Here is a 48039-nt window from a genome sequence, read left to right on the forward strand (position 1 = left end):
GAGGGGGATGGAACTTTCAGGCATGATTGAGCCTTTGGCTGACAGTATGCGGGAGTCGGACTGTAAGCCGGGTTCTGTCACAACGGTTGCCCGTGTGTGACCGTCATTCCTCTAGGAGTACGGTTGCCCGCACCCTCAAGCAACCTACCCGGAAGGCTGTGGCCGGGCCAGCCGCCTTCCCTATTTGGTCTTGCTCCGAACGGGGTATGCCGAGCATGCCGCGTCACCGCGGCATCTGGTGGTCTCTTACACCACCGTTTCACCCTTACCCGACCGAGGTCGGGCGGTTTGCTTTCTGTGGCGCTGTCCGAGGGTCGCCCCTCCTGGGTGTTACCCAGCGTCCTGCCCTGTGGAGCCCGGACTTTCCTCCCCGGGTTTTCACCCGCGGCGACGGTCTGTCCGACTCCCGCAATCTGGAGCTGCATGGGCGGCAAAGCACGCCGCAAGACCGGATCGCACAATCATAAATCGGGAGCGGTCCGGTCCTGGCTCATGAGCCAAAAGTTTTAGTCAGTCAGCGTCTGTGGCTTGGGGGCGCATTGCGGCGCGTCAGCCACGCTGAAGTGTTCGCACCAGAAAATGAGGCGCTGGCAGTTGGGGCAGCTCAAAATCTGCTGGCCGCGCTGCAGCTCGATGAAGGACTGCGGCGGAACGGCAATGTGACAGCCGGAGCAGATGCCTTCTTTAACAGCCACAATGACGGGATGTTCCAGGCGTTCGCGGATGAATTCGTAGCGCATGAACACAGGCTGGGGGATGGCTTTGCTGACCTGGGCGCGTTTGGCATTGAGCTCGGTAAGCGCGGCGTTGCCTTTTTGCAGCTTTTCTTCAAGGCCGTCACGCTTCACTTCAAGTTCGGCCTTTATGCCCATGTGGGTCAAGTCAATTTCGGCCAGCGCGTCTTTCTGGAACTGCAGTTCTTCCATGAGAGTCATTTTTTCTTCTTCACGGGAGCGGTTCACTTTCTCCATGCTGTCCATTTCGCGCATCATGGCATGGTATTCGCGCGTGTTTTCCACCTGCATAAGCTTGTTTTTGCTTTTTTTGATGCGGGCGCTGTCATCGTCGATTTCAAGCGACAGGCGCTTTTGCTGATCCTGAAGGTGGGTCAGCTTGTCCACTATATAGTTGCGTTGCGTTTCACTGGCGCTGAAACGCTGTTCAAGCGAATCCAGCTCGCTGGGGGCACGCTCCATGTCCTGCCGTACTGTGTGAATGGCGTCATCAACTTTCTGCAGCTCAACAAGCTGCTTTATCTGTTCAAAGTAAACGGCATTATTCATTTATTAGATCCTCCTGAGGATTCATGACAGGGCAACAGTGCGAAACGGGGATGCAGAAGGCACAAAGTGCACTGCAACTCCATGAGCACGTTGTTGGAGCACGTGGCACATACGGCGCATCATTTCTTCTTCAAGGCTGTGGTGACCCACATCCAGAAGCGGGATTTCAGCGTCCAGCGCAGTGTGGTATTTTACATCACCAGTAATGAACAACTGGGCCCCGGCCTTATGCGCCGCAGCCAGCAGTGATGAACCGGAACCGGTGCAGTATGCCAGCCGGTCTATTTTTCCAGGGGGCGGCCCGCTCAGGGTCGCCGTGGAAAGATCAAGAATGCTTTCCAGCGCGCGAATGATATGCTCGACAGTCTGGGGTTGCGGCAGGTCGCCCGCAAGACCATAACCCAGTATAGTCCCATCCGCGTCGGCAGGGGCTACCGGCTCAAGCACAGTCAGATTTTCGAGCCGCAAATCTGTGGCCAGCCAGCCCGCAGGCCCCTCGGGGTTGACGTCCAAGGAGGTGTGGGCCGCGTACAGGGGAACATCCGCGCGTAAAAGCAGGCGCAACACTTCATGGTATGCGTCAAGTTTTGTCGGCAGTGAGGGCTTGAGCGTCAAGGGGTGATGGCTCAGGATGAACTGCGCTCCAAGATCAAGGGATTGCCTGATGGAGTGCGGCGTCGGGTCAAGGCAGACCGCGATGCTGCTGACCTCATGCCGTAAGCTTGCAACCTGAAATCCGGAAAGGTCCCACGGAGCCGCTGCCTTCAAAGGTGCAACTTCTTCAATGATGCTAATTAATTCAGCTACTTGCATGTATGTGCTCCACCATAAAAAACGGCGCTTTCTTGCTTGGCAGAGAAAGCGCCAAAAATCACCGGCGTTAAAAGAAATTTGAGCGATACCGACAAGATAGTTTTATACCTACCAATTGGTGCGATGCCGTAATCCACAAATATCGATGTGCTCGCACCGTCAGGCTTTGAATCTTCATTTCATAGTTCTAAAATAGGCGGTTGTCAAGATTGGTTGTGCCCCAAAGAGCACAGATCCGGTTGCCCCGTGCTGGCGGAGAATGGCAGGGAAGCGCGTTGGCCTGCCGCTGAGAATCAGGTTTTAGAGCATGTTGCCTTTGGAAAAGAGTCCATGCTCTGCCGCTGCACGCAAGTGCAGCGCACCGTACCGTGGTGTGTATTCAGGCGGGAAATATTTTTTCGGCTGAATGATATTTTGCAGTGCGAGGCGTTTAAAAGGTACTCTGATCGTGTCAGCAAAATCAGTATGCCGTCTTGTCAGCATTGGAGAGCCATGTGGCGAATGTGTTGCACGCTTCGTCGCAATGCAGCTGCTCGATGGGCAGTTTTCTTTCTGTCAGATCTCTTGAGAGTTCCTGGTAAATGGCCGCATCATCAAAGCCCGCAGCCGCAGCGTCTTCGCGTGTATTGCAAAAATATATTTTTTCAATGCGCGCCCACCAGATGGCGCTGAGGCACATGGGGCAGGGTTCGCAGCTGGCAAAGACTACCGCGCCCGAGAGGTCAAAGGTTGCAAGTTTGCGACAGGCCTCGCGTATGGCCACAACTTCGGCATGGGCGGTAGGATCATTGAGGGGGACAACCCTGTTCATGCCCTCACCAATTATTTTTCCGTCCTTCACAATGACTGCGCCAAAAGGCCCTCCGCCAAGTCGCATGCTTTCTTCAGAAAGCTCGATTGCTCTTTTCATAAACCGCGAGTTTTCCATTGGAATCCCTTTTTGCATTCAGAAACTTTTGAACGTACTTAAAGTTGGCTTAAAATGGGCTGCTTGGCAAGCTGGAGTTGGCCGTTGCGGCCATTTGGCTTCTGCGTTAATTATACTGAATGAGTATGCGCAGCTTTTTTCGAATATTTCGTGATCTTTTTTTGCCGCAACCGCGCAATGCCTGCCCACATTGTGGCGGCCTCCGCTGCATCGGGGTTTGCCAGTTTGACAAGAACGCAGGGGAAAACAATTCTTCAACAGCAGGGGACAATGGAGAGAATCACGGCAATTCAGGCGTGAAAATCAACCGTAACAGCAAATAACGTAAAGCAAAATTTGACGCATTGGCCTGTTAAGCAGGCGCGGACACGATTTTTTTGTTTTGCTGCGTTGAATATCGTGAATTGTGTTTTGACAGACAGACATGATAGATAAAAACAGTTTTGCATCAAAAATGGTTACAGTATTTCCTTCCTGATACCCTGCTGAAGGGCAACATCGGTTCCAAGTGGGCGGATGCTCGTCGGCAGGATGCTCCGAATCATCTTTTGCAAAATTCCCTATTCCCTCGCCATCATCATCGGTTAGATTCGGGTGTTTTTGTTCGACAACACTATAATCATGGCAGTCGCCTGCATAACTACAGATGAATTTTGTCAAAAATAACAGCCTGTTCATCAGGCTTGTAATGATGGTCAGTCTGGCCCTCTGCCCCCCCATACTTCTGAGTCATTTTGCAAGCTCGTATTTTATCAGCAAATACGGCTTTGAACAGGCGGAACAGACAGTCTCCAATGTGGCGCAGCTTACCGCAGAATCACCAGTAGTCATTGAAGGAATGCGGTCACCCAAGGGTGACGCCTGGCTTCAGATGACAGGCTTTCTCCACATGCTCACAAGTGTTTCCGGTGTAAAGTTTATTGTGCTCATAGACATGCATGGCAACCGTATATATCACCCTGAGGAGCAAAAAATCGGCGCGCACATTGTCGGCGGCGACGAGGGCGAAGCCTTGCAGGGCAAGACCTATATTTCTTCCGCCCGTGGCACCTTTGGTTTTTCGCAACGGGCATTCAGGCCCGTGCACGACGAAAATGGCCAGCAAATCGGTGCCGTAGTGGTTGGCATCATGTCCCGTGATATTGAAAAAAACGTCTCCCGTCTTACCAGCCCCATGACGTGGCTGTTCAGCCTTGCTCTGATCATTGGCCTTCTGCTGGCCGTTTTGCTGTCACGCAAAATCAAAAAAATTCTCTTCGGCCTGGAGCCGCACCAGATCGCCCGTCTTCTGGAAGAGCGCACCGCCATTCTGAGTACCGTGCGCGAGGGCATCATTGCCATCAACAGGAATAACAGACTTGTTGTCGTCAATGAAATGGCTGAGAAAATTCTGCGCTCCGCAGGGATACAGGGGGAGTTGCTTGGGCGCCCCGTACAGGAAGTGGTGCCGTCAACGCGCCTTGATGCCATCCTCAAGGAAGGAAAGCCTGAATATGACCGCGAACAGAACATTAATGGACAGATCATCATGACCAATCGATCCCCCATTATCATTCAGGGCAAAACCATTGGTGCTGTGGCGACATTCAGGGATATGACGGAAATGCGCGCCCTGGCGGAACGCATGACGGGGCTGAGCAATTATGCAGAGGCTTTGCGATCCCGCTCGCACGAATATCTGAACAAGCTGCACGTTATTTCGGGCCTGCTGCGCAACAAACGCTATGAAGAACTTGAAGAATATCTGTCACAGATCATAGGCAGCAAAATACGCGAAACATCATCCATCAAGGTTAACGTGCAGGACCCAATTCTTGTGGGACTTTTGGAAAGCAAGTTCAGCCGTGCCCACGAACGCCATGTTACGCTGACACTGGGCGGCAGTGGCGTTATTCCGCCGCTTTCGCCAACAGGGTCGCATGCTCTTGTGACAATACTTGGAAATCTTGTGGACAATGCCTTTGACGCTGTCAGCTATACGCAGGAAAGGCACATTGATCTGTCCGTACATTGCGAGAATGATACCCTTGTCATAACCGTTGCGGATACCGGGCGGGGCATTAACGAAGAACACCTGCCGGAGATCTTCAAAAAAGGCTTTTCCACCAAGGGGGCGGGCAGAGGCATCGGCCTGTATATGCTGCTTTTGACTCTTGACGAGCTGGACGGTTCCATTGAGGTTGATTCTCATGCGGGGCAGGGGACGTCCTTTACGGTGCATATTCCCCTGGCCATGCTCATCAGTGGAGGGCGGGCATGATCCGCACGATAATTGTTGAAGACGACCCTATGGTGGCTGACCTTGCCGCGGGATATCTGGAGCGTATAGACGGGTTCAGTCTTGATCATACCGCCAGATCGGCCGAAGATGCTCTGGACCTGTTGCGTGCCTGCCATGTGGATTTGGTGCTGCTTGATGTGTTCATGCCCGGGATGGACGGTATGGAACTGCTGCGTATTATAAAATCCCAATTTTTTCATACAGATGTCATTATGATCACGGCAGCCCAAAGCAGCGAAGATATCCTGAAGGCCCTGAGGCTTGGAGTGGCGGATTATATCGTCAAGCCCTTCACCTTTGAGCGCTTTCGTGAATCCATGTTGCAGTTTCAAGAAAAGCGCCGCCTGCTCATGTCGCCTGAAGTCGCCATAACCCAGGACATTCTGGACAGGCGTATTTTCATAAAAAAGCCCGAAAGGGGCGCTGGCAGGCCAAAAGGGATTGACGCCCAAACCCTTGAAACCGTTGTGTCAGTGTTGAAAGAACAGCCCGGCCTCTTCAGTCTCAAAGACATTGAACGCCTGGCCGGAATTTCGCGCATTTCTTTGAAGAAGTATTTCGATTATCTGGCCGAAACCGGGCGGCTTGGCAGTTCCAAGGGATACGGCGGGCAGGGGCGACCGGTAACCCTGTATAATTGGCTGGGGTGAGCATTGCCCTGAGACGGCCCATTGTGTCACTGAACCTGACTTCTGGAGGTGCAGCATGCCACGCATAGTAACCATGGCCTTTGTTTTGACCCTCGCCCTGCTGGCGGCAACCCCGGGCATGACTGCCCAGGCGGAATGGCCAGCCTACAGGGGAAACGTAAAGTCCCGCATTTACCACAACAGTGGTTGCAAGTATTTCAATTGCAAGGCGTGCACTGTGCCGCTGGCTTCTCCACAGGAAGCGAAAGCAAAGGGCTTTCGGGCCTGCAAAGTCTGCGGCGGATAGCTTGGAACATCTGAGGAAGTCTTGCCTTTATTTCTGAAGGTGTGCCTTCACTGAAACGTATGCCACTAACAAAATAGTGTTCATGACAAATTGACATGAGAATACAGGAATGAAACAAAGCAGAGAATGATGTGATGTTGCCGCCATAAACGGTGATATATATACTCCGGGGTAACTACAGTGTAACCTCAGGTGCCGGTGGATAATAAAAATGCCCTTACGAGTTATCGTAAGGGCATTAAAAAATAGGTGAACAAAAAGAAAATAGCTACTCTAAGGGGTTCTGCCTAAAAGATTTTTTTATGCCTTGGAGCAACTGGCGCAGGCTTCCGGTTCTGTGCCGCTTTTCTTGAAGATGATCAAGGGGCAGTTTTTACAGATATCCGCGCCCGGGAAAGGATCGCCGGGACGAGATATGGATGCGGCCCCTGTCTTTGCTATGCGTTCCATCAGGCGATCAACCGTGGCCCCGATGTGAGCGCCGGGAATGAAGACGTTCAGCTCACCGCGCTCGGTTTTGCCTGCGTTGTAGCTGCCGGAGCAGGCCGGGCACATGTTCATGCTCTGTTCAAGGTGGGTGAACACAGACCCGCCGCAGGCGGAGGAGCTCATAGTCACCATGGGGCGCAAGGGATGGGTATCTGTTCCTGCCATGTAATCTACTGCCAGATGGTAGGACTGCAGGTTGTCGCAGTAAAAATGTACCACGTCAGGCTGCATGACGGCGTCAGCCAGCGGGCCCACAGACACTGCGACAATGGAGTTCATAGGCAGGCGGGGCTTGGTGCGCAGGAAGCGCTCGGCCTGCGCCAAGTCTTTGCAGTATTTAGATTGTGATTTAATTTCAGCTTCGTCGATGTCTTTCCAGCCGAAAGAAACCTGGGAGTTGGTACAACCAAGCTTTTCCTTGGTCGCCAGCACGGTCTGCCCCTGCATGCGTGCTGTTATTTCCCACTGGCAGTAAGTAATTGGCTTAACGGGCTCAACATAACGGGCCTTCTTTTTGAACTCTTCCACATCTGCCTGAGTTTTATGAAAATTTACGGCGATGGGAAAATGGTACAGTCGCAGCTCCCGCATCAACAAGTCCTGCATTTCTTTGTACGTCAGGGGCATTGCGATCTCCTTTTTTATAGTTAGTAATCATTGCCAGTATGGGTGGTAATTGTAAAAGATATTGTTCGATATGGCTATACCCCTAAGCCCCTTTTTTTGACTTTTACTTCAGCAGGGGCGGGTGACAGGCGGGTGACAACCTGGGCAACCAAATCCAAAAATTTCGCATAAACAATAAAAGGGATGCGCGATAGAATCGCGTATCCCTATGAAATGTAATGGTGCGCCCGACAAGAATCGAACTTGTGGCCTACAGCTTAGGAGGCTGTCGCTCTATCCAACTGAGCTACGAGCGCAACCGCGTATATATATTTGTCGGATTGCATGGTGTCAAGTTTTTTGCTTTTATTTGAGTGTCGCCTGTAGGCAAAAACTTTCCGTTAGAGCTTGTAACTTTTTCAAAGGTTACAAGCTCTAACGCTGCACGAGAGTGCAGCGTGCCGAACTCGGTGTGGACTCTGCCGACAATCGAGTTTTTGGGTAGAATGACAAATAAAAATGTGACGGTTTTTTTAACGATGCTCTGATCCTGGTGGGGATTATCCCGGCAGCACAGCACCACAGGATATGCGGTTGTTTTGAGCGTCTTGTGTGTTCCTGGCCCACAAGTAAAATCCGCCGCCTTCAATGAAGAAGGCGGCGGTCAAAACGCGCACGGGAAGGAGGCGCGCGCAGTTGTGGATTGGATTGCCGGGGCACAGGCGAGCCCCGAAGTGGCACTCAGGGTCTAGAAGCTGTAAGCGAAAACAAGCTGGGCTTTCCAGGCGTCTTTTTTGTCAAAGCTGCCGTTGCCGCCGCCGTTGTAGTAACCGTCTTTCTTCCAGGTGTCCTGATCCATCATGTTGACAACGTAACCCAGTTCAAGATTGGCTTCAAGATTTTCGTAGATCTGCCACTGGTTGATCAGGTTGAATTCAAGCAGGCCGTCGTTGGTCGTCAGGTACGGGCCATCACCGCCGTAGCCTTCTCTCCACGAATAGGCGTTCTCCATATACTTGACCATGGAGGGAGAGTTGGTGCCGCCCCAGTAGGCCACGCGCAGGGTATGCTTGAGGTCTTCAAGGAAGCTTATGTCCTTCAACTGGCCGCCGATGCCCCAGGTGCCGGCATAGGACATGTTCCAGTCTGCAACGTTGCCGGGGCCTGCACCCCAGGCAAGATTGCCGTCGCCAACGAAGGAGGTGAAATTGCCAGCTCCCGCGATTGAAGGCATGCGCTCGGAGCCGTTCTTGATGTTGCCGTCATCGCCAGAGCCGTACCAGCCAAAGATGCCGGGGGTGGCCCAATCCAGCTTGTATTCGACCAGAGCCTTGACGACAAAGCCCTGCCGTTGAGTGCTGCCGCGTACGATATCATTAGCGTCACCACGTTTCATTACATCAAAGCGGCCCATCTCTTCCACATAGCCGTAATTGATGTCGAACTCGATGTTCAGGGGATCAAACATGGTGATGCCAACAGGCAGACCAGCCCAGAACATGTTGCCATATTGCTTGCTGGTACTGCGCGAATTAAGCGGGGAGTTGCCACCAACATAGTTGAAGCCAGGCGTCAAGCCGGGAATTGTCAAGCCAAGAACACCATCGTTGGTTGCCCAAGGTTCGTCATTGTTGGGAGCTTCAAGGCCGCGCAGGGCATTGCGTCCAAGCAGGCCGTACATGGCCCAGGGCGTGATTTCAATACCGTCAAACGTCATAGGCAGAGAGACGGCAAAGAGATCCATGTTGTCAAGGTAGTTGTCTTTGGCTTTGCTGTCGTTAATGCCGTATTTTTTTGCATTGAAGTTGTCATTGACCGGGCGCGCCCAGAAGGCGGTGAGGCCGACATTTTCGTTGAATTTATAGTTGCCCACAACCGCAGCAACGTCAGCGTCGAGGATGGAAGAGCCGCCAGCCATATTGGGCAGGGCAAGGGCCTGTATGCCCATGCGCATACGGGCTTCAGTCTGGGGGATAACCCAGTCGATATACGCATTCTTGAGTTTGATGGCGCTGTTGCCATCGGCGCCAAGAGCGCCGCCTTCATCAGCCTTGCCCCAGTTCTGGGTACCGATTTCAAAGTACACGGTACCGGACAGTGCTTCTGAAGCCACTGCATCCAACTGCAAACGCAGACGCTGCGCAGCGCCGAACATATCGTTGTCGTTGACTTTTTCTTTAGGGCCATGACCGGGTTCTCTTGTGTGTTCGGTCAGCGTGGCGTCAGCCAGGCCGAAGCCCATAAGCCATTCGCCCTGAGCCTTGAAATCGATGGCTTTGGCCCCCCCGGCCGCACCCATCAGCAGACCGGCGGCAAGCAACGCCACCATGCAGCTCTTTTTGAAGTGTTGCAAACCTTTCCTTTGCGTAACGTTCATACCTTTTTCTCCAGGTTGTATAGTTTGTGTGGCGGCAATGCGGTCAGGCCAGCATTTTGCCACATTTGGGCTCCGTGATTGTCATGTCAGCGATAGCACTTGGCGATGGCAAGGCCCCTTCGCAACGCTCGCTGAGAGACCATGACCTTTGCTGACAGGTCAGTTATGGGTTTCATGCCCATGCTGGGCATGGTGGCCGTCATGTGAATGGCCATGCTTGTGTTGCTCGCCTTTGTTATGCCCGCACTTGCAATTGGCGCAGTTGCCCTTGCAAACATGCTTCTTTTCTTGCTGGATGATGACCCTGTTTCCTGTAACGGCCATATCGAAGCCGCTTTTACCTTTGAAAATGACTTGTTCTTTATTAAAGCCATTCAGGATCATGGACGTCTTAAAGGTGTCTACAACCGATGGGTTGGGGTGCCGTATCTGACGTACATCAATGAAAATACGCTTGCAGGCGGCGTGATTGAGCTGAAGAAGATCAAGTACTGCATTGGCCTGAGGAGGATCAAATTGATCGTTAAGGCAAATGTGGAGGTTTTCGTTGCTGAAGCGGTGGGTAACGTTTGAGTTCTGAGTGGAACTGCCATTGTGCGCCATGCTTTCCTCCAGGATGCGTTGTTGGCTGGGCGCAAAATGACATTTTTGAAAACCAATGTCAACAAAAATGAAATTCTTTTTCAAATCATATGTGTGCGACATCGGTAAGATGCAGGAAAGCCAGATGAAAGAGTATGATGTTTTTCAGGGGTAAAATTTTACAACAAAACAACAAAATATTGCCATGCTCCAACTGAAGACATGGTACAAGAGTATCTTTATCAGTGTCAGATGGAGACCTGTAGAAACGGTAAACTACGCCAAATACAATCAGCCGTTGTCCTGATGAGGGACAACGGCTGTCTTGGCGTTTGATTGGTTTTGATGCAGGTTGCGCTAATGTGGTCAGGCGGCGCGGATTTGTCCCTGTTCAACACAAAAGAGCGTCGCTCCCGGTTCTGCCTTGCGCAGCAGATCCACCATATGGGGCTGGCAAGTAAAATACAGAAGCTGATGCCCCTTGCTGCTGCCCGAGTCCGTCAGATCCACAAAAGCCCTGGCCGTGCGTTCAGCCCGTTGCGGGTCAAAGTTGACCAGAACTTCATCCATAATAATGGGAAGAGGGACGGCGTGCGCCGCATGGTTCTTAATATAGGCCAGCCGCAGGGCCAGATATGCCTGCTCACGCGCGCCTCTGCTGAGATTTTCAGGGGCAAGGGCTTCGCCTTGGGCGGGCAGGATATTCAGCGTCTTGTCCTCAAGAGAAGCGCTGATGCCGAGCCAGCGGCGACCGGTAATGCGGGCAAATATTTCTGAGGCAAGCCGTATGACTTCAGGTTGCCTTTCGCGCTCAAAATTACGCTTGGCAGCTTCAAGAATGGCGCGCGCCAGTGCCCGACGGCTCCAGTCATAGGCCATACGCTGCATGGCTTCTTCAAGAGCGGCAGCTTCCTGCTGCAATTGTGCCAGTTCCTCATTGTGCGACAGCGCAGCAACACCGGAGCGCAGGGTACTCACCCTGTCGCCCAGTTCCTGCTCCTTGCCCTGAAGCTGAAGCAGTTCTTCGTTGATGTTTGCGCAGCGTTTTTCCTGGACTTCCTGGCTTTCAGTTTCGAACTGGGGCAGGAATTCTTCCAGGGGGCATTTGTCGGCAGCAAGGCGCAGGGCATCTTCAAGGTCAAGACGGCGTTGGGCAAGGCTGCGCTGTTCTTCATGGCGTGCGGCCTGCCGTAAAAAGTCTTCGGCATCAGCTGCTCCTGCCAGGGCAAGCAGGCTACGCTCTGTGTGGATGGCGGAATCCAGGGCGGCCTGAGCGGCGCGTGCCTCGCTTTCAAGCTCCACCAGTTCCTGATCCAGCCCAAGACGGCGGGTCTGGCCCACGGCCATGGCTTCTGCCGCTTCCAGCGAAGCGTCCAGGCTGGCCAGCCAGTCCGGTTCATCGTCAGTGCCAGCCAGGGGCGGGCGATTCAGGTTGGCGAGATGCTGCGCCAGGGGTTCACGCAGGGCAGCCAGTTCCGCATGGCTCTGCGCCAGTTCAATACGTGCCCGTTCCAGAGCGGATTCGGCCAGCAGGCAATTTTCCATATACTTGAAAGCTTCACGCACCGTTTCAGGATCAAGATCCGTACCCAGCCCCAGTCCTTCAAGGCAGTGGGCCCACTGCGCACGTGCAGCATTCAGGCGATCTTCAGCCGCGCGCAACTCTGCAGTGGCTTCATTCTGACGTACCTTGCAGCGCTGCCTGTCGCTTTCGGCATTCTGCAAGGCGGCCTCGGCCTTGATGCGCTGTTCACGCACGGCGTCAGCCTCCCGGCAGGATTCCAGTATCTGGTGCGCAATCTCGGCAAGAGTATCGGAAAGATTTTCGTCTGGCTGCAAAGGCTGTGCGCCATTGGGCGTAAGCGGGAGGCGTTCCGCCACCGCTGCCATCTTGCGCATGCGCTCCTCGGTGCGCGCAAGGTCTTCCTCAAGAGCGTCAAGTTCGGCTTGGGCGGCGGCTACGCTGCTGTAGGCCAGTCTGGCGGCTTCCGCTCTGGCAAAAAAGGCCGCAGCGCCCTCCGGAGCAGGGACATTGCCAACCTTGAGCGAGAGCATGAACTCATGCCAGCGGCGTCTGGTTTGCTGCACGACGCCTTCAACTTCCTGGCACAGCGCCTGCCGCCTGCTGACCTCGGTGCGCGCGAGATCCGTGGTGCGCTTGAGCCCTTCCATATCCTTGCGGGCGCGCTCTTCGTGAAAGCATTGCTCGCGCTCGCGTTCGAGCAGCACTTCCATTGCTTCCAACGTGACCATATCCATGCTCTGCACCTGCGCTGTCCGGCAGAGTTGGCGGGCCTGTTCTTCCAGTTCAACCAGGTGGTTGGCACATGTGTCACGTCGATTTTGCAGGCTGGCCAGTTCCTTTTTGCGGCGTTTGGCCTCAGGGCCATTGTGCGGCAGCCCGCCAGCCAGAAAACCCACTCCACAAAGCAGAATGAGATAGCCAGACCAGAGGTTTATGGGAAAATCCAAACCTTCGTTCAGTGAAATAACCGTCAAGCCAAGTCGCCAGTACGTAAGCAGCATGCCAACACCTGACGCAAAAAAAATCAGGCCCAAAAGCAGCAGTGGAAGATTTTTAATGCTTTTGACAGGCGGTTCACTGTCCAATCGTGCATCCAGTTCACTGAGCCGCAGCCTTTCTGTCTCCAGCGTGGCTGAAAGGGCGCGCAAAGAGCGCAGGGCTGCCGTTTGCCCGTCCAGGTGTTCGCGGGTGGGGCCGTTTTTGCCGCGCTGCTCCTCGCGCAGGGCATCCATGCGGGCCTTGACGGAGAGCAGATGTTCCTCGGCTTGCTGCACGGCCTGGGCCGCTTCACCAGCATGATCCAGCCGCTCCTGCACGCTGGCCGCCAAATCAAGCGCTTCGTCCTGACGGGCCAGCAGCGCGTCCAGTGTCGCCACGGCCCCGCTGTTGGCCTCCAGAGTTGTACCGCCAGAAAGCTTCAGCGGAGTGAGCGCACGGGCAAAGGTGGTGCGCGCTTCCAGCAGGGTACGCTGGCGCAAAGGAATCTGGCGTCGGGCTTCTTCCTGGCGGGCCAGAGCCTGGCGCAGCGTGTCGCGTTGATCGTCATCCAGGGCGGCCACCGGGATAGGGAGCAGCGCCAGATTACTATGATGTGCAGCCACTTCGCGCTCGGCGGCCTCCACATCGCGGTTGCACTGGTTCAGCGTGTCCACTGCGGCCTGGTGCGCGGACACGGCAGCCGTCATTTCGCGTGCCTGTTTTTCAAGATCTTCACGGGCGAAAAGCGAGCGGTCAGTCTGACGGATGCGGTCGCAACTCCAGTCCGGCCCAAGGCGCGCCAGTTCGCGGGCGAGATCCTCCTCGGCACGGCGGCAGCGGTCATTTTGCGCGGGAAGGGCCGTCAAGGCCTGCCGATAGCCGCTTTTGCGTTCAGCCAGGCGGCGCAAAGCCGGCAATGTTTCCAGCAGGGGCATATCCAACTGCACCGCGTCACGACGCTCGCGCAAGAGATCAAGCTTTTCTTTGCGGGCGGCGTGATGACGCTCGCAGCTTTCCCTGGCTTCCTGAGCGCGGGCCAGGCGGGCCTGAGCGTCTTCGGGGAAAGATTCGTTAAGAGGGCCGAGCCGCTCCAGAGCGGCGCAGACCATGCGCCATTCGTTCCATTGCAGCCAGACGCCCAACCGACGTTCCAGCAAGCGCCGTTCCTCTTCAAGCTGCGCCTTGTAGCCGCGCACCGCAGTCAGTTCGTCGCGTTTTTGATCCAGTTCACGGGCCAGGTCGTCAAAACCAGCCTGTTGCTGGCGCAGTTCTGCAATACGCTGGCGCAGTTCGTTGAGTTGCTTGAGGGCTAGATTAAGGGGCGGTTTGCTGCCGCCGGACTTGAAAATCTCGTCATTCTGTTTTTTCAGGATATTGAGGACTTCACCGGGGGCGCGCAAGCCGGGGCCAAAGCTGGCGCCATAAAGGGCATGGCGTACGCTTTCGCCGGTGAGGTTGCCCATATGTTCCAGTTCGCTGAGGCTGAAACCGAAAACATTGCGGTACACGTCCCGGCTGACGCCCGAAAGCAGGCGGCGTAAAACGTCTTCGTCCAGAGGTTTGCCCTGACCGTCCGTAAGGGATACCTGCCCGTTTGCGCTGCCCGGACGGCGCGTCAGCCGTAAAAGCTGCGCATCATCAGCGCGCAGGGTCAGGCTTCCGCCTGCCGTGCCGCCACGCAGCGCGCCGGGGATGAGCTTGCCTTCCTTGCTGTTGGGGGCCGGATAGCCCGCCAGGGTGGAGCGCAAAAACTCCAGACACGTGGATTTGCCCGCTTCGTTTTCACCCAGAAAGATGGTGAGGCCGGGGCCAAGCCCCTCAACAGTTACATCAGAAAAAATGCCGAACCCGTCCATATGGAAGGACTGGATATACATCAGCGAACCTCCAGAAGGTCGGTGCAAAGGCGTTGGGCCTCCTCAAGGAGCGCCTGCATCTGGGCATCGTCGGGCTGGGCCAGAATTTTGCGTAACTGCCCATGGGTGAACAGGGGGGCAAGGGCCGGGCCCGCCACCTCCTGAAAAGCTTCATGACTTTCACCCATGCGTTGGGCCATGCGGAGCGTTTCGCCAAGCAGATCCTCGCGTTGCAGGTACTGGGCGGGATCCGTGGCCGGGCTCGTGTCCATACGTAAATCCTTGACCCATACGCCGGGCGTGCCGCTGGCAAGGTGCCCGAGGCGTTCCAGAAGGTCTTCCTGATTGCTGGAGTCACGCAGGACGGCGTCAAGGGCGGTACGACCATGCAGGTTTACGCGCGCAAGCAGGGCTTCACACCCGGGATCAGTATCGCTGGCGGCATGGTCAAGGCATTGAACCAGAGAGTTTTCCACCTGGTCAATCTGCTCAGTGCCGCTCAGGTCCAGATCCAGGGTGGCCCATTGCACGGGCCCAAGACGCATGAATTCTGCACTACAGCGCCAGGCGCAGGGGACGGCGGACTGATCCGCGTCGAAATTTTCGGCACGGGCCGTGACCAGGAGGCAGCCACGGGGCCCGGTTTCATTGATGTGCAATCCCTGACTGTTGCCGCTGTAGGCAATAAAGGGCTCGTCACACAGGATACGGCGTTCGTGCACGTGTCCAAGCGCCCAGGCGTCCAGTTCGGCGCTTTTGAGGTCGTCCAGCGAGCAGGGCGCATAACGGTCAGCCTTGCTTTCACCCTCTACGGTGCAATGCAGCACGCCCAGTTGAAAACACGTCTGTTCGGCATCACGCCGGAACAATCGGGCCAGGTTACGGCCTTCACGGATTTTGGCGTGACTGATGCCATGTATGATGGCCAGGGGTTTTCCATCTTTTTCAATGACATGACGTTCGACCTCAGGGCCGAAGATGGTCACATTGTCGGGCCAGCGGATGGAAGCGAGCAGCGAATTGAGCGGATCATGATTGCCGTGGGCGATAAAAACGCGTACTCCCGCATCGCGCAGGCGCAAGCAGCCATCGCGAAGGCGCAATTGGGCTTTAACGCTGCGATCTTCTTCATTATACACGTCGCCAGCCAGCACGAGAAAATCGGGTTTTTCTGTTTCGCACAGGCGAAAAAGCCGATCCAGCGCTTTGAAGGTGGCTTCATGCAGCAGCTTGGCCAAATGGCCGCCCTGAGCGGTTTCGCGCGAAAGCCCGCGAAAAGGGGTATCCAGATGCAGATCGGCTGCGTGGATATAACGTACAACGTCCATGCGTGGCCTCACGTGGAATGGGTAATGAATAAGCGCCAAACTTTAGACTTTTTCTTGAAGCAAGACAAGCGCGCACAAAGTTACGCAGGGAGCAGTTCTGCTGCGGTCATAATTACCATGCAGTTACTGTTCTCTGAAAAGAACAAAAATATAATGGAATGGAGCTAGTTTCCGTTCAGAGTGCGCAAGCGGATGCACTCATTGGCCAGTCGCATCAATTCCAGATTGTCGGGGACTTCCTTGAGGCCGTTGCGCACATGACCAAGAGCGCGCACATATTCTCCTGCGTTGAGCATGGCAGTGGCCATCATGGCAAAGACGGCCTGTTCGTCCTTGTAATATTTCATGACTTCAGCAAAGCAGGCGTCGGCTTCAGAGGGTCGCCCCTCGGAGAGAAGTTTTTTGCCTTCCCTGAGATTGCGATCAATGTTGAGCTTGCGTTGCAGTGTGCTTTCATAATCCTCTTCTTCAGCGCTGTCTTGAAGTTTTTTATAAGTATCTGATAATAATTGTAAAAGTTCTTTTTCGCTGCCGGGCTGATATGCAAGCGACGCAGGCAGAATATCTTTCAGGCCAGGGTCTGCGACCAGTTCGCTGACCGTCGTGCGAATATCGCTGCGCAGGTCCGTGGGGGCAGGCTGGCCACCCAGATCCTTGAGGGCTGTTATGGTCAGATAGAGCGCGCGCATGGGGTCGCGGCGAGCGCAACTGGCTTTGGCGCGGCCAAGGTCTTCACGGATTTTGCGAATGTTCATTGATACCTCATCAAGTCTCGGAACATGTTTGCATTGAGGATGTATACTTTCATCATGTTGCGCCGCCTGCGCAGCATGTGCGGGCACAACCGGATTGCATCAGGGCCAGGGGGGCCTGGCGCACTCGCCAAAGCGTTTTCAATCGCCAAAGCGTTTTCAACGGGGAACTGTCGGGTGCAGCCGCATGCAACGGTCAGGGAGCCCACTACGGCGTGCCATCCACATCTTCAGTTTATTCTTTGGTTTATTCTTTGTGCATGCTTGTGGGCAGCGGATCTTTGAGAGCATACTTTTTCAAAGTTGACGATACCCCCGCTGCGACGTGTACCAGCCCGGAAGCGCAGCGTTTGCGCCTTCACATTTGCGCCTTCACGTCTTCTTGCGCCTGCTCACGCAGCCGCCCGAACAGCTTCAACGTGAAAGTGCATTTGCTTCTGAATGCTAGATAATAAAAGCCTGTACCGTCAAGATGTTGCAGGTATGCGTCATAATTGCGGCATTGACGGCTGCGCTGGCTGCTTGTTATCCTGCGCAGCTATACGGCAAAGGAATACTGCTTTTACGCATCATTACGGCATCCTGAACTTTGGGGCCATCCGGCTTCCGGGCATGGGCAAAGCCATGCACGCGGAGCAGGAACAGGCGCAGGCCGCTAACAGAAAAGGAAAATTATGGCGCGCATTCTTTATGGCATACACGGCACCGGGCATGGACATGCCATGCGCGGATTGACCATCGCCCGCCGCCTTTCCCGCCACGAATTCCTTTTTATCGCCGATGACGATGCGCCCAAGATCCTTGAGCCGGAGTTTCCTGTTCGCCGCCTGCCCAATCTGGGCACAGTGTTCAAAAATTACAAGGTGGATTTTGCGGCCACCATCAAAAAAGCCCTGCCCATACTTTGGCATCGCCAGCGGTATATTGATCAGGTTTCGCGTCTGATTGACGAATTCAAGCCCGATGTCTGCATGACCGATCTTGAGTACTTTGTGCCCCGCGCTGCGGAAAAGGCGGGCCTGCCGTGCCTGACCCTGGATCATCAGCATGTGATCACGTGCTGCCGTCATGACCTTCCGCCGGACATGTGGTGGGACAGCTTTGTGCAAGGGCTGACGCCACGGTATCTTTTTCGTCCCACGGCAGAAAATCTCATTATTTCCTTTTACGCTCCGCCTGTCTTGCCGCAGTATAAAGCCAGAATAGCGCCGCCCATTTTGCGGGACAGCGTGTTGGCGCTGAACCCGCGTGATGACGGTCATGTGCTGGTGTACCAGAGCAATTCCACGCACCGCAAGCTGGTGGATTTTCTGCGCGCGGCCACACGCAAAACCTGCTATGTTTTCGGGTATGACCGTGAAGAAGGGCAGGAGGATAATGTCATCTTCATGCGCAAGAGCGAAGAGGGTTTTTTGCGCCTGCTGGAAGGGTGTTCATACGTCATCCAGGGGGGCGGCCACACCCTCATGGGCGAGGCCCTGTATCTTGGAAAACCCATCCTCACCCTGCCTCTTAAAGCCATGGTGGAGCAACGCTTCAACGCATTGTACATTGAGCGCCTTGGCTACGGCATGCAAGCCGACATGCTCACGCTGGAGCCGGAGTTGCTCCGCCGCTTTGAGGCAAAGCTTCCTGATTACAAGGCGGCCATCGCCAGAGGCAGTTTTTGTGGCAACGAAACCGTGTTCGGTCTGATTGATTATTTTATCAGGCACGGCTCCTTGCCCATAGTAGGCACGCCCAAGGTTGAAGAATAAGCTGAAGCATCTTGCGAAAAAGTTAAAGTAAAACTTTAAGGCTGCCTACAAGGCCGCCTTTTTGCTGGAGTATTTTAATTTGAAATGAGTTAAAATGCTCTGCAGGGATTGTTCTGAAAATCCTTGCCACGAGATGCTTTAGTTGACCGTTGGCGTAAAATGCACTTTGACAACAAGAACTTCGGCGCGCGATGTGTTGCGCATGGGCGGGCCCCAGGTGCCGATTCCTGCTGATACCACAGAATGGAGCCCATTTTTGGTCAGCAGGCCCAGCGGGTTTTCATACAGATTCTCCACCACCCAGTGAAAAGGCCATAGCTGGCCGTAGTGTGTGTGCCCGGAAAGTTCCAGCACCGCCCCTGCCGTGCGCGCCTCATCCAGTGAAGAAGGCTGGTGGTCCATGACCAAGAGCGGCAAATTGCCATGCTCCGGCGGCAGATCAGCAAGGATTTCTTTGAGGCTTTTGCGCGAACTCCCGGAAAACATGTGGCCGCTCAAATCATCTCTGCCAGCCAGTACCAAGGCATTGTCCAGGACATGCCACTGGTCGCGCAGTACCCGCATGCCGCTGCGGCGCAGGATATCAAGACTGTCATCGATGGGGCCGGAGATGTATTCATGGTTGCCCGGTACCGCCCAATGGCCCAGCCGGGGCTGTATGCGGGCCAGGGCTGCGGCCATGGCTTCCACGTCAACCAGAACATGGTCATCAAGAATGTCGCCAACGTAGAGGATGGCATCGGGCTTGTAGGGAGCCAGCAGATCCATGGCGCGCACAAGGCGCGGGGCCGTGATGATCCGCCCAAGATGCAAGTCTGCCAGTACGCCGAGGACAAGGGGCGAATGCGTGTACTGCCGGGCTACGGGCTTGTTGGTGCGTATGGTCAGATCGTACTGCCGCACCACAGGGTAGGCGGCATTGAACCAACTGGCGCAGCCGATGACGAAGGGCAGGCCAATAACTATCAGGGTGGCTCCCCAGCGGGGAGAAGTGGGGGGATCCGCCCACAGGCGGCTTGCCAGCCCCCAGATGTCCATAAGTAGCACCAGGCAAAAAACATAGAAAAGCATACCCAGCCAGAACGATCCCGCCCGCAGCAACCAGACCTCGATGGCGGAATCGCCGCCAAGCTTGTACAGCAGGGGAAATGACGCGCCAAGCACAGCCACCGTGAGGCAGAGCGCCGGTCGCAGCCAGCCCGTATGGTCAAGTGCGCGCCATAGCCACCAGGCAATCCATCCATTGGCGAGGACAAGGGCAAACCCTGTCACAACGAAAAATTTTACCATAAATGGATGTGCCTTATGAAGCCCATGCGGCTATGGCCTTGTCCAGTTCCGGGCCAGGGCTGACCTTGAGGTTATTGTCCAGGTGCAGATGGCAGACGTGTCCTTCAAGGCAGACCTGAGCGTGAGTTTCCACGGGGCCAGGATGGTTTTCAAGGATGTTGCGCAGCGCCAGCAAGTCCTCCCGGCCCATGCGGTGCGAGGGAATCTGCACGCATACCGGGGTATCGTTAAGCCCGCAGCACTCTGCCATCAGCAGCAGACTTTGCCCCAGAAGCTTGAGTTCGCGAGGGGCGTCCTCATTGTCTTCGTCCAGATCGCGGCTGTCTTCCGGCTCCTTGTCAAGCCTGGCGGTAAGGCACAGCGGCTGCTCAGAATGGAGCAGCTGACGAACTTCCGCATAGCTGCGGGGGAAAAAGGTCACCTCGCCATGACCTGTGAGGTCTTCAATGGCCGCAAAAGCCATACGCTCGCCCTTGCTCTTGGTAATAACCTCGCGAATGCCGGTTACAAGCACGGCGCAGCGCACCTCGGCGCCGGGAAACATGTCTCGGGCGTCTTCAAGGGTTGTGAGTCCCAGACGGCGAATTTCACGCAAATAGGGTTGCAGCGGATGGCTTGTAAGAAAGAAGCCCAGAGCTTCTTTTTCGGCGCGCAGTTTGTCTTCGTCGGGCATTTCGGGCAGGTCGGCTTCAGGGCAGTCGAGTCCTATGCCGGGCTGCGGGGCGCTTTCCATTGCCGGAGCCATGGCCAGCAGGGACACTTGGTTGGAGTTTTTGTCCTTGGCCTTTTTCTGCGCGCGGGAGACCACCGCCTCAAGCGAGGCCAGCATGGCGGCGCGGGGCACGCCAAAGCAGTCGCAAGCGCCGCCCTTGATAAGAGACTCCAGAACGCGTTTGGTGACCTTGCGCAGGTTCACGCGGCAGCACAGGTCGAAGAGCGAGGCGAATTCTCCCTCAGCCATGCGGGATTCCACCAGTTCGCGGATGGCTTCGTCGCCCACGTTCTTGATGCCGCCCAGCCCGAATACGACCTTGCCTTCAAAGGCCGTAAACTCACGCTGGCTGCGATTCACTGAAGGCTGCACAACATCAATGCCCATGTCTTTGCAGCAGGAGACGTATTTGAGCAGCTTGTCCTGATTGCCCATTTCCGAGGTGAGCAGGGCAGCCATAAATTCAACTTTAAAGTGAACCTTGAGATAGGCGGTGTAGTAGGAAATGAGAGCATAGGCGGCAGAGTGCGACTTGTTGAAGCCGTATTCCGCAAATTTTTCCATCAAGTCGAATATTTCGTTGGCCTTGTCTTCGCTGATGCCGTTGCTTGTGGCGCCGGCCACAAAGGTGACGCGCTCCTTGGCCATGGCTTCGGCCTTTTTCTTGCCCATGGCGCGGCGCAGCAGGTCGGCGCCGCCCAGCGTGTAGCTGGCGATAATCTGGGCAATCTGCATGACCTGTTCCTGGTACACGATAACGCCGTAGGTGTCGCGCAGGCAGTCCGTAAGCGAGTCATGGGGGTAGATGACGGGCACCTGGCCGTGTTTGCGCTTGATGAATTCGTCAACCATGCCGGAGCCGAGAGGGCCGGGCCGATAAAGCGCCAGCATGGCGATGATATCTTCAAAACACGTGGGCCGCAGCATGCGCAGATACTGGCGCATGCCCGAGCTTTCCACCTGAAAGACGCCATCGGTCTCGCCCCTGGCGTACAGGTCGTACGTTTCGGTATCGGTGAGCGGCAGATTGTCCAGATCCGGCGGGGATTGCCCCTGAAGGCTGATGTTGTCCAGAGTATCCTGAATCAGGGTCATGGTCTTGAGGCCCAGAAAGTCGAACTTCACCAGCCCGGCTTTTTCGGTCATGGGGCCGTCGAACTGGGTCACAAGTTCGCCGCGTTTGCCAAGATAGAGGGGCAGGTATTCCTCCATGGGCTTGTCGGACACCACAAGACCTGCGGCATGGGTGGAAGCGTGGCGCGCGAGCCCTTCAAGCCGACGTGCCGTATCCAGCAGATGCTTGACCTGCTGGTCTTCAAGGTAGAGCTTTTCCAGTTCGGGTTCGGCTTCTAGCGCCTTCTTGATGGTCATCTTGAGGTCGGCGGGCACCAGCTTGGCAATGCGGTCGGTTTCGGCAAAGCTCATGCCCAGCGCACGGCCCACGTCGCGCACCACGCCCTTGGCCTTCATGGTGCCAAAGGTGGTGATTTGCGCCACCGAGCCCTCGCCGTAGGTTTCAACCATATGTCTGATGACGTCGCCACGCCGGCGTTCGCAGAAGTCGACGTCGATATCGGGCAGGGACACGCGTTCGCTGTTCAAAAAGCGTTCAAACAGCAGGTTGTAGGGGATGGGGTCAAGGTTGGTGATGCGCAAGGCCCATGCCACCAGTGACCCGGCGGCTGATCCGCGCCCCGGCCCCACAGGAATATTGTTGTTTTTTGCCCAGTTGATGAATTCCTGCACGATGAGGAAGTAACTTGGAAAGCCCATTTCCAGAATGACGCGCAGTTCGTACTGCAGGCGTTCACGGTACATGTCGGCGTTGATGGAAGCCCGATCCGGGTGTTTTTCCAGCCTTTTTTCAAGACCATCTTCGGCCAGACGGCGGAATTCCGATTCCATGCTGGCCCCTTCGGGCAACTGGTACACGGGGAAATAATGGTTGCCGAAGTCCAGAGCCACATTGCATTCCTCGGCGATGCGCATGGTGTTGGACAGCGCTTCGGGCACATGGCTGAATGACTTTTCCATTTCTTCAATGGACTTGTAGTACAACTCATGGGTGCCGAACTTCATGCGTTTGGGGTCATCCATGGTGGTCTGCGTCTGAATGCAGAGCAGAACTTCATGGGCTTCGGCATCGTCTGCGCCAAGGTAATGGCAGTCGTTGGTGGCCACCAGGGGCAGCTTGCAGGTTTCGGCCAGCTCCATAAGGGCAATATTGGCTTTTTCCTGTTCTTTCAGTCCGTTGGATTGCAACTCAAGGTAAAACCGGCCAGGGTAGATGCTGGCGTACTCCAGGGTGAGCTTTTTGGCGAGATCCATATTGTCGGCCAAAATGGCGCGGGGGATTTCGCCAGCGATGCAGGCTGAAAGGCAGGTAAGCCCTTCGGAGTATTTGCGCAGCAGGGCCTTGTCCACGCGGGGTTTGTAGTAAAAACCCTCAAGAAAGCCGTGGCTTACCAGTTTAACAAGGTTGTGGTAGCCTGTTTTGTTCTGGGCCAGCAAAATAAGGTGGTTACGCTTGCGGGCCAGAGGAGATTCCGTTTTTTTGTCCGTATGGTCATGGCAGACGTAAACTTCGCAGCCGAATATGGGCTTGATGCCGAAGTCTTTGCAGCCCTGGTAAAAGTAGGCTGCGCCAAAAAGATTGCCATGGTCTGTGATGGCGCAGGCGGGCATGCCGAAATCCTTGGCGCGGGCACAAAGATCCTTGATGCGTATGGCGCCATCCAGGAGGCTGTATTCGGTATGGCAATGCAAATGAACGAAATCGGACATGAAATCTCCGGAAATGCTGTATAAAGAATGGATTGAAGCGTGTGGTGCGGTGGGCCGCAAGCGCGCAGCGAGTGTGAGTGGTCTTTATAGCAAATGAGTCACCATGCCTCAAGCGGTTGATAGTCGTGCGGGCCCGGCGCATTGCCTTGCGTTCCGGCTGGGCGTATAAAAAAGTCATGGAAACGAGTACGGTAAACGCGTGCGATATCAGCGCGCATGAAAATTGGTTTGCGGTATATGCTGCCAGCAAGTGTGCGGAGGAGTCGGCCAATCCCCGTGGCGATGTGGGGCCTATGCACCTGAAAATACGGCATAGTATGGCTGTACTGGAGAATGCCAGGCGCATGGCTGCCTGCGAGAATTTTTCTTCTGTGCAGCGGCGTGTCTGCCTGCTTGCTGCGCTGTATCATGATGTGGGGCGGTTTGAACAATATTTGCGGTTTCATACCTTCAAGGACAAAGAATCGTGCGATCACGGCCAGATGGGGGTGCGCATCCTCAAGCAGGAAAAGCGCCTCAATGATGAAGCCCCTCTTGTGCGCAAAGCTGTATTGGCTGCTGTGGCGCTGCACAACCGTTTCGCATTGCCCCAAGGATTGCCGGAACTAACGGCAACAGCCGCCCATGTTGTACGCGATGCCGACAAACTGGATATTCTGCGCGTCATGGACGAACATTTGAGCGGCCCAGGCCCCTACAACCCCACCGTTGTGCTGAGCCTGCCCGATACGCCCGGCGTTTACAGCGAGGCAGTGCTGCGGGCGGCGCGTGAGGGACGTGTGGCAGCCTATGCGGACCTGCGCAGCGTCAATGATTTTCGCCTGCTGTTGGGAACCTGGTTTTTCGACATGCATTTTGCCTCAAGCCGCCGCCAGTTTGTGGAGGACGGCCATGCCTTGAACCTTTTGCGTGGTCTGACCACGAGCGCTCCCTATGGACAGGTCAGGCAGGCGATGCTTGAAAAACTTGGAGCGCTGCATGACACGGCATCACTCTGAAACTGTGCCCGTGACCCTCCCAGGTCTGCAGCCTGGTCAGAATTCGGGCAAAAATTGGGGCCAGAATTTGAGCCAGAAGCCCGACCAGAAGCCGGGTCAGGATCCGGGCCAGAATCCGGGTCAGGATCCGGGCCAGAAGTTCGGGGCTTGCGCGAGGCCGGCAAAACAATGAATACCCTGCACAGTGACCAGCCAGCTTGGAGGGGCTTGACGGATCTTCCCGAACCCCCACGTTTTTTTCCGTCAGCCACGCTTGCGGCCAGAATTCCCTGGCCTGTTGAAGCCCTGTCCGCACCGCTCAATCCTGCTCCTGAATCCCTGTACAGCATGCTTGGCGCGCCCTGGCCGCTTTTGCGCATGGCGTACAGGCTTTTTTATCTTTCGCAGCCCCAAGGCGAGGCTCTTCTGAGCCTTGCGCTTACCGCCGCAAGAGAGGTGCTGGTGGCGGATTTCAAATGTGCCGAACGTAATCTGGAGTTGCCTTGTGTTGCCGCTGCCGCGTGTCTGCGGGAGATCTGCGGGGCCCGGAGCACGTCATTTATGCGCGCTGGCGGACTTGAGGGCATGGTTCACCGTCTGGGACTGACGGTTTCAGAGCGCCATCCCCTTCTTGGCGGAGCGGCGGTGTTATTGAGGCTGCACGCAGCGCGCTGATCGGGCTGCAACTGCGGCTCACTGCCCCGCAGGCGTCGTGGAAATGGGCGAAGCCCCGGGTGCAGGCGCGGCACGGGAGTCACTGCCGGGCGCATCGGGTGAAAGCAGGCTTTCCGGCACAACGCCGGGCCCAGGCACGGTAAGCGTTTCAGGATTAATGCTGTACCATGCAAACCACATGGAATAGCCACCGAAGTATTCCGGCATTGACGCGCCCTTCATGTTGCCATCAACTGCCGCACCTGTCGCGGGATCCCATATGCTGCGGGTCTTCAGATCCATAAGTTTGCCGTAGCGGCTGATGAACAGGAAAGGTTCGGCCCATATCTGGCGGTTGAACACGCGCACCACGTTGAGCTTGGGATCGTGCGTGGCCAGCAGGGCGTGCGGCCCTGCAAAAAAATTCACCGCGCCCTTTTTTTTCACATAGGCCACATCAATGGCCAGCAAATAGCCTTCATATTCCAGGCAAAGCATGTTGGCCTTGCGTTGAAAGCGCTTGTCCATCCGCTGAACGGGGTAGATGAGCCTGTCGTTGTCGTAATAGTTACCCTTGCGCAGGTAGTTGCCGTAAGGATCACGCCCGTAAGGGCGGGTTCCGGCAGGCTTGCCCATCACCGGCGCATTGGGATACACGCTGCGAGCCGCGCCCCAGTTTGTCCAGAATACGGGAACGGTGGGCAAACCTCTGCCCATAAGGGGGCCGTCAAAGGCCATGCCTGTTTCCTGCAGCCACAGACTGCCCGAATTTCGGTCAATGAGTACGCTGTTGCCGTCATAAAGGCGGCCTTCGACATCAAAAATAAGATTAAGGCCGCCCATGGAGGCGTTGTAGGCCATCAGCGTACCGGTGGTGGGGCAGTAGGTAATGGCATAGGCCACATCATCAACCACCTCGTTGACCACCTGATGCCAGACCATGAATCGTTGTGGATAGATGTGCGGCCCATTGGGCAGCATGACCACAAAAACGACTTCTTCGGCGCTGGTGTTGAGGTCGGCATCCATTACGCGGTCATAGCGGGGTCTGTACAGCGAGGGGATGGCCCCGTATTTGACGCCGGTTTCCACCAGCTTGCCCATAATGGCCGCCAGTTCCTCCATGCTTTTGGGGCGGGCCTGGGCTTCGGGCAGGCAGACGATGAGCATCAGCAGCGGCAGAAAGAGCCTGAGAAAAATGCGGGAAAGCGCGTGGCGCTTCATATGGGCAGGGGATTTTTTTGCCATAAGCATACGTTTTCCTGACGTAGCGCGCATTGCCGCCCGGCTGGCCTGTACGGCGAAAGTTGCAAGGGCTTGGCGCAAGGCCAGGAGGCGTATGCTCCAGCCTGCTGTCAATGCAGATCCTTTTCCTTGCGGTGCGTGGGCAGGTAATCGCTGTAGATGTAGTCGCGCAAGGCCTGAGGCCAGGGGCGGGGTTTTTTGCCGAGAAATGCGCTCAGCTTGCTGTTATCCAGTACGGAAAACGCCGGGCGTCGCGCCTTTTGCGGCCACTGACCAGAATCAATGGGCACAACCCGGCAGGAAGCTGCGGCCAGCGCAATGGATTCACACGCCAGTTCACACCAGCTGGCCTGGCCGCTGTTGACGGCGTGCCAAAGGCCCGTAGCCTGCTTTTCGGCCAGTGCGGCGCTCCATTGGGCCAGATCCATGCTGTAGGTTGGTGAGCCTACCTGATCATACACAACATTGATGGCGTCACGTTTCACACAAGCCGCCACAATGGTATCCACAAAGTTTTTTCGTCCCGGGCCGAAAAGCCAGGCCGTGCGCAGTACACAGGAGCGTTCTGGCAGGCTGCGCAGCACGGCCTGTTCGCCTTCCAGCTTGGTGCGGCCATAGACGGACTGCGGGTGCACCTCATCACTTTCGGTCAAGGGCGTTTCGCCATGACCGGAAAAGACAAAATCTGTGCTGTAATGGAGCAGGTGCCCGTGCCCGAGAGAGTGCAGAATGTGCGCCAGCGCATCCGGCAAGGCCCGGTTAAGCTCGCAGGCAGCTTCAGCATCATCTTCGGCGGCGTCCACAGCGGTATATCCCACGGCGTTAAAAACCACATCGGCGTGAGCCGCGCGAAGACGGGATTGCAGAAAATCAAAATCCAGCACGTTGCCGTCCTGCCGCCCCAATGTCTCAACCTGCCAGCCCCGTGCCGAAAGAACGTGCACAAGAGCCTGCCCCAACAGACCGGTTGCGCCACCTAAAATCAGCGCCTTTGCCATTCTGACCCCCCCAGCGACATGCCCCGCTCTTTGCGTGGATATGTGATCTCATGTTGCGGCCACTGTATCTTTGTGGGCCCTATGGGTCAACATGGAACGCATATAAGATGATTCAGCGCCACCCCTTCTTGCCACCATGCTGCAAGTAACGTACAAATGTGCCCATGAGACGTGCGATTTTATTGGTAGCTTTTGGCGCAAGCAGCGCTCAGGGACAAAATGCCCTCAAAGGGTTTGACGCTCTGGTGCGCCAGCATTACCCTGGAATTCCCGTGCGTTGGGCCTATACCTCTCTTTTGTTGCGCGAACGCCTGGCCCAGGCCCGGCAGAAGAGCGATTCTGTCCGTAAAGCTTTGCAACGTCTTTCTTTCGAGCGTTTTACGCACATTGCGGTACAGCCCTTGCAGACCATTCCGGGGCGTGAGCATGGCGAAGTGTGCGCGGCGGTGGATGAGGCCATGTCCAATGACAACCTCTGCTGCCGCGTAGGGGTGCCCCTGCTGTCCACAGAAGAAGACCTGCATGCGACGACGCAGGCCATTTTGCGTCATTTGCCCCCTGACCGGGCAGCCGGAGAAGACGTGGTCTTTATGGGCCACGGAGCTGAACATCAGGCTGTGTCCCGTTATGCCGACTTGGCGCAGGCCGTGTATGCGCTTGACCCGCACGTGCATGTGGGGGCCATGAACGGCGCTGTGCTGCTTGATGATATTTTGCCCCGTCTTACGTCTGAGCGCGTATGGCTCATGCCTTTGCTTTCCGTTGTGGGCAATCATGCCCTCAAGGATATGGCAGGCCAGGGCGGCATGTCCTGGCGCGGCAGGGTTGAGGCATTGGGGCACCAGTGTGTTCCCGTGTTGAAAGGTACGGCGGAATACGCCGGTTTTGCTGAAATATGGTTGCGGCATCTGGATTATGCCGCCCAATCCTGTTTCGAATTTGCATGAGGTGATGTATGCGTGGAATGTTGATAACTGTGCTGCTTTTGGGCCTGATGCTTTCCGGTTGCGGGGCCGCCAGCAGCAACGGCGGCTCCAAAGCCGCCGTGAACCTGTCGTCCTCGGTGCAGAACGGCAATGCCAACCAGTATAATCCCTATATGCACCAGAATACGCCCAATCTTCGCGAGGCTACGTCTGAGAGTGCGGACATGCTCAAAAAACTGGGTGGCGCTGTGCCGACCATTGAAGGCGAGGCGGGCCATCGTCCCCAGTGGAAGTGCGAAATATATCCTGTGTTTTTTGGCACTGCCACTGCGCCGCATGAAATTCTTGTGCTGCTCGATTTTGCCGCGCCCCAGAGCGAAAAGGTCTGGCAGGCCGTGGTGGAGGCCAGCCGCTCGCTTTCCCCCCAACAGTGTAAGATTGTCGTTTTCGCCAACAGTAAGGAATACTATGGCACAGACCTAATGGGACTTGGCATCTGGATCAGCCATTCCCGTCCCGGTCAGGCAATGCCGTATCTGACCTACGCCCTCGGCCAGTGGAACAAGGTCAAGGCCGACCAGAAAAGTACCCGTGGCAAGGCTGTGCCTTTCCAGAACGAATATGACGCCACAGTCAAAAACACGGACTACCCCATTCACTATTCCTATTTTTCACATTTGCGCCCGCCCGTGCCTGCCAGTCAGGAATTGAGCGTGGCCAAGTACTGCTATGACGCCGGCAACGTAAACCTGTATCAGGCCGAGCAGATCAGCAAGTACTACGGAATCAAGGCCCTGCCTGCCGTTGTTGTGGATGGGCAGCACCTTTCTTCCGTCTCTGCGGGCAGCATTCTTAAAGCTTTGCAGTAAGAACGTAAAAAATCACCGCCGCGCCTTGCACCGGTTTTACGACAGGTCATTACGGCAAGACCTCATGTATAAAAAGCCCGCTCGTGAGAGCGGGCTTTTTATGATGCTGATGGCCAGTTCACAGCCTGAAAAATTCCAGTGGTGGTGCTGCGGGAATCATGCGGGCTGCTGCAAGCTTGTCGTAAAAAAGCTTCAGGCCGCGCTGCTCTTCTTCACCGAGGCTGTAGACAAGCCCATTGCTGTAGTAGAAGGCCAGTTCGTCCCTGCTCAGCGGGCAACCGTGACCTGTAAGATCTAGTATCACGTCCATATGGGCCAGGCCCCAGTCCCGCCCCTGACGCAGGAGTTCTCCCGGATCAGTGGCGAAAAGGCCTGCGTCGGCGGCAGCCCTGCTTACCACCCAGAGGCCGAAAATAAAGGGCAGTCCTGTCCAGTCGCGCCATGCTTCAGCCATATCAAGACGGTAGGGGTAGTCGGCATGGTTGCGAAGGCGCAGAGCTTCATCACCTATGGCCAAAAAGGCTGCTGGCGGATTGTCGCCGCGCAAAGCGGGCGTGACCTGGCCTGTGCTGTAGGTGACGTTGAGTTTATAGCGGTCTAGCATGAGCAGGCGCAGCAAGGCCACAGAGGTATGCGTTTCGCCGCTGATCAGAATTTCCTGCCCGTCCAGTTGGTCCAGGGGGACGCGCGAAAGCAGAAGAACGCTCATGACCGGGCCGCGTGAACCTATGGAGAGATCCTCCACGAGGTAATAGCGTTCCGGTCGGCAGGCATATTCAAAGCAGGATGTAGACGACACATGCAGTTCGCCACGGGCCATCATGTTGTTGAGCAGGGCGGGCGGGCCTGACACCATCTCAAAGTCGTGGGGCAGGATGCCCGCTTCAAGCGGATGATAGACGGGAAGAACGTTAAGATAGCCGATACGGCCCATGCGCAGCGTAGGCCGCTGTTTGGGACTGGTCATGACGACAACCTTGTTGCAGGGTGGGCGTTGTTTGCCTGAGCAAAAAGGGGGGAAGCCCCTTTGACAAAATGCACTGTTAAGGAAGCACTGATTAAAGAACCTCCTGGAAACGCGCAGTTATTTTGTTTGGCAAGGCGCGATCATTTTTTGAAGCAGGAGTGGACTTTTCCGTCCTCGACTGTTTCAAAAAAAGTGAAGCAACACCGCCAAGCGAAATAAATCAGCGTTTCCCTAAAGAACGCACCCGGATGAAAGGCCTGTCTGGCGTTTCGTCCGGGCGCGCCTTTATGAGTCTCTTATACCGAAGGCTGAGGGTCCACGGGCCTGTAGTCCATGGTGCGCTGTATCGGCGTAAACCCGGCAGCGCGGATAACCTTGTGGATGTCGGCCCGGCTCATCTGAAAAGACACTCCGGCCGCAGCCACGACATTTTCTTCGATCATCAGCGAGCCGAAATCGTTGGCGCCGTAGAAAAGGGCCAGCTGGGCAACGTGTGGCCCCATGGTCACCCACGATGCCTGAATGTTGACGATGTTATCAAGCACCAGGCGTGAGACGGCCAGCAGGCGCAAATAGGCGGGCGCGGGCAGGGGATCAACCTGAATGCGCGTATGCGCAGGCTGGAAAGTCCAGGGGATAAAGGCCGTGAATCCCTGTGTTCTGTCCTGTACTTCACGCACGGCAAAAAGGTGATCAAGCCGGTGGGCCGGGGATTCTTCGTGTCCGAACATCATGGTGGCCGTGGTGCGCAGGCCCAGCTTGTGGGCTTCTTCCATAACGCTAAGCCACTGTTCTGCGGTACATTTATTGGGCGAAACCTGGGCCCGGACGCCGGTATGCAGGATTTCAGCCCCGCCGCCGGGCAGGGAGTGCAGCCCGGCGTCTTTCAGGCGGCGCAGCACTTCCGTCACGGAAAGATTGAATTTTTCGGCCCAAAAGAAGATTTCCGGCGGCGAAAAGGCGTGAATGTGCAGTTGCGGCCAGGTCTGCCGCAGCCAGCGCAAAAGGTCTTCATACCATTCAAGGGGCAGGTCAGGGTGATGCCCCCCCTGAAGGAGAATCTGCGTTCCGCCGAGGGCCAGGGTTTCTTCCACCTTTTGGGCCATTTCTTCCCGGCTGATGACGTAGCCGTCTTCATGATCCGGCGCGCGGAAAAAGGCGCAGAACCGGCAGGCACAGACGCACACGTTGGAATAGTTGATGTTGCGGTCGCCCACGTAGGTGACAACGGGTTCGGGGTGCATGCGCATGCGCATGCCGTGCGCCAGTTGCGCCAGCGTATGGAGGCTGGCCTTGTAGTACAGGGCTTCAGCGGCGGTGCGGTCAAGCCGCTGGCCGCTGGCTGCCAACGCCGCTGCCTCGCGAACATCGGCAAATGCCGGACTTTCTTCCTCAAAGGGGCTGTGTGCGGGGGTAAAGGTGCTCACTGGCGCGCCTCCGGGCTGTCTGTATCATTCATGATGTTGAACGTGGCGTTGCGGCGCACGGGGGTAAAGCCGGAAGAGCGTATGGAATGCTCCAGTTCGTCAATGGTCATGCCCTGGGCAGACTGGGCCCCGGCCATATGGCCGATGCGCTCTTCAATGATTGTGCCGTCCAGATCGTCCGCGCCGTACCAGAGGGCCACAGGAGCCAGCTTGGGCCCCATCATTATCCAATAGGCCTTGAGGTGGGGGATATTGTCCAGCATAAGGCGCGAAACAGCCACGGTGCGCAGTTGATCAAGACCACGCTGCGGGCCGACCTTGTCTTCAGGCAGCTTGAGAAGGCTGTTGGCCGTCAGGAAGGGCAGGGGGATAAAGCAGGTGAATCCTCCGCTTTTGTCCTGCTGCTCGCGTAGACGGCAAAGATGGTCGACGCGGTGTTCATAGGTCTCAAGGTGTCCAAAAAGCATGGTGCAGTTGGTCTTGATGCCCAGGCTGTGCGCTTCGCCAGAAATGCGCAGCCATGCGGCGGCGTCCGCCTTGTGCGGGCAGATTTGGGGGCGCAGTTCTTCATCAAAAATTTCCGCGCCGCCGCCGGGCATCATGACCAGGCCCGCGGCTTGCAGTCTGCGCAGCACTTCAAGGGAACTGATGCCCTCAAGGCGCGAGAAATGTTCGATTTCTACGGCGGTAAAAGCTTTTACCGGCAGATTTGGATTAAAGGCCCGCACAGCGCGTATCATGTCCTCAAACCAGGACAGGGGGCGCGTGGGATGGCAACCACCCACAATATGGAGCTCGTCCAGTTGCAGGGGGGTGGCGTCGGCAGCACGCAGGCGGGCCATTACATCGTCAAGGCTCATGGCGAACGCGCCGGGGTCGCTTTCGGCATCGCGCCGGAAGGCGCAGAAGGTACAGCCGTTGACGCAAACATTGGTGTAGTTGATCTGCCTGTTTACCACATAAAAAGCTTTGTGCCCGTGCAGGCGGCAGCGCACGTGCAGGGCAAGGGCTCCCACGGCGGTAATGTCGGGGCAGCGGAACAAGGCAAGACCGTCGTCAAAGCTCAGCCGTTGCCCGGCAAGCACTTTTTCATGGATGGACGAAAGGCCCAGTGCGGCGTAGTATGCAGCGTCTAACATGATGAAATCCTGTAGGTGGAGTGGGCCGAAATGGCCGCAAGCAGAGTAGGCCGCCCGCAGCACGCTGTCAATCCGAGGAAACAATGTCTTCAGTTTTGCCGCAAACGACGTTTCAGAGCCTGAGGTTCGGACTTTCACCCTGCCCCAACGACACGTATATTTTTCACGCCCTGCTGCACGGCATCGTGCCCGCGCCAGCGGCTCTGCGCCCACACATGGCGGACGTTGAAGAACTGAACACGCTGGCCCAGAAAGGCCAGCTTGAGGTTACCAAGCTTTCACTCGGCGTGGTAGCGGAGGTTATGGACAGTTACGCGCTTTTGTCATCAGGGGCGGCCCTGGGCTGGGGTTGCGGCCCCCTTGTGGTTGCACGCAAAGGACTGACGCCGAACGACTGGAAAAACGCCACAGTGGCCGTGCCAGGGCTGCTGACCACCGCCAATCTTTTGCTTACCCTGCACGGCGGTTTTCAGGGGCCCAGGCAGGAAATGCTGTTCAGCGACGTCATGCCCGCCGTGGCCAGAGGCGAGGCCGATCTGGGGCTTGTCATCCACGAGGGCCGATTCACGTATGAAAAACTTGGCCTGACCAAGGTGCTTGATCTTGGCCAATGGTGGGAAGGCGAGTTTCATCTCCCCCTGCCCCTGGGAGCCATCGCCGTGCGGCGTGATATGCCTTTGCCCCTGGCCCGTCGGGTGCAGAGCGCCATTACGGCCAGTCTGGCCTATGCCAACGCGCATCCTGACACGTCGCGCGACTACATCAGATCCCACGCCCAGGAAATGGACGAAAGCGTCACACACGCGCACATCAAGACATTTGTGACGGATTTCAGCCTTGACCTTGGTGCTTCAGGCCGGACAGCCATTGAGCATCTTGTGGGTCGCGCTGCGGATATGGTGGGCAAAAAACTGCCTGCAGAGGGATTGTTTTTGCGATAAACTGCGCCAAAGCGCAACGCTGCCGCAACATATTTTCAGTATTCTGGCGGTCGCAGCGACACCGGATGGCCGAGATTTTGGGCCACTGGTTTGAGCAGCGTTAATGCTGCTTGCACTTCTGCTGTGCGCCGCCATGGATCACCTTCAACCCCCCCAGACTTATGCTTCATAAATATTTTTCTTTTTCCGAAGCCCGGCGGTTTTACTCCATTGGTCTGCCGATTTTTATTGCCCAGCTTTCACAGACGGGCATGACCTTTGCCGATACCGCCATTGCGGGTCAGTACAGCGCGGAACACATGGCGGCTGTGGCCGTTGGCAGCAGCGTATGGGTACCCGTTATGCTGCTCGGCATTGGCTGCCTGCTGGCTCTTCCCCCCTTGAGCGCCCAGATGGTGGGTTCTGGCAGGCCGGAAAAAGCGGCGCACCTTCTGCGTCAGGGCTTGTGGCTGACCCTGGGCCTGAGCGTTGTGCTCATGAGCTTTTTTTATGTGGCTTCGTGGCGGATGGAATCTTTCGGGCTGACCCCGGAAATGGCGAGGATTTCAGGCGGTTTTTTGCGCGCCATCATGTGGGGACTGCCCGGTTTCATGCTTTTTGTAAATCTGCGCAGCTTTCTTGAAGGATTTGCGCGCACACGGCCTGCCATGATCATTGGGCTTGTGGGACTGACCATCAACGTACCCTGCAACGTCATATTTGTGTACGGCAAATTCGGTATGCCGGAACTGGGGGGCGTTGGCTGCGGCGTGGCTACGGCCATCAGCTTCTGGGTCATGGCCTTGTGTATGCTTTTTTATGTCTGGCGGGATTCGTGCAATACCCATTTGCGGCCGCTTTTTTCCCCTCTCTGGCGCAAGAGCGCTTCAACCGGGGACGGGAGCGACGGGGTGGGCAACATGCCGCGCTTTGACGGCGCGCTGGTCTGGAGGATTCTGCGCATTGGCACGCCCGGCGCGCTGGCCCTGTTTTTTGAGGTCTCGCTTTTCGCACTCAGCGCCATACTGCTGGCTCCGCTGGGCACAGTGATGGTGGCCGGGCATCAGATTGCGCTCAATTTTGGTTCTCTGACCTTTATGGTGCCCCTGTCCCTTTGCATGACCGTCACCATTCGCGTCGGACGCTGCCTGGGAGCGCAGCAGATCGAGCGGGCCAGACTGGTGGCGCGTACCGGCCTTATTCTCAGTGTGGTTTTTGCCCTTATGATCGCCATCTTCACCGTGCTGTTCCGTCATGGCATCGTGCGCATATACACGGACAATCCGGAGGTTACGGCGCTTGCCGTGCATTTGCTGCTCTTTCAGGCGGCGTATCAGGTGGTGGACGGGCTTCAGGTCACGGGCATAGGCGTTTTGCGCGGCTATAACGACACGCGGATTATTTCCGCCATCTGCTTTATAGCGTACTGGGTCATTGGACTGCCATTGGGCTTTGTGCTGGCCCGCACCAATGTGCTGACGCCGCTTATGGGCGCACAGGGCTTCTGGATAGCCTACATTGTGGCCCTTGGCTTTGGAGCGCTGTGTTATCTTTTGCGGGTACGTTTTCTGCACGGCCTTGCGCCCGAAGCCGTACTCCTGCGGGTGCGCAGGTAGCGCTGTGGTTATTCTTTGCGGCGGCGGGCCATTTTCCAGGTATACTTCATCACGGACAGCAGATCGGTAAGCTTGTGTGCGTCGTCATCTGCGGCCAGGGGTTCAAGGAGGGGCGCATTGCCATCCGTCCGCGGTGCGCCGGAGGCAGATTCCTGGGCGGCATGCTCCTGGACGAACGACGTTTGCGGAAAGTCTGTCGAATCCTGTCCCCATAACAGGACAGGCAGGATTTCTGCATCGTTGTCGCTGGTTTGCCTTTTGGACGCGCCGGGGTTGTCCGTTTGGGAGCGCGCTGACGTTGCGGCCCCCTGGCTGCTGTCTGCGCTCCGGGGCGGCTTGCCGTCTGTCTGGCTGGCGCTTTGACCTGTTGCGGACGATTGACGTGAAGCGGCGGCATTGGGCGAATCTTCGGCCTGTTCCGTATTTTCGCGTTGGCGGGCGGCCTGACGGGCTGCCAGCCATTGATTTTCAACCGCTTCCTGACGTTTTCTTTCTTCCTGCTGCCGCGCGAGATTGGCCAGCGTCGAACGTATGCCCTCGGTCAACGGCCCGGCCGCCATGCCTAAGGTACGGCCAAGACTGGCTTCGAGCTCGGCCAGCATATGTTGCGGCTCATCGGTGCTGAGGCAGGTCTGGGCTATGCGCTCGGTCAATTGACGCCGTGGGGTCACATCATGCCCTTGCGAGAGCACCTCGGCGGCCTCGTCGTACTGCCCCTGGCGCATCATCTGAAAAGCTTCGGACAGAAAAGGACTTTTGGCGTCCGGGTCTTCCCGGAGCAGCCCGACGTATACGGTGCGCGCCTGGTGCCAGTGACGGGCACGCACAAAGGTTGTGGCCGCCAATCCGAGATAATGGCGATACTGCGCCATGTCGCCCTTGCCCTTCCAGGCAACGGCCATCCCAAGTTCCGCATGCCCCTGAATGACCGCCCCCCTCAGGGCGCGCTGAAAGGCGTTTATGGCGTTATTCCACTGGCGCTGCTGCAGACATTGCATACCCACACGAAAATAGTCCTCGGGCTGACGCACGGGCTTGAGCAGGATGCCGTAGGTGGCAAGCGCCTGATCAAAAGATTTGGTGTCGGTATAGCGTTGGGCGTCCTGAAGCTGTTGCAAGCTTGGGCGTGAGGCCGTCAGGGAGTCCAGATGCGCCTTGAGAACGTTGATGGAATAGGGGCGCGCCAGCAAGGCGCTGGCGCCGCAGCCCAGCGTTTTGAGTTGCTCGACCTCGCTGTCGTTGGGCAGGATGAGCAGAATCGGCAAATCGAGAAGCAGGGGATGCAGGCGCAGTATGGCGCAGAACTGCTCGCCGTCCATATCAGCCAGTTTTTGCGAACAGACGACCACGTCGGGCATAAAGAGGGCCTGAGCCTGGTCAAGGGCCGCCAGCATGCGGGCAGCGTCGATGCCGGACGTCATGCTTTCCACCCGGCTGGCTCCGACGTCACGCAGAGCGCGCCGGTCAAGACTAGCCAGCGAATCGCTTTCGCTAAGAAGAAGAATGTTCAGAGCGGCTGGCCAGGTCATGTACATCCTCAAGGGGCAAGGGGGGCGGGAACTGTCCTAGGGCGGGGAGATTTGCGTGGGGCATTGCTGCCTTCAGTCACGATTCTATAGTGACGCGGCCCCGTAGGCAAGCGAATCAGCGGGCAAAGGGAATGATCCTGGCGTGGCGTACAATGGCGCTGTCCTGGTATTCAGCCTCTTGTCTGACGCCGGGGTAGCCAGCATGGCAGTAAGGGCAGTGCAGGGCCTTTTGCCAGCGCTCAAGCCGGATGAGCCCTCCCTCGCTTTCATAGCAGCGCGGGCAGAAGGGCCCCTGCCGCACATCATTGGTAGTCAGCCAGTAGAATCCGTCTTCGACATGCAGGTTTTCAGCAAAAAAAGCTATATCTTCCAGCGTCTTCAGACGAACTTTAAGCATGCTCAGCTCATCGCGAAGGGCTATACAGCGGGATTGCACCTCCATGAGCAGGTGTCGGGCCTTGGCGTGCTGACCTGAAGCAAAAAGGTCATTGATTTTTTTGAAAAGGCTATAGTCCAGCATGTTATTTCCCTGTTATGCGAATCTATTCGGAACAGGAGAAAAAAGCTTTAGGCCGGGTTTGGGAGGTGTTTTCGTCAGTTATGCGTGAATTGGCTGCGGGTTAGCACAATTTCAACTGTCTGGAAATTTTTTGGAGTTTGCGGGCGTGCCCGTCACATTTTACGCCGCGATACAGGCTCAAGCGAACGCAGCATTTCACGAAACCTTCGGTCTTCTTCCGGATCAATGCCATCCGGCAGGGCCGTGCCACGCAGCAACTGGCTGTGCAGCATGTCGGCCTCCTTGCGGGCGCCCGCTTTGCGCACCATGTCGGTAGCCGCGTCCGGCACAGGAGACAACACTTCTTCGTTGAGGCGTTGTTCGGCTTTTTCCTGAGCTTCGGCAGCCCTGCGCAAAACCTCCTCATTCACCATGATGGGGGCTTCGGCCCGCATGGCCAGGGCAATGGCGTCAGAAGGGCGACAGTCAACGCGCACGCGCCCGTCCGGCCCTTGAATCACCAGCAGGGCAAAAAAGACGCCGTCCTTGAGGTCGGTGATTTCCACACGGGTCAAAGAAGCCTTGAGCGCCCTGAGCGTCATAAGCAAAAGGTCATGGGTCAGCGGCCGGGGCAGATTTTCCTTGTTGAGTACAAGAGAAACGGCCATGGCCTCCATGGCGCCAACCCAGACGGGCAGGATGGTTTCCCCGTCCACTTCCCGCAACATTACTATGGGGGTCTTGGTCTGCGGATCAATGGTCAGGCCGAAGACGTTCATCTCTACCATGGCTCCCCCGTGCGCACGGCCATCAGGCTGTGCTTTTTCGCTTCGGTAACGGTTACCTGCACAAGGCGGCCTGTGTGGTCGATTCCGGCGGGCAGCGGCACATGAACGGGCACGCCGTAGGGGTCTCGCCCCTGCCAGCTGGGCTCTTGCCCTTCACTGGTCTTGGGACTTGGCCCTTCAAGCAGCAGTGTGCTTTGCGCCTGCCCGTCCAGGCGGCCAACGAGCCAGCGGGCCCCCAGTTCGTCCTGAAGCGCCTGGAGGCGCATCAAACGGTCCTGAGCCACTTCTGCGGGTATTTTGTCGGGAAAAAGCGCGGCTCTTGCGCCGGGCCTGTCCGAATAAATGAACGAGAAGCTGGACATGAAGTCACAGGCGCGCATCATGTCGAGGGTTGCCTGAAAATCGTCCTCAGTTTCACCGGGAAAGCCCACAATAAGGTCTGTGGACAGCGCGATATCCGGCCGTGCGGCGCGCAGGGCTTCCACCAATTGCAAAAAGGTTGTGCTGTCATAGCGGCGGCGCATGCTCTTGAGTATTGCGTCGGAGCCAGCCTGAAGCGGCAGGTGCAGGCGCGGGCACAGTTGCGGCAGTTCGGCAAAGGCTGCGATGTCCTCGGGGCCCATGTCTTTGGGATGCGGGGTCACATAGCGCAGGCGCTCAAGCCCAGGAAGGGCGGCAATCTGCCGCAGCAGTTGGGCAAAGCTTGTGCCGTCGCCGCTTTTGTCCTGGCCGAAGGCGTTGACGTTCTGCCCAAGCAGGCTGATCTCGCGTGCCCCTTTGTCAAGAACGGCTTGGCATTCTTCAAGAATGGCCGTTGAGGAGCGCGATTTTTGACGTCCCCTCGTGAAGGGCACGATGCAGTAGGCGCAGAAGTTGTCGCAGCCCTGCATGATGTTAATATAGGCCACAGGGTCGGACGGGCCCTCGGCTGTTTCCGGCCCGGCCTCGCGTTCTGCATAGTGGCTTGTGAAGTCCAGCAGTGAAAGCTTCAGCCCCGGTTCTTCAAGAAGGCGTTCAATGGCCGCAGGAGCGCCGCTGATGCCATCGCTGCCAGCCACGAGGCGCACCTGGCTTTCTTTGGTGAAAAAGGCTTCGCCCAGTTGCTGCGCCACGCAGCCCGCAACGCCCACCAGAACATCCGGGTTGCCGCCCGTGACCTGACGGATGCGCCCAAGAGCGCTCATGACCTTTTGTTCCGGCTTTTCCCGCACGGAACACGTGTTGACCACGACCACCTGGGCTTCTTCCAGCGGGGCTTCCATAAAGCCCCGAGCGGTAAGGGCACGGCCCAGCCATTGGGAGTCGTGCACGTTCATCTGACAACCGAATGTCATGATATGATAGGTTCTTTCAGTCATGGCGGCTATTGTTCGATGTCCAGATCAGCCTCGTACATGCCGGTAGTGCCTTCTTCTTCAAGGGCAGCCACGCGATCTTCGAGCCAGTCAAGCACGGCGCGTGCGGTATGGTAGTTGAGCAGCACTCGGCTGTGTATGCAGCGGGTGACTTCACGCAGGTCGTCTTCGCCAGGAATCATTTCATGTCCGATGGAGCCGTCAGGGGCCACAAGCTGCTCGGAAAATGCGGGCAGTGAATCACTCTCATGGTAGAAATTCATTTCTATCTCACCCTGAGGGTTGATTCCTCCCCATACGCCATGGGCAGTCTGAAGACGGGCCTCTTTGTCCATATTATATTTATAGCGGATTTTAGCCGGATGTGCGTTGGGTTTGTTCATGCGCCTTCCTTTCATTTCGTGTACGTATGGTGCAATGGCATATGATAAAAAAGCGGCTCTGCCAAGTAAAGCCGCTTCACGGCCCACGGGGGGCAGCCCGTAGTGCGCGCTAAATGAGAAGGCAGCGGGCAGGCTGACCCCCGTGAAAAAGTGATCAGAAAATACTGTCGCCAGACGTGGCGGTGATCGGACGCAAGGCGTTTTTCATGCCAATATGCCCTACTGACAGCGCGGGCAGGCGCTCGGTGTGGCGGTGAACTGCGGTTTGTCTGCACGGTTTGTCTGCACGGTTTGTTTGCACGGCTTTTCTGCCCAGTTTCGCTCCCATGCGGGCGAGTTGCGCCCTTTGCGATGCGTATTTTTAAAGGTAATCTGCTCGATTTGTGCGACTGGCCCTTGACGATGCCCGCCCCTTGGTTAAACTATCCTCTCAAGAACAAGCGTCCGGCCGCAGGGCTGAAACCCGTTTGAGCGACGGCACGTGGTCGTGTTTTCATTCATTGAAGGAGCGTATGTGAGCGAGGCAAGCAGTGCAGGCGTAAAGGAACATGCCATCCAGCCCTATTTTGACATGGAAGGTTTTTTGGTCATGAGCCAGGAAACCCGTCTGGGGGGAGCAGTTTTTGAACGTCTGGTTGAATTGTGGGGGAAGTGGCTGTCGCAACTCAAAGTGCGCGAAATAACCACGGGCAAAATTTCCTATCTGGCGGTATGGCTGCCGGAAGAAGTGGAGCTTGAAGTGGATGAGGCATGGGGAAAATCCGCCTCTGACGGTTTTATGATCAATAATCTTGCCCAGTTCATGTGCATGAGCGCCGTGCAGATGCTGCTTCCGCAAGTGGAGGACGCCGGCTGTGCGCCCTCACCCAGGCCAACTGAGGCCTTGCGTGCCGTGTTAAGCGAATTGGGGCTTGAATACAGGCCCGGCGCATCTGTCCTGTCCCGCCGCTATGCGGTTGTGACGCACTTTCCATTCCGTGGGGGGTGTGAAATCTGTCATCTTCAGGATCAATGCCCCAAAGGGCAGGGTCAGGCTGAAAGTTCCAGCATCCTTTTGCCGGGCCATGAGCGCGGTGCGGATGAAGAAAAGCCCCAGTAGGGGACTTTCATTGGGCGCTGCCTCGAAAGGTCGCGCCCAATGTTTTTTTCAGCGTCCTTCCATGACGAGAGTGCGCGTGGCGCCGGAAGGGGTGCGCACCACCAGCTCCACAGTGCGCGCATTGCGTGTTACGCTTTCAACCAGACACGTTTCAACGGAGTCGGAATCGTAGTTGCGAACATCCACCGTATCACCTTGAAAAGGCACACGGTCGGGGGTTATTTCCACAAGGTCAGCGGAGTCCGCGTCAAATCCATCCCAAGCCCGGGCAACCGGGGGGGCGCATAGGGCTAAACTCAGGATGCCCGCGAGGGCCGCTCCCATAAGCAGGTGTTTCATGCAGGCAGATGTAAATCCATTTTCGCTTCTTGGCAACAGGGATGACGCTACTGTGACGAACGGCGGGCAGGAAAACGGCCATCTTTGCCGCGACAGGTGCAGTCTTTCGCCACTTGTGGACAACCACGGACGCACGGTGCGCTACCTGCGGCTTTCCATCACAGATCGGTGCAATCTGCGCTGTATTTACTGCTGTAGCAATGCCCGTCAGACCTATATTCCGCACCCGCAGGTGCTGCGGTATGAAGAAATGGCCCGTATGGTGTCCATCATGGCCGCCATGGGTGTGGTCAAGGTTCGCCTGACGGGAGGCGAGCCTTTTGCACGTAAAGGCAGCGATGAATTTTTGCATATGCTGCACAAGCGCTTCCCCACCATGGATCTGCGGATTACAACCAACGGAACCTTGCTGGAACCCCATATCCCCCTGTTAAGGCAGATCGGCGTAAAAGCCGTCAACATGTCGCTGGACAGTTTTGACCGGCAAACGTTTGCACACGTCACCGGGCGCGATATGTTGCCTGCGGTGCTGGCCTCTCTGGATAAATTGCTGGAGGCGGGAATCAAGGTTAAAATCAACGCGGTTGCCATGCGTGGCATAAATGATCGGCAAATGGACGATTTTATTCATGCCGCCCGGACCATGCCCATTGATCTGCGTTTTATAGAATTCATGCCCATGGGCAGTGGAACCTTGTGGAATGAAAATACCTTCTGGCCTGCCGCACAGATTCGTGCAGAAGCTGAAACCCGCGCCCGGCTTGTGCCCTCGCATGACGATACGGGCGAGGCCGGGCCAGCACGCATGTTTGCCATTGAGGGCGGCCTGGGGCGACTGGGCTTCATCACTGCGGTGAGCTGTCATTTCTGTGGCTCATGTAACCGCCTGCGGCTGACCAGCGACGGCAACCTGCGAACATGCCTCTTTGATGACAGGGAATACGGCTTGCGCGATATGTTGCGCGATGCAAGCGTAAGCGACGCCCAGATCGGACAATTTGTGCGTGAGGCATGCGCGGAAAAACCCATTGGCGCGGAGTTGCTGGCCAGCAGAACCAAGGGAGCCGTGGCTGACAAGCAGATGGTGGGCATAGGCGGCTAAAAAAAACGCTGCCAGCGTATTTGAAAACTCGGACTGTTCCGTATATACTTAGTCTAGAAAAGATGCCGGGCAGTCCTTCTTTACCAATGCTGATTGATTTTGTGCCCGAACTGCCGCGTGACCGCCTTGCGTAAGGTTTTGCGCGGCTCAAATACATGAGGCCAAGTCGGACGCGGCAGGCCGCCCGGCTTTCACGGCGTATATTTTACGGCAGTGCTCCAGAGCTATCTTTTGAAATTGCTCTGGCAGCAGGAGCGGCAGGCGCTCGCAGGCGATATAGGTGCGGCGCGCCCGGCTGTTATGCGCCGGGGCGAGCGTGTCGAAAACGCTGAGAATGGAATTTTCACCGTTGATCTGCTCCAAAGCTGGCGGCAGTACGCACTCCGCGTCGTCAGCAGCACTTTCTGATATGCAAGGGAATTCATGATCGCCTATCTTGAAGGCCGCCTGGCCGAAATATGGGGCAATGCCTGCCTGCTCGTCACCGAAAGCGGCGTGGGCTATGAAGTGGCCTTGCCCGCCCACACATTGTCGGCCTTGCCGGGCAGGGGCGAGCATCTTGCCCTGTATACAAGCCTTGCCGTGCGTGAAGACGCGCTGGAGCTCTTTGGCTTTGCCACCTTTGAAGAACGCCAGACATTTGAAGTGCTGGTTTCCATTTCAAAAGTGGGCGCTCGTACGGCCTTGTCCATTCTTTCCATTTACAGACCCGATGATCTGCGTCGCATCGTGTTTGAAGAAGATGTGATGGCGCTCACCCGCGTGTCGGGAATAGGCAAGAAAACCGCGCAGCATGTTTTTTTGGAACTCAAGTACAAGCTCAAGGTTGACGATGCGCCGCAGACCGCAGTTCTGGCTGCGACTGGCCAACGGCCGGGGTCGGTGTTCCGTGATGTGCTTGATGGCCTGGCCAACCTGGGCTACGCCGAGGACGAATGCGCCCCCATGGTCAAAAAACTCTTGCTCGAAGAGCCGGATCTTGATGTGACCGGCGCGCTCAGAGCCGCGCTGAAGACGCTGGCCAGAGGGAGATCCTGATGGCGGATTTTTGTGAGCCGGAGTGCGCTGTCAATATTGATGAAAGCGTGCGCCCGCACAGTTTGGAAGACTTCATCGGCCAGGACGATCTGCGGGCCAATCTGCGTGTATTTCTTGATGCCGCCCGCGAACGCGGCAAGGCTCTTGACCATACGCTTTTTTATGGCAACCCTGGCCTTGGCAAGACGACTCTGGCCCAGATCATGGCCGCCGAGCTTGGCGTCAATCTGGTCTGCACGTCTGGCCCGGTGCTGGAACGCAGCGGGGATCTGGCCGCCATTCTTACCAATCTGAATCGCCACGACATACTTTTTGTGGATGAAATCCACCGCATGCCCATTGCGGTGGAAGAAGTTCTTTACCCTGCCATGGAAGATTTCAAGCTCGACCTTGTCATAGGGCAGGGCCCGGCGGCCCGAACGGTTAAAATCGACCTTGAGCCCTTCACACTGGCCGGGGCCACCACCCGCATGGGGCTGATCTCTTCTCCACTGCGTGACCGCTTTGGCATTGTGGCCAGGCTTGAATACTACAGCCCTGCTGATCTTGCCCGTGTAGTGCAGCGCACTGCCCGTATTCTGGGCGTATCCATTACGCCGGAAGGGGCGGATGAAATTGGCCGCCGTTCGCGTGGCACGCCGCGTATTGCCAACCGGCTGTTGCGCCGGGTGCGCGATTTCGCGTTGGTGCATGGCAATGGACAGGTAACAGGGCATGAAGCATCGGCGGCGCTCAAGCGGATGGATGTGGATGAGCACGGCCTGGACCAGATGGACCGCAAGCTTCTTGAAGTGCTTATCAAACACTATGACGGCGGCCCTGTGGGCATAAAAACCCTGGCGGTGGCATGCTCGGAAGAAGTGCGTACAATTGAAGATATTTACGAACCATATCTTATCCAATGCGGGTTTCTTAAACGTACTCCGCGAGGCCGTATGGCCACTGCGCGCGCCTATACACACTTAAAGCTTCTGCTTTCCTGAGGTGGGTCTTCACGGCGGTTGTGAAGGGCTTCCTGCCATGCGCAGACTTGTTGGCTGAGCTTTTTTGGGAAAAAATCTGCCTGTCTGTTCCAAGTAAGGTGAAAAAATCATGCGTCTTGAGGTAGTTGAAGGGGAGTTTACTGTCAGCAAGGTGTCCGGCATGCATGAGGTAAACCTTGCTGCTCCCTGGCTTTTTATTGGCAGAACCGATGCCGAAACTTCCGTAGTATGTCTGTCTGCTCATGCCCCGGTGCACTGTCTTGCACGCGAAGACGGCTGGCGCGCTTTTCGGGTGGCAGGACAAATGGACTTCGGCCTGACGGGCGTGCTGGCGGGTTTGGCCACGGTACTGGCTCGGGCGTCTGTCAGCATCTTCGCGCTTTCCACGTTTGACACAGATTATATTCTGGTTAAAAAGGAAAATCTGTCCAAAGCCCTTGAGGCCCTTGCATCGGCCGGGCACGAGGTGGAATGGTTGGGCTGACTGTGGGGCTTGGCTGCTCTGTTGATCCACGCCGCGATGCTCAGCAACGGGGTGCTGTAAGTTTTTGGAATGTGTATTCGCAAAGCTCATTTTATTAATTAGCAAGAGTACTGTTCATAAAGAAGGGCACTGCCGCGTAAGCAGTGCCCTTCGTGTGTTTGATATTTTTCGATCCGATTACCTTTGAAATGCTCCGCATTTTACTTTGTCATTCTGCCGAAACTTGCGATGTTCAGCTGAATTCACGACACGTTGCGGTTCGCCGTACTCTCGCGCAGCGCTATTTGCTGTCGGTTTTTCCAGCACGGGCGGCGTTCAGCACTGCCATGAGCGCCACGCCCACGTCAGCGAACACAGCCTCCCACAGGCCCGAAAGCCCAAAGATGCCAAGCCCCATAAAGACACTTTTGATGCCAAGAGCCATGGCGATATTTTGCCACACAATAGTTCTGGTGCGACGGGCAATGCGGAGCAGTTCCGGCAACTTGGCGGGGTTGTCGTCCAAAATGACAACATCGGCGGTTTCAATGGCGGCTTCGGCTCCCAGGCCGCCCATGGCCACGCCGACGCCAGCCGTAGCCAGTACCGGCGCATCGTTGATGCCGTCTCCCACAAAGAGTGTGCTCTTGACGGGGCCAAGGGCCTCAAGCGCCGCCGCCTTGTCTTCTGGCAGAAGGTCAGCCTTGAGAATATCCAGTTTCAGGCGTTCAGCCACAGGTTGGGCCTGTTCCTCGCGGTCTCCTGTAAGCATGGCTATGGTGCCCACACCCATATGGCGCAGCCCTTCAATGGCTTCCGGCGATTGCGGCTTGAGCCTGTCCGCAACCACAAGGGCTCCAAGCAGGCGGCCATTGCGGGCAACCTGAACAACGCTGCCGGGTACGGTTACTGGCTGCGGCACTATGCTGTAGGCCTCCATAAGCGCGCCATTGCCCGCAAGCAGGGTGACCTCGGCAGCATGCACTTCAACGCCCTTGCCAGGAATTTCCCGCATGCTGCTTATGGCCGCGTCGTCAGTGATAATCTTGGCCTCGAGCGCGGCCCGCATTACAGAGCGCGCTATAGGGTGGTTGGAGCGGCTTTCAGCCAGGGCGGCCATTGTCAGCAGTTCCTCTGGCTCCACACCCGGAGCGGGCAATACTGCATTGACCTCAAAAACGCCTTCGGTGAGGGTTCCTGTTTTGTCCAGAGCGGCCACACGAATGTCTCGCAGGCTGTCCAGCACCGCGCCGCCCTTGATAAGAATGCCCCTGCGCGAGGCCGCGCCTATGCCCCCAAAATACCCAAGGGGAATGGAAATGAGCAGCGCGCATGGGCAGGAGATGACCAGAAGCACCAGCGCCCGGTACAACCATTCAGAAAAGGAGCCAAAGCCCAGGACTGGGGGGAGCACGGCGACCAGCAGGGCGAGTCCTGTGACGGCAGGCGTATACCAGCGTGCCACGCGGGTGATGAAGCGCTCGGTGGGGGCTTTGCGGGCTACGGCGTTTTCCACCATTTCCAAAATGCGCGCAATGGATGATTCGGCAAAGGCGGCTGTGACCTCTATCCGCAGCGAACCGTTCAGATTGATGGTTCCCGCATGCACGCGGCCGCCAGGCAAAAGCCTCAAGGGAACCGACTCGCCCGTGAGTGGGGAGGTGTCAACCTGCGATTCGCCTTCGAGCACAGTACCGTCCAGGGGGATTTTTTCGCCGGGACGCACAAGAATGTGGCTGCCAGGGCCCAGGTCTTCGGGCTTGACGTCACAAGTGCTGCCATCATCAAGGATCTGGTGTGCAATGCTGGGTCGCGCAGCCAGGAGTGCCTTGACGGATCGGCGGGAACGACCGGCGGCCCGTTCCTGCACAAATTCTCCAATGCGGTAAAACAGCATGACCCCCACAGCCTCAGGCAACTCGCCCAAAGCAATGGCTGCGATGGTCGCACCGCCCATTAAGGTGAATTCATTAAAGAAGTCTTTATTGAGGATGCTTTTCAAGCCCATGTGGAGAACGTCATAGCCACAAAGGATGTAGGGCAGGGCATAAAATATGGCTATGACCAGCCAGTTGGGGACAAGCTGGGCCATGCGTGTATCACCGAGCATGCCGATGGCGAAAAGCACGGCAGAAACTCCCATGAGCAAAAGTTCGCGCTTGTCATTGCTCGATCCTTGATCCTGGTCATGGCTGTGACAACCGCAAGAGCTGCATCCGCAGCCAGACTCTTCTTCATCCATGGGGGCTTCGGAAGCGGGTGCGCCGCCTGAGCAGGCGCACGTAAGGTTATGTGCGTGCAGCGTGGTGAGGTTCACGGCCGGGATGCAACCGCAATCTTGGCCACAGCGTTCATGTTTGTCAGTAGAGCAGTTGCTCATGGTCGGGTCTCCTGGCGGATGTCAGAATGGGTCAGTTGGACGTATTGTCTTCGGCGGCAGTTTCAGCGCTGGTACCGGCGTCATCGCTGTCGTCAGCCTCGTCATCAGGGATTCGGATATGCTTGCGCTTGAGAAAATCGTGGATGTTCGTGTTGTGGGTAATCCCCAGAAGGGCTGCCTCATCCTGGGCAACCTGGGGAGATTCGGCAAGTTCACGCATTGTCCAGTCGAGAGCCGCGCGAATGCTGGGCGAAGGATTTTGCGGCAGGCGGTAGTATACCCAGCGGCCTTTCTTGATGCTTTCAATAAGCCGCGCCTGACGAAGAAGAAAGAGGTGCTTTGATGTGGTGGATGCCGCCAGTCCAAGCAGGGTGGTTATTTCACACACGCACAAGGTTCGCAGGCGCAAAGCCATCAGGATACGGGCACGGTTTTCATCGCCAATAGCGCGTACAGTAGTGATAAAATTGAACATAAATCCTCCTGTCTGACTGCGGCCGTGCTTGTAACTACGTTTGATCTGGCTCTGCCGGCGCTGAAAGGCTAGTTGACGATCCTTCATTATCTATAAAGAAGAAAGAGCATGAAACCTTTTATATTTCGTCTTCTGGCGAAATATAAAAACGACCAAGGGGGATGTCAAGATATTTCGTTAAAAAGCGAAATACGCTGCGTATGAATGCATATGCACCCCAATGGTATGAATTTGACGGACGCTTGCTGTTGATAACTTTTAACTAGCTGTATTTATATAATAATTTTTAAAAAATGAGAGTCTTTATGTCTCTGTGAGGGGATTGGATGTTGACAAAAAAAGGCGATGTGCCTATTGTGCAATTCCTGTCACGGCACTGACCTTGAAACGACACGCAGCGAAACAAATTTCGCCGGGTCGCAAGAAAGTGATTGACGGGGTGCGAAAAGAGGCGCATAAGTCTCCTCCCGCTCATACAAAACTGAATAATGACTTTATCTTGCGATAGCGAAATCATTTCAGCAAAGCGAAAATAAGTGATTGACAGTCTGGGCAAAGGGGTGCATAAGTCTCCCTCGCTCAAACAAACTG

At 56.4% G+C, this 48039-nt stretch carries 40 protein-coding genes, 1 tRNA gene and 1 other RNA gene; 16 read left to right on the top strand and 26 right to left on the bottom strand.

Annotated elements, in window-relative coordinates; genetic code table 11:
* Positions 1 to 47 precede the first annotated feature (47 nt).
* The 5 genes from rnpB to RBR41_RS12580 form a co-directional block, all read right to left on the bottom strand.
* Positions 48 to 407: RNase P RNA component class A (gene rnpB, locus RBR41_RS12560), an RNA gene on the bottom strand.
* A gap of 99 nt (positions 408 to 506) precedes the next feature.
* Positions 507 to 1283: a zinc ribbon domain-containing protein gene (locus tag RBR41_RS12565; protein ID WP_320352970.1), complete on the bottom strand. Its 777-nt coding sequence runs from the start codon at positions 1281 to 1283 to the stop codon at positions 507 to 509.
* A gap of 21 nt (positions 1284 to 1304) precedes the next feature.
* Complete coding sequence (locus RBR41_RS12570) at positions 1305 to 2096, bottom strand: Nif3-like dinuclear metal center hexameric protein (RefSeq protein ID WP_320352971.1); 792 nt, start codon at positions 2094 to 2096, stop codon at positions 1305 to 1307.
* A 460-nt stretch (positions 2097 to 2556) separates the two neighbouring features.
* Positions 2557 to 3042, bottom strand: coding sequence for a nucleoside deaminase (locus tag RBR41_RS12575; RefSeq protein ID WP_320352973.1), 486 nt, complete (start codon positions 3040 to 3042; stop codon positions 2557 to 2559).
* A 285-nt stretch (positions 3043 to 3327) separates the two neighbouring features.
* Positions 3328 to 3684: a hypothetical protein gene (locus RBR41_RS12580; RefSeq protein ID WP_320352974.1), complete on the bottom strand. Its 357-nt coding sequence runs from the start codon at positions 3682 to 3684 to the stop codon at positions 3328 to 3330.
* Here RBR41_RS12580 and dcuS point away from each other — a divergent pair.
* From dcuS to RBR41_RS12595, 3 genes are read left to right on the top strand one after another with little or no spacing between them, the layout of a single operon-like run.
* Positions 3671 to 5284, top strand: coding sequence for a DcuS/MalK family sensor histidine kinase (gene dcuS, locus RBR41_RS12585; RefSeq protein WP_320352976.1), 1614 nt, complete (start codon positions 3671 to 3673; stop codon positions 5282 to 5284). The genes RBR41_RS12580 and dcuS overlap by 14 nt on opposite strands.
* Positions 5281 to 5955, top strand: coding sequence for a response regulator (locus RBR41_RS12590; RefSeq protein ID WP_320352977.1), 675 nt, complete (start codon positions 5281 to 5283; stop codon positions 5953 to 5955). Before dcuS ends, RBR41_RS12590 begins: the two co-directional genes overlap by 4 nt.
* Before the next feature lie 55 nt (positions 5956 to 6010).
* Positions 6011 to 6241 carry an Ada metal-binding domain-containing protein gene (locus tag RBR41_RS12595; protein WP_320352978.1) on the top strand — a complete coding sequence of 77 codons (231 nt, stop codon included), beginning with the start codon at positions 6011 to 6013 and terminating at the stop codon, positions 6239 to 6241.
* Between the two features lie 300 nt (positions 6242 to 6541).
* Here the strand turns inward: RBR41_RS12595 and RBR41_RS12600 are convergent, their stop codons facing one another.
* The 3 genes from RBR41_RS12600 to RBR41_RS12610 form a co-directional block, all read right to left on the bottom strand.
* Positions 6542 to 7357 carry a DUF169 domain-containing protein gene (locus RBR41_RS12600; protein ID WP_320352979.1) on the bottom strand — a complete coding sequence of 272 codons (816 nt, stop codon included), beginning with the start codon at positions 7355 to 7357 and terminating at the stop codon, positions 6542 to 6544.
* 219 nt (positions 7358 to 7576) lie between these two features.
* Positions 7577 to 7653 (bottom strand) — tRNA-Arg (locus tag RBR41_RS12605).
* Positions 7654 to 8084: 431 nt separating this feature from the next.
* The gene (locus RBR41_RS12610) at positions 8085 to 9665 is read right to left on the bottom strand and encodes an outer membrane homotrimeric porin (protein WP_320352980.1); all 1581 of its coding nucleotides are present in this window, start codon (positions 9663 to 9665) and stop codon (positions 8085 to 8087) included.
* Positions 9666 to 9926: 261 nt separating this feature from the next.
* On the opposite strand from RBR41_RS12610, the gene RBR41_RS12615 reads away from it, so the two are divergent.
* Entirely contained in the window at positions 9927 to 10286 is a 360-nt protein-coding gene (locus RBR41_RS12615) for a hypothetical protein (protein WP_320352981.1), read from the top strand.
* A gap of 375 nt (positions 10287 to 10661) precedes the next feature.
* Here the strand turns inward: RBR41_RS12615 and RBR41_RS12620 are convergent, their stop codons facing one another.
* From RBR41_RS12620 to RBR41_RS12630, 3 genes are all read right to left on the bottom strand, one after another.
* Positions 10662 to 14675: an AAA family ATPase gene (locus tag RBR41_RS12620; RefSeq protein ID WP_320352982.1), complete on the bottom strand. Its 4014-nt coding sequence runs from the start codon at positions 14673 to 14675 to the stop codon at positions 10662 to 10664.
* A complete protein-coding gene (locus tag RBR41_RS12625; RefSeq protein WP_320352983.1) occupies positions 14675 to 15982 on the bottom strand; it encodes a DNA repair exonuclease in 1308 nt (435 codons plus the stop codon). Before RBR41_RS12625 ends, RBR41_RS12620 begins: the two co-directional genes overlap by 1 nt.
* 164 nt (positions 15983 to 16146) lie before the next feature.
* Positions 16147 to 16737, bottom strand: a complete 591-nt coding sequence (locus RBR41_RS12630) for a hypothetical protein (RefSeq protein WP_320352985.1) — start codon at positions 16735 to 16737, stop codon at positions 16147 to 16149.
* A gap of 671 nt (positions 16738 to 17408) precedes the next feature.
* Here RBR41_RS12630 and RBR41_RS12635 point away from each other — a divergent pair.
* Positions 17409 to 18491 (top strand): glycosyltransferase family protein, encoded by a 1083-nt coding sequence (locus RBR41_RS12635; protein WP_320352986.1) that lies wholly within the window; start codon positions 17409 to 17411, stop codon positions 18489 to 18491.
* A 138-nt stretch (positions 18492 to 18629) separates the two neighbouring features.
* On the opposite strand, the gene RBR41_RS12640 is transcribed toward RBR41_RS12635, so the two are convergent.
* Both RBR41_RS12640 and dnaE read right to left on the bottom strand, forming a co-directional pair.
* Positions 18630 to 19781 carry a metallophosphoesterase gene (locus RBR41_RS12640; RefSeq protein WP_320352987.1) on the bottom strand — a complete coding sequence of 384 codons (1152 nt, stop codon included), beginning with the start codon at positions 19779 to 19781 and terminating at the stop codon, positions 18630 to 18632.
* A gap of 13 nt (positions 19782 to 19794) precedes the next feature.
* The gene (gene dnaE, locus RBR41_RS12645; RefSeq protein ID WP_320352988.1) at positions 19795 to 23277 is read right to left on the bottom strand and encodes a DNA polymerase III subunit alpha; all 3483 of its coding nucleotides are present in this window, start codon (positions 23275 to 23277) and stop codon (positions 19795 to 19797) included.
* 317 nt (positions 23278 to 23594) lie between these two features.
* On the opposite strand from dnaE, the gene RBR41_RS12650 reads away from it, so the two are divergent.
* Both RBR41_RS12650 and RBR41_RS12655 read left to right on the top strand, forming a co-directional pair.
* Positions 23595 to 24275 (top strand): HD domain-containing protein, encoded by a 681-nt coding sequence (locus tag RBR41_RS12650; protein ID WP_320352989.1) that lies wholly within the window; start codon positions 23595 to 23597, stop codon positions 24273 to 24275.
* A 207-nt stretch (positions 24276 to 24482) separates the two neighbouring features.
* Positions 24483 to 24929: a hypothetical protein gene (locus RBR41_RS12655; RefSeq protein WP_320352990.1), complete on the top strand. Its 447-nt coding sequence runs from the start codon at positions 24483 to 24485 to the stop codon at positions 24927 to 24929.
* Between the two features lie 18 nt (positions 24930 to 24947).
* Here RBR41_RS12655 and RBR41_RS12660 read toward each other — a convergent pair whose 3' ends face one another.
* The gene (locus tag RBR41_RS12660) at positions 24948 to 26162 is read right to left on the bottom strand and encodes a DUF3179 domain-containing protein (protein ID WP_320352991.1); all 1215 of its coding nucleotides are present in this window, start codon (positions 26160 to 26162) and stop codon (positions 24948 to 24950) included.
* 101 nt (positions 26163 to 26263) lie between these two features.
* Positions 26264 to 27151, bottom strand: coding sequence for a dTDP-4-dehydrorhamnose reductase (gene rfbD / locus RBR41_RS12665; protein ID WP_320352992.1), 888 nt, complete (start codon positions 27149 to 27151; stop codon positions 26264 to 26266).
* A gap of 164 nt (positions 27152 to 27315) precedes the next feature.
* Here rfbD and RBR41_RS12670 point away from each other — a divergent pair, with 164 nt between their 5' ends.
* Together RBR41_RS12670 and RBR41_RS12675 are read left to right on the top strand one after the other, a co-directional pair.
* The gene (locus RBR41_RS12670; RefSeq protein ID WP_320352993.1) at positions 27316 to 28098 is read left to right on the top strand and encodes a sirohydrochlorin cobaltochelatase; all 783 of its coding nucleotides are present in this window, start codon (positions 27316 to 27318) and stop codon (positions 28096 to 28098) included.
* A gap of 8 nt (positions 28099 to 28106) precedes the next feature.
* Positions 28107 to 28946 (top strand): hypothetical protein, encoded by an 840-nt coding sequence (locus tag RBR41_RS12675; protein WP_320352994.1) that lies wholly within the window; start codon positions 28107 to 28109, stop codon positions 28944 to 28946.
* A gap of 118 nt (positions 28947 to 29064) precedes the next feature.
* On the opposite strand, the gene RBR41_RS12680 is transcribed toward RBR41_RS12675, so the two are convergent.
* From RBR41_RS12680 to mqnE, 3 genes are all read right to left on the bottom strand, one after another.
* Positions 29065 to 29913, bottom strand: coding sequence for a menaquinone biosynthesis protein (locus tag RBR41_RS12680; protein WP_320352995.1), 849 nt, complete (start codon positions 29911 to 29913; stop codon positions 29065 to 29067).
* 296 nt (positions 29914 to 30209) lie between these two features.
* Positions 30210 to 31340, bottom strand: coding sequence for a cyclic dehypoxanthinyl futalosine synthase (mqnC, locus tag RBR41_RS12685; protein ID WP_320352996.1), 1131 nt, complete (start codon positions 31338 to 31340; stop codon positions 30210 to 30212).
* Positions 31337 to 32479 (bottom strand): aminofutalosine synthase MqnE, encoded by a 1143-nt coding sequence (gene mqnE, locus RBR41_RS12690; protein WP_320352997.1) that lies wholly within the window; start codon positions 32477 to 32479, stop codon positions 31337 to 31339. The genes mqnC and mqnE overlap by 4 nt, the downstream gene beginning before the upstream one ends.
* Before the next feature lie 83 nt (positions 32480 to 32562).
* On the opposite strand from mqnE, the gene RBR41_RS12695 reads away from it, so the two are divergent.
* Together RBR41_RS12695 and RBR41_RS12700 are read left to right on the top strand one after the other, a co-directional pair.
* On the top strand, positions 32563 to 33420 hold the full coding sequence (locus RBR41_RS12695; protein ID WP_320352998.1) for a 1,4-dihydroxy-6-naphthoate synthase: 858 nt from the start codon (positions 32563 to 32565) through the stop codon (positions 33418 to 33420).
* A 161-nt stretch (positions 33421 to 33581) separates the two neighbouring features.
* Positions 33582 to 35015 carry an MATE family efflux transporter gene (locus RBR41_RS12700; protein WP_320352999.1) on the top strand — a complete coding sequence of 478 codons (1434 nt, stop codon included), beginning with the start codon at positions 33582 to 33584 and terminating at the stop codon, positions 35013 to 35015.
* A gap of 8 nt (positions 35016 to 35023) precedes the next feature.
* Here RBR41_RS12700 and RBR41_RS12705 read toward each other — a convergent pair whose 3' ends face one another.
* The 5 genes from RBR41_RS12705 to RBR41_RS12725 all read right to left on the bottom strand — a co-directional run bounded on the left by RBR41_RS12705 (position 35024) and on the right by RBR41_RS12725 (position 39569).
* On the bottom strand, positions 35024 to 36544 hold the full coding sequence (locus RBR41_RS12705) for a histidine kinase (protein WP_320353000.1): 1521 nt from the start codon (positions 36542 to 36544) through the stop codon (positions 35024 to 35026).
* Between the two features lie 115 nt (positions 36545 to 36659).
* The gene (locus tag RBR41_RS12710) at positions 36660 to 37064 is read right to left on the bottom strand and encodes a hypothetical protein (RefSeq protein WP_320353001.1); all 405 of its coding nucleotides are present in this window, start codon (positions 37062 to 37064) and stop codon (positions 36660 to 36662) included.
* A 152-nt stretch (positions 37065 to 37216) separates the two neighbouring features.
* Positions 37217 to 37831, bottom strand: coding sequence for a bifunctional nuclease family protein (locus RBR41_RS12715; protein WP_320353002.1), 615 nt, complete (start codon positions 37829 to 37831; stop codon positions 37217 to 37219).
* Positions 37825 to 39189: a tRNA (N6-isopentenyl adenosine(37)-C2)-methylthiotransferase MiaB gene (gene miaB, locus RBR41_RS12720; protein ID WP_320353004.1), complete on the bottom strand. Its 1365-nt coding sequence runs from the start codon at positions 39187 to 39189 to the stop codon at positions 37825 to 37827. Before miaB ends, RBR41_RS12715 begins: the two co-directional genes overlap by 7 nt.
* Before the next feature lie 5 nt (positions 39190 to 39194).
* Positions 39195 to 39569: a hypothetical protein gene (locus tag RBR41_RS12725; RefSeq protein WP_320353005.1), complete on the bottom strand. Its 375-nt coding sequence runs from the start codon at positions 39567 to 39569 to the stop codon at positions 39195 to 39197.
* A gap of 514 nt (positions 39570 to 40083) precedes the next feature.
* Here RBR41_RS12725 and RBR41_RS12730 point away from each other — a divergent pair.
* Positions 40084 to 40668 (top strand): hypothetical protein, encoded by a 585-nt coding sequence (locus tag RBR41_RS12730; RefSeq protein WP_320353007.1) that lies wholly within the window; start codon positions 40084 to 40086, stop codon positions 40666 to 40668.
* A 48-nt stretch (positions 40669 to 40716) separates the two neighbouring features.
* On the opposite strand, the gene RBR41_RS12735 is transcribed toward RBR41_RS12730, so the two are convergent.
* The gene (locus RBR41_RS12735; RefSeq protein WP_320353009.1) at positions 40717 to 41007 is read right to left on the bottom strand and encodes a DUF5334 domain-containing protein; all 291 of its coding nucleotides are present in this window, start codon (positions 41005 to 41007) and stop codon (positions 40717 to 40719) included.
* Between RBR41_RS12735 and moaA the strand changes: the two genes are divergently transcribed.
* The 4 genes from moaA (at position 41006) to RBR41_RS12755 (ending at position 44614) form a co-directional block, all read left to right on the top strand.
* Positions 41006 to 42109, top strand: a complete 1104-nt coding sequence (gene moaA / locus RBR41_RS12740) for a GTP 3',8-cyclase MoaA (RefSeq protein ID WP_320353010.1) — start codon at positions 41006 to 41008, stop codon at positions 42107 to 42109. The genes RBR41_RS12735 and moaA overlap by 2 nt on opposite strands.
* A 423-nt stretch (positions 42110 to 42532) precedes the next feature.
* Positions 42533 to 43147 carry a Holliday junction branch migration protein RuvA gene (gene ruvA, locus RBR41_RS12745; protein ID WP_179981576.1) on the top strand — a complete coding sequence of 205 codons (615 nt, stop codon included), beginning with the start codon at positions 42533 to 42535 and terminating at the stop codon, positions 43145 to 43147.
* On the top strand, positions 43147 to 44130 hold the full coding sequence (ruvB, locus tag RBR41_RS12750) for a Holliday junction branch migration DNA helicase RuvB (RefSeq protein ID WP_320353011.1): 984 nt from the start codon (positions 43147 to 43149) through the stop codon (positions 44128 to 44130). Before ruvA ends, ruvB begins: the two co-directional genes overlap by 1 nt.
* A 109-nt stretch (positions 44131 to 44239) precedes the next feature.
* Positions 44240 to 44614, top strand: coding sequence for an ACT domain-containing protein (locus RBR41_RS12755; protein WP_320353012.1), 375 nt, complete (start codon positions 44240 to 44242; stop codon positions 44612 to 44614).
* A 280-nt stretch (positions 44615 to 44894) separates the two neighbouring features.
* On the opposite strand, the gene RBR41_RS12760 is transcribed toward RBR41_RS12755, so the two are convergent.
* Both RBR41_RS12760 and RBR41_RS12765 read right to left on the bottom strand, forming a co-directional pair.
* Positions 44895 to 46973 carry a heavy metal translocating P-type ATPase gene (locus tag RBR41_RS12760; protein WP_320353013.1) on the bottom strand — a complete coding sequence of 693 codons (2079 nt, stop codon included), beginning with the start codon at positions 46971 to 46973 and terminating at the stop codon, positions 44895 to 44897.
* A 31-nt stretch (positions 46974 to 47004) separates the two neighbouring features.
* Positions 47005 to 47448 carry a metalloregulator ArsR/SmtB family transcription factor gene (locus RBR41_RS12765; protein WP_320353014.1) on the bottom strand — a complete coding sequence of 148 codons (444 nt, stop codon included), beginning with the start codon at positions 47446 to 47448 and terminating at the stop codon, positions 47005 to 47007.
* Between the last annotated feature and the right edge of the window lie 591 nt (positions 47449 to 48039).

It is taken from the genome of Desulfovibrio sp. (assembly GCF_034006445.1).
GTDB lineage: Bacteria > Desulfobacterota > Desulfovibrionia > Desulfovibrionales > Desulfovibrionaceae > Desulfovibrio.

Coding starts and splice junctions, on each gene's coding strand:
- dcuS (WP_320352976.1), top strand. CDS start 3,671: ATGAATTTTGTCAAAAATAACAGCCTGTTCATCAGGCTTGTAATGATG.
- RBR41_RS12760 (WP_320353013.1), bottom strand. CDS start 46,973: ATGAGCAACTGCTCTACTGACAAACATGAACGCTGTGGCCAAGATTGC.
- RBR41_RS12640 (WP_320352987.1), bottom strand. CDS start 19,781: ATGGTAAAATTTTTCGTTGTGACAGGGTTTGCCCTTGTCCTCGCCAAT.
- RBR41_RS12735 (WP_320353009.1), bottom strand. CDS start 41,007: ATGAAACACCTGCTTATGGGAGCGGCCCTCGCGGGCATCCTGAGTTTA.
- RBR41_RS12615 (WP_320352981.1), top strand. CDS start 9,927: ATGCTTGTGTTGCTCGCCTTTGTTATGCCCGCACTTGCAATTGGCGCA.
- RBR41_RS12595 (WP_320352978.1), top strand. CDS start 6,011: ATGCCACGCATAGTAACCATGGCCTTTGTTTTGACCCTCGCCCTGCTG.
- RBR41_RS12670 (WP_320352993.1), top strand. CDS start 27,316: ATGAGACGTGCGATTTTATTGGTAGCTTTTGGCGCAAGCAGCGCTCAG.
- RBR41_RS12715 (WP_320353002.1), bottom strand. CDS start 37,831: ATGGTAGAGATGAACGTCTTCGGCCTGACCATTGATCCGCAGACCAAG.
- rfbD (WP_320352992.1), bottom strand. CDS start 27,151: ATGGCAAAGGCGCTGATTTTAGGTGGCGCAACCGGTCTGTTGGGGCAG.
- RBR41_RS12680 (WP_320352995.1), bottom strand. CDS start 29,913: ATGACCAGTCCCAAACAGCGGCCTACGCTGCGCATGGGCCGTATCGGC.
- dnaE (WP_320352988.1), bottom strand. CDS start 23,277: ATGTCCGATTTCGTTCATTTGCATTGCCATACCGAATACAGCCTCCTG.
- RBR41_RS12725 (WP_320353005.1), bottom strand. CDS start 39,569: ATGAACAAACCCAACGCACATCCGGCTAAAATCCGCTATAAATATAAT.
- mqnE (WP_320352997.1), bottom strand. CDS start 32,479: ATGTTAGACGCTGCATACTACGCCGCACTGGGCCTTTCGTCCATCCAT.
- RBR41_RS12600 (WP_320352979.1), bottom strand. CDS start 7,357: ATGCCCCTGACGTACAAAGAAATGCAGGACTTGTTGATGCGGGAGCTG.
- RBR41_RS12705 (WP_320353000.1), bottom strand. CDS start 36,544: ATGACCTGGCCAGCCGCTCTGAACATTCTTCTTCTTAGCGAAAGCGAT.
- RBR41_RS12570 (WP_320352971.1), bottom strand. CDS start 2,096: ATGCAAGTAGCTGAATTAATTAGCATCATTGAAGAAGTTGCACCTTTG.
- RBR41_RS12630 (WP_320352985.1), bottom strand. CDS start 16,737: ATGAACATTCGCAAAATCCGTGAAGACCTTGGCCGCGCCAAAGCCAGT.
- ruvA (WP_179981576.1), top strand. CDS start 42,533: ATGATCGCCTATCTTGAAGGCCGCCTGGCCGAAATATGGGGCAATGCC.
- RBR41_RS12755 (WP_320353012.1), top strand. CDS start 44,240: ATGCGTCTTGAGGTAGTTGAAGGGGAGTTTACTGTCAGCAAGGTGTCC.
- RBR41_RS12620 (WP_320352982.1), bottom strand. CDS start 14,675: ATGTATATCCAGTCCTTCCATATGGACGGGTTCGGCATTTTTTCTGAT.
- RBR41_RS12650 (WP_320352989.1), top strand. CDS start 23,595: ATGGCTGTACTGGAGAATGCCAGGCGCATGGCTGCCTGCGAGAATTTT.
- RBR41_RS12575 (WP_320352973.1), bottom strand. CDS start 3,042: ATGCAAAAAGGGATTCCAATGGAAAACTCGCGGTTTATGAAAAGAGCA.
- miaB (WP_320353004.1), bottom strand. CDS start 39,189: ATGACTGAAAGAACCTATCATATCATGACATTCGGTTGTCAGATGAAC.
- RBR41_RS12565 (WP_320352970.1), bottom strand. CDS start 1,283: ATGAATAATGCCGTTTACTTTGAACAGATAAAGCAGCTTGTTGAGCTG.
- RBR41_RS12695 (WP_320352998.1), top strand. CDS start 32,563: ATGTCTTCAGTTTTGCCGCAAACGACGTTTCAGAGCCTGAGGTTCGGA.
- moaA (WP_320353010.1), top strand. CDS start 41,006: ATGCAGGCAGATGTAAATCCATTTTCGCTTCTTGGCAACAGGGATGAC.
- RBR41_RS12765 (WP_320353014.1), bottom strand. CDS start 47,448: ATGTTCAATTTTATCACTACTGTACGCGCTATTGGCGATGAAAACCGT.
- RBR41_RS12710 (WP_320353001.1), bottom strand. CDS start 37,064: ATGCTGGACTATAGCCTTTTCAAAAAAATCAATGACCTTTTTGCTTCA.
- RBR41_RS12675 (WP_320352994.1), top strand. CDS start 28,107: ATGCGTGGAATGTTGATAACTGTGCTGCTTTTGGGCCTGATGCTTTCC.
- RBR41_RS12660 (WP_320352991.1), bottom strand. CDS start 26,162: ATGCTTATGGCAAAAAAATCCCCTGCCCATATGAAGCGCCACGCGCTT.
- ruvB (WP_320353011.1), top strand. CDS start 43,147: ATGGCGGATTTTTGTGAGCCGGAGTGCGCTGTCAATATTGATGAAAGC.
- RBR41_RS12635 (WP_320352986.1), top strand. CDS start 17,409: ATGGCGCGCATTCTTTATGGCATACACGGCACCGGGCATGGACATGCC.
- RBR41_RS12590 (WP_320352977.1), top strand. CDS start 5,281: ATGATCCGCACGATAATTGTTGAAGACGACCCTATGGTGGCTGACCTT.
- RBR41_RS12700 (WP_320352999.1), top strand. CDS start 33,582: ATGCTTCATAAATATTTTTCTTTTTCCGAAGCCCGGCGGTTTTACTCC.
- RBR41_RS12610 (WP_320352980.1), bottom strand. CDS start 9,665: ATGGTGGCGTTGCTTGCCGCCGGTCTGCTGATGGGTGCGGCCGGGGGG.
- RBR41_RS12625 (WP_320352983.1), bottom strand. CDS start 15,982: ATGGACGTTGTACGTTATATCCACGCAGCCGATCTGCATCTGGATACC.